This window comes from Rheinheimera lutimaris, from assembly GCF_013283795.1.
In the GTDB taxonomy this organism is placed as follows: Bacteria; Pseudomonadota; Gammaproteobacteria; order Enterobacterales; family Alteromonadaceae; genus Alishewanella; species Alishewanella lutimaris.
The window spans coordinates 1-55,262 of record NZ_JABSOD010000020.1; the positions used below are offsets into that span (position 1 = coordinate 1).

The following is a 55,262-nucleotide window of genomic DNA, read 5'->3' on the forward strand; positions in this document are numbered from 1 at the left end:
CCTAAAATGGTGTCCGGTTTTATTAGACCACTACAAAACGTAACAAGCGCATGTTGTCGGACTGCTTTTCCGCTGCGCTCCAAACCTGCCGCAAATGCGGGCGTTCTACGCCAACCATGAATAGAGTACAGAGTAAATATGGAATTTGATAAAGAAAAATACAAAGTATGGAAGCTTCCGCACCCAATATTGCTCCATTGGATTATTAACCCTGGACTTGCATTTAATGAGCTAATTCTTGGGCAGAGAATCCCCAAGGTAACCCTAATAGATAAAACCAGTGATGCCCCTTTAATGGAGCGGCAGTACGTTCCATGCCCAGAATGTAGTGCGCTGAATGACGGTAGACTCTGGTCTAAAAGCAATACATTTGGCCACTGGTTTGGCTATGTATGCCCAGAGTGCCACGGAAGAATACCGTGCCTTTGGAATATCACCAGCCTTATATTACTTGTCCTAACATTCCCAATTTGGATTTGGTTAAAAATATTCGGCGAGAAAAAATGGATTGAGAAAGAAAAAAGCCGCTTTGCTGAAGTTGTATCAAGTGAGCTCCCTGAGGCCAAAAAAACAAATTGGCTCAAAATGGGCTTAACCTATGGGGTCTTGATGTTTTGCATTATGGTACTGCCAAAAATTTTCCAAAATCAGTTAACTCCTAGCGCAATTGCCATTCAAGCAGCTATCTGGTTAGGTGGCGGTTTGGTGTTCGGTCTGGCAATGAAACTCTTTCTAGGCAGCAGAAAGTGAAACGTAGAACAAACGCGTCAATCAGGACGCTCGCAAGCTCGCGCCTATTACGCGGGCGTTAGAAGGCCATTGAATGAGTCCTGTGAAAAAGTACATTCAATTGATAAATGACTCTTCAATCCAGGCTACGGGCTTAGTTTTACTTTTGCCACCAGCTATCGCGGCGTATTTGCTTTTTCCAGATATCGAATATACACCGTTACTAATCGTTTCTGGCTTTGTATCTATTGCTATCTCATGTGCCCATTTGGCTATAGGAATTTTCGCGTTAGTTAAAAAAGAGTACGCGACAGTTGTTAATTTTTTACTCATGCCAATCGGCATGGGCTGTTTCGTAATGTATTTAGGTTTCAAGTAACATGGCTTCTAACAAACGCCACCAAAAACGCGCCCGTTGGGCGCTCGACTCGCAACAAGTTGCTCGCGTTTGTGGCGGGCGTTAGATTTTGAGATATGTACGGACCAGAAAAATTAGGCTTCTGGAGCAGCGCAAAAGCTCCCAACTGCGGCTCGCAACATCAGTTTCTCATCTCAGGCAAAAGATACCGGGTGATACGAGAGTTTGCAGATTACGATCGCCACCTTCACTGCGAAGGCGAAGAGTGGCTGTTCTTGGGCTATTCGTTTTTGCCTTATGATGATGGGCTTTCTTGGTTTGTATCATTTGATGGAAAGCAGGAATGGCATATTCCTATGCAATGGCGAGATGAAGAGCAGGGAGCAACTATTGATGCGCTAGATCAGTTTGTGCAAGCAATCTAACAATCGGCTGTTGTCGCCCCTTCAGGGCTGGGACGGCCTTTCCGCCGCTGCGCGGCTGCAAGTCCGCCCAAAAGCCGGGCGTTAGCTTTACGGAGTAAAACGACCTGCATCGTATCTGGAAATTAGAAAAAGGCAGCCCATTGCTTCGGGTGTTTGTGTGGCAAAACTTACCACAGAGACAACTTAAAACCTTGATTCATCGGTTTGCTACCAAAGAGGCTGCAAAGTTAAAGCAAGGCAGTCGTGAGTTTTATATTTGGCGTGTACGCAGACTCAAAGCCGTTGCAGTATTCGATAAACGATTTGGCGGCGTACCTGATATTTTCAAAATGCGTAAAATGACGGTTTTAAAGTCATATTACATAAATAACGGTGTTTACTTGTGGCCAACATCTACATTAATTACCGCAAACTAAACAAAGCTAACAAGGCGCATCACTCGCAGCCTGCGGCTGCTGGGACGTCAAACGCTAACGCGTTTTTCCGCCCGTGTGCTTAGCGTTAGGTAGCCGAGTTACCCATGATCAGTAGACACCTTCTATAGTTAGGTATCGTACCTGACACTGAGGTGCAAGATGGCCAGACATAAAACCCAGGCGTACTCAGAAGAGTTCCGTCGTGAAGCCGTAAGATTGTCTGATTTACCCGATAAAACAGCGACGTCTGTTGCTCAGGAATTGGGCATTCACCCGAATCAGATTTACAACTGGCGTGCTCAATTTAACCGCTTGTCTGATAAGCAGTTTAACAGCTTGAATGGGGTGGATTATTCCAAGGATGAAAGCGACAAAATCCGGCAGTTAAAGCGTGAACTGGATACGCTGAAAAAGGAAAATGAATTCCTAAAGAAGGCAGCTGCGTACTTTGCCAGGCAGCAGGAGTAAAGTACGCCCTGATAAGCGAATATGTAGGGCAGTATACGGTTAGGTTGATGTGTCGGGTAATGGACGTATCAGCCTCCGGCTTTTATCGTTGGCGGGGCCGTAAACCCAGCCGTAGCTGCGTTAAACGGGAGCAGCTTGAGCAGCAGGTAATGGACAGCTACGCTCGTTACAAAGCGCGCTACGGCGCGCCCAGACTGGTTAGAGAGCTGAATGCGCTGGGTGTGAGTTGTTGCCTGAACACTGTTGCCGGCATCCTCAAAGCCAGAGGCATACGGGCACGTAACGGCAAGGCGTTTCGCTACGGCCCACGCACTGAAGCGATGACCAATGTAGCAGATAACCTGCTGAAAAGGCGGTTTGACGCCGAGAAACCCAATGTGCGCTGGACCACAGATATCACCTATATCTGGCTGAAAGATAAATGGTTATACCTGGCCACAGTGATGGATTTATACTCCAGAGCGATAGTGGGATGGTCGCTTGATAGCAGCATGACAGAGCGGTTGATTACGCAGGCACTGAGAATGGCGCTGGCACGACGACAGCCAGAGCCGGGCTTGATAGTGCACTCAGACCGCGGTGTGCAATATCGCTCAACCGCCTATCAGGATGAATTAATGCATGCCGGCTGTGTGCCGAGCATGAGCCGTAAAGGCAATTGCTGGGATAATGCGGCGATGGAAGCCTTCTTCAGCCGGTTTAAAGTGGAGCTGATTTATGCCGGGAATTACGACTCGATTGAGCGGGCGAAGTCGGGTATCTTCGAGTACATAGAGATATTTTATAACCGTGTCCGTAGGCACTCAGCGATTGGCTACGTCAGCCCGGCTGAGTTTGAGCGCAAATGCGCATAACCGGGTGTCTACTTTTTATGGGTAAGAACAGTGTAAAGAGAGANGTACATAGAGATATTTTATAACCGTGTCCGTAGGCACTCAGCGATTGGCTACGTCAGCCCGGCTGAGTTTGAGCGCAAATGCGCATAACCGGGTGTCTACTTTTTATGGGTAAGAACAGTGTAAAGAGAGATTATGAGCAAGGAAGTTAGTATTTCGCTTACAGAAGATGAAGCTTGGGTCCTGTTCGAGCTAACCCGAAGATTCAGTGATACCGATAAGTTAATCATTGAAGATCAAGCTGAAGAAAGAGCGTTGTGGAATCTATGCTGCGTTTTTGAGAAGACCTTGCACCAGGAATCTGATCTTTCCTATAAAGACTTTATCGCAACATGTAGAGATAGGCTACGTGATGAAGAGTAGTAAAAATCACATAACAAACATAGGCAACATCGCCCGCAAAAAGCGCGGGCTGGACGGCTTACACTGCGCTTCGCTCCGTTCCAGCCGCCGTTGCTATGGGCGTTATGCATAAAAAGGAGCTTCCGTGCATGTATCTGAAAGTTGGGGGCGAGTATGCAGATCGGGAACTTCAATTTCTCGCAGAGTTGCTGAATAACCTTGATGAAAAAGTAGTCGAGGTTAGCAATCTCATCTTCAAATCAGTTGATCCTGAGTCAGATGGTCTGACTGACCGCGGGGAGTATTTCATAGGCGTTGGTTTCTCAGTAATACAACAATATTTAACTGATACGCTCACCTTGACCGGCGTGAGTAAAAGCAGAGCTTTGGATATTGGCCCTCGCTACTCAGAAGAATTCACTTTTATTTCCGTGGTGAATGCGGCCGCCAACTGGTGGAAACATTCTGCTGAGTGGGTGGGCCAGGAAACAAGGAGTAGGTTGGCATTACAGACGCAAAAAATTGTGGTCGAGACTGCTGAATCGCTGGATTATCCGCTCAGCAATGTGCTTGCCAAGCTACTGGGTACAAGTGAAATTACGCTAAGCGCATTGCTGCCGAATTTGGTGCTGTGGCGGTCAGCACTAGATACTGTGGTGCGTGAAAATGCATAACAATTCGCAGCAGTTCGCGGCCGATGGCCGCCGGACGCTCGTAAACTCGCGCCGCTGTGCTCGGCGTTAAGCGACCACAGAGAAAAATTTCATGGAAATAGGTATTGCAGAAACTGACAAAGAAATTTCTGAGTGTTACGAAGTTTTATCCCAGCTTCGCCCTCAGCTTAAAAAAGATCGTTTCGTAGCACTAATTCACGAACTAATGCTTAGTCAAGGCTATAAACTTATTTATCTAAAAAATCCTGAAATCAAGTCAGTTATGGGTATCCGAATTGGATTGTGGTTGCACACTGGCAAGTATCTTGAAATAGAAGATTTAGTAACGTCCAGTAACAAACGTTCAAATGGGTATGGCATGCAATTGCTTAATTGGGCGAAAGAGTACGCAAAAGCCAATAACTGCAATCAAGTTCGCTTGGTTTCTGGTGTTGCTCGTGAACAAGCACATAAGTTCTACCAAAACAATGGTATGTCATTTGAGGCAAAGTACTTTTCAATTAATATATAGGCAGATAACAATTCGCACCTGTACACGCCCTTCGGGCATAGGACGCGCGTTATGCTTGCCTCGCTTGGTGTTTTCTCGGATTGAAGATTTTGGAGGTAGATATATGAGTGAAATCGAGCATTCTAAGTCTTTAGTAAATCGCAGCACTAGGCATGCGAAAATATGCGGAAATTTCTTCGAAAATCTTGTTTTGTATGTTCTTTCAAGGAATGGCTTCGAAACAGCGTTGGTTGATCACACAGGAATTGACATCTTGGCCAGGAACCCGATTAGTGGTGAATACCTTGGTATATCCGTTAAAGGAAGAACGAGAAACTCTGGTGAGCGAGCGGGGAGAGTTAAAATTGATAATTTCCAGGATCACCTAGACAAGATAGATTCAGCCTGCGTGGCATTCGGGAACGCAACACCTTATCTTGCAGTATTGGTAGATGCTAATAATGAAATCAACGGTACTTTGGTACCTGTTAAAAATGTGAAAGAGAAGTATTGGTCAGGAGATAGAAATTTGAACTGGGGAATGGGAAAAGAATCATTGAACATATATAAAACGGATCCTGATACTAGATTATTCACATTAAAATTTGGTGATAGCATTTGGTTTTGACACCTATATACTTGGTGAGCATAACAAGCCGCGTCATTTGCAGCCTTCGGTTGCTGCGACGCACACAATTTCGCGCGCTTGCGCGGGGCGTTTAGGCTGTAGAAAAACCTCTTTTCAGCCGATCGAGTTTGTGATCAAATAGCGTTGACTGGTTAAAAAATGGACAACACCTAATGCCTAAATACACCCCTTATGATTACAACCAAAGCGCCATGGTAGAAATCAATAGAGTCAGTGATGTTGATTTGATGTAGGTAAAAGTTACATCTCAACTTTAAATCTTTAGATAAGGAAAATCTGAATATGGCACAAAATGAATCGTCTCAAGTTTTTCGTAAGTACTTTATCTATGGCGCGGTGTTTGGTGTAACTGTTACCTTAATACTGTGGTACTTACTCAAATTTTTTTAGTAATACATTCGGTTATACGCCTTACTGGCAAACGCAGGTACAACGCGCCTGCGGCGCCGGGATCACAACAAGTTAACCGCTCAATGTCTTTAAGTATCAATGTGATGTAAATAAATCAAATATAAAAGGATGTACCTTGAAGAAGCTTGTATTAGTTTTATCGTTTATCTCAGGTTCGTTAATCGCCCAAGAAAGCACTTTTGACCGTCAATATTCTGTTGGGGTTGGTTTGGGGGCTATTTACAGTGGATTAGGCGTAAACTTCGCACTTTTGTCGGCTAGTGATATGAAATATATCTCAGCAGGTTGCGTTGAATACAGCTCAATGTATGGTTCCACTTGTGGTTTTGGTGCAGGCTGGATTGTCACTGATCTTTTTAATTCCAATTCAAATAAACATGGTGTCGGTGTTTATGTAACTAAAGCCGGCAGTGAGAGCTATGTATACCTTGACGACAACGGCTTTAATTTTGTAGAAAATCAATATTATGCAGCAGGCATTAGCTATACCTACTTTATGAATGGTATTGATAAACCCGGCTTTAATTTTGGCATCTCCGCCCATGCCACCAATGCTAAATATGAAGAGAAAATTAATGGGTTTTTACAGCTTGGCTATCAGTTTTAAAGCTTAACATCTATGGGCCCTGAAGCAGTCGACAGGCAGGGCAACCGGTCTTTTGGCCGCGGCAGCGGCCAGTTTATTATCCATCAGCAAGATCGTTGCCGGCGCATCTACTGCGGCAGCGCTGCCAGCACTTTACCCACCAGTTGGTTTAGCTCGTCACCATTGCCAATCCAGCGTGTGACAATCAGCAAATCATTGTCCTTATCGATATAAATCACATTACGGCCCGCGCCCTGAAAAGTAACGGCAGTTTCCGGGGCGTTGGGCAGGGCTTTACGGCCCGGGTTTAAAAACCAGTTGGCAAAACCGTATTCGGCATTGGCGCTGCCGCCGGTTCTTGCCATCGCTATAAAATCTTTACTGACTAATTGTTGCTCTTGCCATTGGCCATCGCGCAAGAATAAATAGCCAAAGCGGGCTAAGTCCCAGGCGTTGATAAAGATACCGCCACCCCAATGGCCACCGCCGGAAACCGATTGTACTTTCTGGCCGTCTAGTTCAATCCAGCTGTTGTCATAGCCATACCAGCGCCAGGTAGAGGACGCGCCGATAGGTTGCATAATCTGCTGGTTCAACACTTCAGGCAGTGGTTTACGCCAAACATACAAGGTGGACAGCGCTAACAGGTTAATGCGGACATCGTTGTATTTGTAATGGCTGCCCGGCGTGCGCAGTGGCCGGTTGGGCCAGTCGGCCGGGGTTTTGCCTTCGGGCCGGTCAGCCCAGTCGGGTTTACCCCACAGCGTGCCTTGCCAGTCACTGGTTTGGCGCAGCAAATGCTGCCAGCGAATTTGGCTGTTGTGCTCTCCCTCGTAAAGCGCTGTGCCATGTGGCATATAAGCGTCAACTTTGTCGTTAAGGTCACGGATTAAACCTTGCTGCCATGCCAGGCCGGTTACTGTAGTTAAAAAGGTTTTGGCGATACTGTGGGTCATATCCACACTGTCGACATCGCCCCAGCGCGCAATCAGTTTGCCCTGATAAATAATCAGGCCGTTAGCGGCGGCGCGCACGCCCATCGGGCCGATGATCTGATCATAGGGCTCTTTTGCACCAAAAGTAGTGGCTTGCACTATGGCCTGATCTTTTGCAGCCGGGTTCTCGCTGGCGATAGCGTAGTCAACAGCCGCCGCCAGTTTAGCGCTATTAACACCCAGTGATTGCGGTGGTACTGCGGCCCAATCGCCACGCGGTGGGTAATAGGTTTGCGCCGATAGCGGTAGCGCCAACAGCACCAGTAGTAAGGTAGAAAAACAACGCACAGTAAGCTCCTGTTTGATAACACGGCAACAGCCATAGTGGCCCTGCGGCCAGTGCCCTGCAATAGCCATTAAGCTTATTTGCGGCTGGATAACACTATGCTGCGATTGCTTTTTATATAAACAGTGTTAAGAAAGTGCCGCGGTAGCTTATAAAGAGCATTCATTTTATGTTTAGCTAAGCCGGAGTACCCTGTAAAGATTACCGTTGGCGGGTAAGTTCTACAGCCTGCAGTGCTGATTTTCATGCATAAACAGAGTGTTATTTATAATAAGTAACTGTTTTTATTGTTTTATTCTATACTGGTACAGCCATTGCAGTTCCTTTTGTGGCTATATGCAACACACAACCTGCAGCATTTTGCTGCTTTCCCCGTGTTTACCAAGGAGACATATTATGGCGACTTCTCAAAGTGCGAACAGTAAAACCAACAGCGGTTTAAACTCACCGGTAACCGAAAAAGCCAGTGAAGCAGCGCATCATGCTGTCGATGCCATGGCGGTAAAAGCGGCCACCGCAGAAGACAGTTTGCGTAAAACCGCCGCCAGCTCGCAGGAAAGCCTGGCGCATAAGCAGGAAGAAATTAAACAGCAGCTGCAAAGCGGTTACAGCAAAAGCCGTGAATTTGCCGCGCAAAACCCGGTAGCAGCAGCCGGTATTGCTTTTGCGGCCGGCATGCTGGTCAGCGCTTTACTGCGTCGCCGCTAAGGCCGGCGTATGCATAGCCGTGAAACGTCTGAGGCTGCAGCGCAAGCACCCGGCGCTGAGCTTGGCGCGGCGCAACAGCAAGCAGCGACCAAGCCGCTGACAGAGCAGGCGCTGGACCAACTGACAGAGTTGGCCGCGCTGGGCTGGTCGGTAACTGAGCATTACACTGAACAAGTTAAACTGACCGGAAAAACCGCAAAAGCAGAGTGGCACTTAACCGGCCGCAGCCTTACCATTGCTGCCGCTCTGGTAGTGTGTTTTGGTGCCGGGCTGATTTTGCTTTGGGGTACTATTTTGTCGCTGTTGGGCTATCTGCTGTTTCAGGCTACCGGCTCTGTGGTTATTGCAGCACTGGCATTATTGTTGTTACAAGTTGCCGTGCTGTGGTGGTGCTGGCGCAGTTTAAGTTATGTGTTGTCACAGGTTGGTTTTAGCAAAACCTGGCGGCAATTACGCCGCGTGCTGTTTGCCAAACAGCCGGCAAGGGCAAAAACTAATCCCGGAGCTAACCATGCTGATTGATAAGTTATTGAGCCGGCAAAGATTGCGGGTAGCAGAGTTGGCAGAGCAGGGCCGGCAACGGCAGAAATTGCTGTTGGCTGAAAACTGGTTGTTGCGTCAGCGTGCACTAAGCTTTATCGGCTCTACGCCCGGCTTAATGCTCAGTTTCAGCGCCGGTATGCTTTTTCAACTGCGGCATAACAGCAGCGTGAAAACTGTACGCAGTCTGGTAGGCCTGCGCTGGATAAAACTATTGTTATAACCCGCGGTTAAATTATTAAAGCTGGCGCCTTGGGGCGCCATTTTTTTGCTTGTATCAGCTTTATTCACCTCTGTTGTAATACACCTCCTCTATAGCATTAATTTTAAGCAATTGAATTTAATTACTTTATTTTTGATATTTTTTTCTTTGCCGGAGCAGCTTGCTTTTGTACTGTGTACCACCTAGTATATTGCTGTGCGCTACACAGTATGCGGTGCACAGTATAGGAAACAACGACTATGACCTCTGCACAATTAGACAAGATGCGATTGGAGCTGCGTCGCGGCGTGCTGGTACTGGCGGTGCTGGCATCGCTGAAGCAGCCGCACTACGGTTACTCGCTGCGCAAACAGTTGCAGGATGGCGGTATTGATATTGATGAAGGCACTTTGTATCCGCTGATCCGCCGGCTGGCCGAGCAGGAGTTACTGACCAGCGAATGGCAACAGGGCGAAGGGCGCGAGCGTCGCTATTACCAGCTATCTGAATTGGGTGCGCAGTTACTCGGCCAGTTAACCGACGAATGGCAACATCTTAACGGCGCGCTTGGCAACTTGCTGGGCACAGCATCGAAGGAGAAATAACAATGGAATTAGTAAAACGTTATATTGCTGCTGTGCAGCGTGAGTTACCCGAAGTAAAACGTGATGAAATTGGTCGTGAGCTTACCGCCAATATTATGGACCAGCTGGATGCGTTGGCAGAACAACAAGGCGCACTAACTGAGGCGGATATTGCAGCGCTGCTAAAGCAAATGGGCCATCCGCGCAAAGTAGCGCAGCAATATGTGCCGCCACAGCCATTTATCAATGCCAGCTATATGGCGCTGTATAAAAACACCTTATTTATGGTATTGGGCATATTATTTGTACTGCATCTGGTTGAGGTGACGACGTATTGGCTAAGCAGTGCCAATATGGGCCTGATACGCTACGGTTTTGCCCTGTTTGGCGGCTTTATCGACGAAGCCTGCTTTGGTTTTACCTCTATTACCCTGGCTTATTGGCTTATGTCACGTCAGCAGCCTGTCGCTAATACTGGCTGTGGCGCTAACTGGCAACCGGAGAAACTGCCGCCAGCCGGGCCTGGTTGGCAGCACATAAAGTTACAGGATATTTTTACTGATTTAGCCAGCTACATTTTCTTGCTGGTAGTGATTTGGTACCCGTTGTATATGTCGGCTGAACAACTGGCGCAGAGTGCTCTGTTACTTAGCAGCAATGTCAGGCTGATATTGCAATACAGCACGCCGCTAATTGTATTGGGTATAGTGCATTCTTTGTGGCAGTTGCGCCAGCGGCTGTGGAGCCGCAACATGTTAGCAACCCATGTGCTGCTTAACGCCACCATTGCCGTTATAGCGCTATATCTGGCCAGCACCTCACCATTGCTGCAGCTTAACACTGAGCGCTGGCTTGGTGTGTTTAATTTGCAGCAAATTGAGCGTAGCGCCATGATAACTCTGGTGATTATCGCGCTGTTCCCGGCTTGGGAAGCCTTGCGTGATAGCTTGCGGCTGCGTAACTTGAAATAGTTTGTGTAACAGAGAATGCGGCTGCCTGCTACAGGCGGCCGCTATTGCTTAAGCCAATAATTAAACCGGCGAAACCGGCACCGTAGCCCAGCAGTAAACCGAACACGCACCACAGTTGCTTTTTGCGGTAAGCCGCTGTGCCCTGTTGTTTTAACTGCGGCAGCATTAACTGCCAGCCCCGGTAGTTTGCCCAAAACAAGCCGCTAATAAACAGCGTAAAAGCACTGATTGGCCCCCAGGCACCGGCAGTAAACTCGTAGCTGACAGTTAACAGCACCCCACAGCTGATAACCCAGGCAATAGTGCGGTTACGCAATGTAATTAGCTGCTGTTTTTGCTCAATGCTGGCCGCGCGTTTTATCGGTTGGCGCATACCGGCAATAACACCGACCACACCGGCCAGTGCGCCCAGCATGGCGCCGCTCAGCAGCAGGGTAATTTTGCCCAGCCAGGAGCTTTGGCTGGCTGCTGCCGCGCTTGCCGTAGCGGCGGCAACCGGCGGACTTGCCAGGGTTAGCGCGCTGCAAATAGCACTGGTTAAACCCAGCCCCGGTGCAGTAGTAAGAACAAGCCTGCCGTATTTAGCCAGTAATTGCTCTTTTAACAGTTCGCGCACCCGTTGCAGCTTTTTACGCACGTTGCTTTCGCTTAAGCCCAGCAGCTCTGCCACCTGTTGGCTGTTTTGCTCTTCACGGTAGAACAGCAACACTATTTCCCGGCTATCTTCGGGTAAGCGGCTGATAAAATCTGCCATGATGCGGTTTTGCTGCGCTTTGGCCAAGTCGTCAGTCAGTTCAGTATCACTGGCAAACGCTGCCAATATGCTATCGGGTTCATCACCCCTTAGCTGGCTGCTTAGCTTATTATCGCGCAGGTAGTTAAAGGCCAGGTACCGCGTGATCTGACGTACCCAGGGTAAAAAGCTGGCCGGGTTTTGCAGGGTGTTCAGTTGCTGCCAAATATGGATAAATACTTGTTGGGCAATATCTTCACTGGCATCCAAATCTTTTACTATCGCCAGCGCTATGCTGCTGACACTGCGCTGGCAGCGAGCTACCAGCCGTTCAAAGGCGCGCATATCACCCGATTGTGCGGCGCTGACATCCGGCAGTAATAGTTGCTCTGTCACTGAAATACTCATGCTTAATCCTTTAATGCGCTGGCAATGCGTGCAGTTAACCAGTCTGGCTGGTCCAGCATAATAAAATGCCGTGCCTGATGATTAAACTCAAGTGTGGCATTGGCAATTGATGCAATTTGTTGTTGATACAGCGTTGTGGCGGCGCGGCGGTCGGCCTCATTTGCCATAGCACCACTGGCGCCAATCAGCAGCACCTTACTTGTGATGTTATGTACTTTTGGGCGTAAGTCGGTGGTAAGCAGTTCATATATCGCCTGGCCTGCGGCTTTTGGAACTGACGCCGCGGCCATATCCAGCACTTGTTGTTGGTGTGTCGCGCTGGTTGCCTGAATCAGCAGGCCTTGCGCGGTCATGGCCTTAAGCTGTTCGCTGGTCATCTGCTGGTATTGCATGCGCAAATACCCCGCCTGGCCCTGCATCATTGCCACTGTGGTGTCGTTAGTGCGGGTAAATACCGGTGCCAGATACGGCAGGCCATCGACAGCGATCACGGTACCAATTTTATCCGGTGCAGTGCTTGCCAGATTAAACGCCATAAAGGCGCCTAAACTGTGACCAATCACGGCTGGCTGTTGTAATTGTTGTTGGTCGATATACTGCAGTAATTGTTGTTTTACGGTGGGAAGCAACTCACCTTGTATCGCCGGTTTACCGGCAAAGCCGGCAATACTGATTAAATGCAGCTGATATTGCCCGGCCAGTGCCTCTGCAGTGGGGCGCCAAACACGGGCATCTGACATTAACCCCGGGATCATCAGCACCGGTTTACCATTGCCGATTACCTCAACACTAAAGCTCTCAGCAGCTTTGCTGCTAAAGTTTGTCGCCAGCATGCCGCCGACAATAGTCAGTGAAATAGCGAGGTGAGTCCAGAAGTTGTGTTGCTGTTTCGATTTAGTGGGTTTGTTTGTGTTGTTGTTCATGTTGATACCTTAGTAATGAGTGAGTGACATTACTAAGTACCGCCAGCTAAACCGGCTGTGACAAAAAACTGAAAATATTTTACCGGCAATAAAACTGGAGCGGGTGGCGGGAATCGCACCCGTGTCTAAAGCTTGGGAAGCTGTGCCGGACAGTTGAGCTACACTCAGTTACACAGTATGCTGAACAGGCAACAGTAAGTGGAGTATGTAAATGTTAAATATTCAAATAGACAATCCTGCACTGGAAGCTGATTTAAAACAGACTTTCGGCGATAATCCGCAATCGGTCGCACGTGCCTTTGCTGAGTTTGTACAGACAAAACGTATTGGCGATGACATTAAGGTGTCACTAAGTCAGTTAGAGCAAGGGCAAGCGTTAAAATCGGCCGATGTGTTTAACAGCATCCGCGCCAGGTATGAGTAAACTAACGCTGGTTTTTTCACCCAGAGCCAGTGAACGCCTTGAACAAATAGCAACTCACTTGTCTGAACAAAGTTTACCAAACACCTTTATTGTCGAATATTTAAATCAGTTTGAGTTATGGCTAAATAAAGTGCTGATAGAATTTCCTGACTCAGGCATACCAATGCCGGAATACGGCACTGATATACGAAAAATCTGCTATAAAAAATACAGTTTTGTATATCGGGTAACAGCGATACAGGTTGAAATTCTGACTGTTTACCGGGAAAACTTGCCGTAAAACTGGAGCGGGTGGCGGGAATCGAACCCGTGTCTAAAGCTTGGGAAGCTTTCGTTCTGCCATTGAACTACACCCGCAGTAGCAAACTGCGCAGATAAGAGCCGCTAAAGTAAAGCGCGGCTTGAGATCTGTCAATGGCCTGCCGCAGTTAAATACAGCTATTCGTGACGCGCGGCACATGGTTTGAAAAATGCTTATTCCGTCACAAACAAAAAGATGGTCTACATTCGTTTTAATGCTTCTGTTAAACGGTCTATTTCAATATCTATCGCCCGCACATCGGTATCGTACTGCGCTGCAACAGCGGCCATTTCTTCCGACAGGCTTTCGTTTCGCACGGCACCGGCGAGGTTATTAGCGGAGTATCGTTTTGATTCTTTCAGTTGCGCCATTTTGTTATTGCGCTCTGCCAGTTTGTTGGTTTTATCCGATTGCAGCCGGTTGATGTTGATACGCATATCGCGCTTTTTTACCGACTCGCTTAATCTGTCCATGGTTGCTGCTGCTTCTGCGGCAGTGCTGTTATTCTGCGGCAGCATTGCGGTGGCTTCTTCTCTGGCGTAATCCGTTACCTGCACATCTTCACTACAGGGAATTTGGCTGTAGGTAATAACACCTTTGACTTTACATTTATACACGTTGGCGGATGCGATAAGCGGCGACAGCAATAACAAAATTAATAACGTTTTCATCTGAATACCTTTACATTCCTGTTACGGGTAATAATAGATAATCAGGGACAAAATTGCACCCTGAAATTGTTGTTTTGCACTAAAGCAGATACGTTATACTCGGGACAATGGAATATTACAGGGCTGAAAGCTGATATGCGTTTTATGCTGACTGCGTTACTGGCATTTGTGTTACTACCCGCCGTGGCAAAGGCTACGCCGCAATTCACTGAGTCTCAGTGTCAGATGTTAAATGCGCAGCGGTTAGAGGTGCGCAGGCAGCTGCGTCAGCCTTATAACGCAGAGCATGGCCAGCAGCTGCAGGCGCGGCAAAAAGAGCTTGAGCGTTTACTTAAACAGCACTGTAAGCAGCCGGTTAAAGATCCGCCTGCGGCTCTGGCTCAGCAGCCGCTGCCGGTTCAGCCACTGCAGCAGTTACGCTAAACCGGATCAGGCCGATAAGCTGCTCTGATTCCGTGACAACCTGAACCTGCCATTTGCCCACGGCGTTGGCAGGGAAATTTTGCTTGCGGGTCCAGGCACGGTAGCCGCTGGCGCGTCCGCCGGTAATATCCAGCTTTATACGATCTACTTCTTTGCCGTTGTGCAGCCAAACATGAAAAATTTGCTCATGCAGGCCACGCGGCGCTTTTACCGCAGTAAAACTAAACAGTCCCTGGCGGTGTAAGGTGGTTTCATCCAGCCGGCTAATACTGCGGCCGGGTTTACGTTGTTCGTAGTCGATATCATGTGACAAGGTTATGGCGTTAAGGCGCAGAGCGGCCGGCGGCACCCAACTGCGCAGTTGCCATAAACCGGCACTGAGCGCGCTGAGTAACAGCAACAGTAAAGGAATACGCCACCAGTGGCCGTTTGGCAGTATGGCGCCCAGGGCCGGCAGGCTTAATATTACTGCCGTGGCAAGTGCCGCCGCCAGGCTTTGGCTGCTGGTAAGTTGCAGCAATACCGGCAACACTATCAGCAATACCACAAATAATGCAAACGCATGAAACACCACAAATAAGGTGCGTTGTGGCGCCAGTTTTTTGAAGTATAACGGGTCGACGACGGATACCAGAGCACACAGCACGATAAGCCCGGTGAATACCGCCTGGCCATGGTGCCAGCTGGTAACCGCCAAAAAAAACGGTAAAGCAAAAAACAGGCTTTCCTGATGCACCATTTGCAGCGCAAACCGCACAACGTTGGGCGATAAGGCAACACCAAAACGCTGCTCTATCCGGTCCCTCAGCCAGTTATCCAGCAACAGCCACAGCCAACTAAGCAATAAAAACACCGCGATAAATTGTGCCAGCGACTCTTTGCGTTCTACCAGGATATAACTGGCAACACCACTGACAAAGGCCAGCACGGCCAAAAGCCCGGGCCGGCGCTGCAGTAGCGCAACGGTTTTTTGCATCAGGCTGACAGGCGATATCATGCGGGTGGTGGCTCCGGACTGCCCGTTACGGGCACTAATACAACACAGCTTATGCGCCTAGCATAAGCTGTTTCGCCGTGTTATTACCAGTACTGTACAGACTTTCCTTTGGTGGCTTGTTTTACCGCGCGATCAGGGCTGATTAATCAGCCCTTTGGCTGCCATATATTGCGCTACTTCGGCCACGCTGGCCGGGTCGTCAATGGTGGAGGGCACAGTGTAGCTTGCGCCGTCAGCAATTTGCCGCAGTAATTTGCGTAAAATTTTACCGCTGCGGGTTTTCGGCAGCCGTTTAACGACGATGGCCTTTTTAAAGCACGCCAGGGCGCCGATTTCTTCACGCACCATCGCCACCAGTTCGGCCTCTAAAATGGTTTCGTCTACCGTAATACCGTTTTTAAGCAGCAACAGTGCTAAGGGTTGCTGGCCCTTGATGGGCTCATGAATGCCGATAACACAGCATTCTGCCACGGCGGGGTGATTGGCAACAATTTGCTCCATTTCACCGGTAGATAAGCGGTGGCCGGCGACGTTGATCACATCGTCAGTGCGGCCCATGACAAACAAATAGCCGTCTTCGTCGATATAACCGCCATCGCCGCTGGCGTAGTAGCCGGGGAACGTATCGAGGTAACCGGCAACAAAGCGTTCGTCATTGCCCCAGATGGTGCTTAAGCAGCCGGGCGGCAGCGGCAGCTTAAGCGCAATATAACCCTGCTCATTGGCACGTAACACTTTGCCGCTGTCATCAAGAATGCGCACATTAAAGCCCGGCACCGGCACGGTTGAAGAGCCGGGTTTGGCGGTCATTAACTCAAGCCCTGCCGGGTTAGCGGCAATAGGCCAGCCGGTTTCGGTTTGCCACCAATGATCAATCACCGGCTTGCCAAGTTGCTCATGCACCCATTGGTACGTGGCCGGGTCCAACCGTTCACCGGCAACAAAAATGGCGCGCAGGGCAGATAAATCGTAGCGTTGCAGCTGTGCTTGCGGATCTTCTTTGCGAATGGCGCGAAATGCAGTGGGAGCGGCAAACAGGGTGTTTACTTTATATTCGGCGCACAAGCGCCAAAATGCGCCGGCGTCGGGGGTAAATACCGGCTTGCCTTCGTACAATACGCTGGTACAGCCGGCAATAAGCGGGCCGTACACAATGTAAGAGTGGCCTACTACCCAGCCGACATCGGATGCCGCCCAGAATACATCACCCGGTTTGCAGTTATACACCGCCTGCATGCTGTAATTCAGTGCTACCGCATGGCCGCCGTTGTCACGTACCACGCCTTTGGGTTTGCCGGTAGTGCCGGAGGTATACAGGATATATAGCGGATCGGTGGCTTTTACCGGCACGCAGGGCGCACTTTCGGCTTTAGCCATGGCTTGTTGCCAGTCCAGATCGCGGCCGCTTTGCATAGCAGCCTGCAGCTGTGGCCGTTGATAGATTACACAGTAGTCCGGTTTATGTTGCGCTTTAACCAGGGCGTCATCTAAAAGCGGTTTGTAGGCAATAAGTTTACTTATCTCAATGCCGCAGGATGCACTTACCACCACTTTAGGTTGTGCATCGTCAATACGCAGTGCCAGCTCGTGCGCCGAAAAACCGCCAAACACCACCGAATGCACCGCGCCAAGCCTGGCCACGGCCAGCATGGCTATTGCCGCTTGCGGGATCATCGGCATATAAATAACTACCCGGTCACCGCGGCCTACGCCCAGTGCTTTTAACACGCCGGCAAAGCGGGCAACGTCATCACGCAACTCACGGTAAGTAAATTGCTGTTTGGTATTGGTTACCGGTGAGTCGTAAATCAGCGCGGTTTGTTCCCCCCGGCCTTGTTCAATATGGCTGTCCAGCGCCAGATAAGCAGTATTCAGTACGCCGTCGCTAAACCATTGATAATGGTAGTCATCGGTTTGCTGCAAAATGCCGTTAGGTGCTTTGTACCAATTCAGTTTAGCGGCCTGTTGCTGCCAGAACAGCTGCGGGCTGCTAACGGCAGCGTGATACTCTGATTGATAAGGGCTTTGAGACGTCGTTGTCATACTTGCATCCTCGCGTCGGTAGGGGGAACGACAATAGCCATACTTTAGCTAAAAAGTGCTGTTAACGAACTTAGACTTAAGGTGCATAGACTTTAGGCTTAGTCGCTAAACTTGTATCAAGCCGCCGCTTATGGTCTGATCGCGTTATCAACGCAGTAACCTTAAAGCGACAGTATGGCAATTCAGATTTCAGGCAGTGTGCTGCTTAATGACAACGAACTGGAGTGGCAGTTTATCCGCTCCAGTGGCGCCGGTGGCCAGCATGTGAATAAAGTGTCCACTGCCGCCCAACTTATTTTTGATATTAATGCTTCCAGTCTGCCGCAGTTTTATAAAGATAAGCTGCTGGCAAAATCAGACCATCGTATTACGCAAAGCGGCAAAATTATTATTAAGTGCCAGCAAAGCCGCAGCCAGGAGATGAACCGCGAGCAGGCGTTGGCGCAGTTTATTGAACTGGTGCAATCTGCCGCCAGGGTGGCAAAAAAACGTGTGGCAACGAAAGCGACTTATGGCAGCCAGCAGCGGCGGCTGGAGCATAAAAAACAGCGCGGCGCGACTAAGGCATTACGCCAGGGAAAGCCGCAGATTTAGGGCGTATTAAAGTTATGGAGTTATGCATGAACCGGTTTGCCCACGCAAACACGCCGTGAATACATCCTTGTAAGCTCGATTATGAGCTTCATCCTTGAAGCTCATCCTGCGGACCAGCACAGCTGTTCAAATTCGCTCCCGGCGAATTTGTCAGCATCCATGCCTTCAACGGTTCACTTAGGGCAAACCGATTCTCACGCAGAGGTTAATGCCGGCAATTATTACAGCGCTCTGGCGCGGATGCTTTTGCCTTTAATTTTGCCTTGTTGGATTAACTGCAGTGCCAGCTTTACTGCCGTGCGTTTTACCGCAACAAAACTCCAGATATCGTGCAGCTGAATTTTACCTAAGTCATCGTTAGTCAGTTGCTTGCTGGCGGTAAGGGCGCCGACTATGTCGCCGGCACGGATTTTATGCTTTTTACCACCATCCAGTTGCAGCGTCGCCATTAACGGTTTGGCGGGTTTTAACGTGGCAATATCCACAGCCGGCAGCTCAGCGGCATCAATTTTAATGCCCAGGCCATCTTCCAGCGGGATAAGTTTACCGGCGTCTGCAGCGGTAAATAAGCTTAGCGCGATACCGCTTTGGCCGGCGCGGCCGGTGCGGCCAATACGGTGAGTATGGGTATCGGCGTCGTGCGCCAGCTGGTAGTTAAATACCGCATCAACGCTGCTGATATCCAAACCGCGTGCGGCGACATCGGTTGCTACTAAAATGCAGGCGCTGCCATTGGCAAATTGCACCAGAGTTTGGTCGCGGTCTTTTTGCTCCATATCACCGTGCAGTGCCAGTACGCTGAAACCGTAGCCGAGAAGTGCGTCGGCTACGTCCTGGGTTTCACGTTTGGTATTGCAAAATACCATGCTGCTTTGGCCCTGATACTGCAGCAGCAATGCTCTTAAGGCACTTAAGCGGGCGTGGTTGTCACTTACCTGAAAAAACTGCTGTTGTATGCTGCTGGTGTTGTGCTGCTCTGCCACTGTTACCTGCAGCGGATCTTTAAGCAGGCGCTCGCTTAGCTTAGCGATGGCATTGGGGTAGGTGGCGCTGAACAGTAACGTTTGGCGTGCGGCAGGGGCTTTGGCGATAACCGCGTCTAAATCGGCTTGAAAGCCCATTTCCAACATGCGGTCGGCTTCATCCAATACCAGAGTGGTTAAATCGTCCAGTCGCAGGCGGTCTTTGTCTAAGTGGTCAATAACCCGGCCCGGGGTGCCGACAATAATATGCGCACCATGTTCCAGCGAGCCAATTTGCGGGCCTATAGGTACACCACCACACAGGGTAAGAATTTTAATATTGTGAATGCTGCGCGCTAATTTACGTAGCTCTGCTGCCACTTGATCCGCCAGCTCGCGGGTAGGGCACAACACCAGCGTTTGCACGCGGAAATACTTTACATCTAATTTGGCCAGCAGGCCCAGGCCAAAGGCCGCAGTTTTGCCCGAGCCGGTTTTAGCCTGGCCGATAACATCCTTGCCGGCCAATATCGCCGGTAACGCCTGCGCCTGAATGTCTGTCATGCTGTTGTAGCCTAAATCGTTCAGATTGCTGATTAAAGCGTCCGGTAAATTCAGGCTGGAAAAAGAGGTATTGCTCATGCTGCTGCTCCGCAAAAGAAAAAACTGCGGGCCATTGCCTGCAAAAGGGGCGGCATTGTAGCAGAACGCGAAGGTTTTGCATCAGTTGATGCTGAAATTTTCAGCAAGGCCGGCAAGGGCCTTGCTGTGCAGAGGGATTAGCGTTTTTTTAGCGAAAGCCAGATCAGCCGGTTTTGTCGCCGGCGGTTTTATTTTCAAGCGTTTTAGCGGCTTGTTCTTTGTCTTCTTTTGGCAGGCTGACAACATGCTCGGATGAGGTAGGCAGGGTTTTACCCAGAAAGCTGCCGCCGCGCTCTATGCTTAAATCATCACAATGAATAACACCGTGGGCTTTACCCTGAGGTAAAATTTCCACGTTGTTGGCATAGCATTCACCGTCAAACAAGCCGTTAATAATCACTTTGTCGGCGGTAACTTCGCCTTTAATTCGGCCGGATGCGCTGATAATCAGGGTTTTGTCGCTGACAATTTTGCCTTCAACATAGCCATCTACCTGCATATCGCAACTTAATCGGAGGTTGCCGTTAATTGAGCATCCTTGTGCGATGACAGTTGTAACTGTGTGCTTGCTTTGGTTTCCAGCATGCTTACTAAAGAGTCCCATTTAATGCTCCTTTCCTTTTCAAACACCAGATCGAAGTTAGTGGCGTCCCAATCCATAAAGCTTTGCGGATTAAGCGCCCGATCAAGGAAATGTACTTCGTAGTGTAAATGTGGTGCGGTAGATAAACCGGTATTGCCTGAAGTAGCAATCAGCTCGCCCTTGTGCACAAAGTGGCCGCTTTTTACTTTGAACTCATCTAAATGTGCATACAAGGTAGAGAAACCAAAAGCATGGCGGATTTTCAGTAAGTTGCCGTAACCTGATTTGCTTGGCCGTATTACTTCAATAACGCCATCAGCAGGGGCATAAATGGGCGTGCCGCGATTGGCGGATAAGTCGACGCCTTTGTGATGCTGTTGCTTGCCGACAATAGGATGGCTACGCAAACCAAACCGCGACGAGCGCCGGTTAAAGTCCAGTGGTGAACCGTTTGGCACCAGCTGTAGCATCGCCTGACGGGCAGACGAGTTCACTGACGCCGTATCAAGCCGGTTTTCTAAGTTCTGCGGATATTGCTGTTCCAGCCCCAATGCCAGTTCGATTTCGCCGACTCGGTTAATAACCTGCAACATTTCATCTTGTTTCACATTCAGCTCTTGTTCCAGCTGTAATTTGCTGCTGGTCAGTTCAGCAATTTCGCTGCGTAAACTGTTGGCGTGCTGTGACAAATGAGAACGTTGCTGCTGGCTTTTTTCTACGCTGCGCACCAAATAATCGATAACTGCGGCGGTGATAAGCAGGCCAAACAAGGCCAGCCACATGGCGATCACGGCATTGCGTTTAAACAACTTACTGACATTAAAATGGCGTGTACCATTGATTGTCGAGACGGAAATGATAATACGATCTTTCATTCGGGCCGGATATGCTCAATGGTTGGCTAATAAATAAGAGGGTAAAAATAGGGGGCTTTGGCTCTGCTGTCAAGAATTTACTGCCTGGGCCTGATGTGGGCTACCACCTGGCAAAATGATCCTCGGCCAGCCCGGGCACTTGATCCAGAATCAGTTTTTCACCATTTTTCAGCAAAATTTCGCCGAAAAAAAAACCACAATACTGGCGAAAATTACTGGCTAAAATACCCAGGTTCAGCCGCTCGCGCCGGCATTGTTGCGGCGTAAACCGCAGACAAACGTGCTTATCGGCACTTTGAAACAGCCATGGCTGTGCCGGTTGCTGCCGGTTAAAGCCGATGCTTACCGGCGGCAGTAATTGCAGCCGGCCGTTGAGCCACAGGCAGTTTTCAGTTGTACCTGTTTCGTTTACGCCATTGGCCAGATTCAGGCCAAAGCGGCCTTGTGGCAAGGTCGCACTGATGCTGCCCCAGCGCCAACTGGTTTCGCGGCGCATATAGCCGGCGGAAAAATCATAGCCGCCAAGGGCAGCGCTGACATCCAATGCCGTGCCACGGTATTGCAGCGCTCCGGTTATGGCCATGGCATTGTGTTTTTGGGTGTAAGTCCAGCCGTTATAACCGGTAGGAGTGCATAGCGCTAACGGTTGAGCGTCGCTGCCGCCATGCAGGCTGATATTGCCGCTCAGCAGCTCACCTTGCAGCGCTAAGTGCCAGTTGTAACCGTCGGCTGTAAGGCTTATTTGTTGTTTGCCGTTGATGTGCGCCGTGCCTGCCACCGGTGAGCGGCTCATTTGAACGCCGAGGCTGAACGGCTTTAACAGGCTTATTTCATCTAACTGTTGTGTACTGCGCTGATAAAAGTAGCAAAAAGCGCTGGCGACATAGCGGATATCGGCAATAGCGACACCAATTTGCCAATCGGCGTGGCTGATACTGATAAACTGAAACTGCTTGTAGTGCAGATATTTCGCCAGTGCAGAGGCGGGTTTATCCATCAGGTTGTAATAAGCAAACTGCGCGGTATCAAGCCGGGTAACAGGGTGGTTAAAGTGGCCAAATCTCGGCCGGCCCCCGCTGTCAAATAAGTTGTTATCAGCTGGCGTGTCAGTGGGTGAGGAAGCGTTCATACGGCGGAATAAGGCTGACCCTTGCGGGTCAGTACTTGTTCACAAAACGATTAATGACCGGCGTGGCCATCAATGCCATGCACATGGCCGTGAGCTAACTCTTCTTCAGTGGCGTCGCGTACCAGCATGACTTCAACGTCGAAGGTCAGGTCTATGCCGGACAGCGGGTGGTTACCGTCTACCACGACTTCTTCCTCGGTAACTTCCAGCACGATAACCGACTGTTCGCGACCATCCGGGCCGGCAGCACGAAAACGCATACCTACTGCAACCTCCATGCCTTCAAACATCGATTTTGGTACTGCTTGGGTCAGCGCATCGTGGCGCTCACCATAGGCTTCAGCTGCGGCAATATCGGCTTTAAATTTGTCGCCGCTGGTTTTTCCCGCCAGTGCCTGTTCTAAACCCGGAATTAATGAACCGTGGCCAAATAAGAAGACTAAAGGCTCGCCGCCAACGGAAGTATCCAGTTCGTTACCTTCTTTATCGGTAACGGTGTAGTGCATGGCGACAACTTTGTCCTGAGAAATGGTCATGAAAACCTCTTTAATTAATCGAATAAGGTAACGGCTGCAGGCTAAGTGCCGGTGCACTGTCGCTGCTAAGCCGTAATGAGTCTGCCGGTGTTGTGTCGTTGGGTAACACAGCAATTAACCATAAACGGTTATTGATATTTGCTGCATTGACAACCTGGCCGCTCCGGCGCCAGTTCTCACCTAATTGTACTTCAATGTCTGTTCCGGCGGCGGGCACTTCGTCTGTCTGTGCCGTCAGAATATAGGCTGCTCGTTTATTGCCGCCACGATACTTCAACCTGGCAACCGTTTCCTGGCCGATATAACAGCCTTTGGTAAAACTGATGGCGTCGAGCGCCTGTAAGTTAAGCATTTGTGGCACAAAGGCGCCAATTAATGCTTGTTCCAGATAGCTGAAACCGTGTTGAATGTGCTGTGCCAGCCAAAGTGTTGGTGCGGCAAACGGCAGCGGTTGTTGCATTAGCGGCTGTGCCTCAGCTTGGGCTATTAATAGCATAAAATGATCGTCAGCTAAACCAAGCAATATGGCGTTGGGTTTGCGGCTAAGCGTGCCGGGCGCAGGTACGCTGAAACCTAATTGTTTGATCAATTTTTCGCTGTCACTGCCGCCGATACCAAAGACGGCATAGTGTTGCTGGCCGGAAGCAAAACTGACTTTAGAGAAGACGCCAAATTTTTTCCACTGCGCAGCAGAGGCGTTTAATTCGTCACGAAACGCCAATACAACCAGTTGCTCACCGTCACTGACCAGGTGAAACTGCGACCACATTTTGCCTTTGGCATCACAGTGCGCGCCACGTAAAAAATTTTCCGGCTGTAATTGGTCTAGATCACAGGTGGTTTGGCCCTGCAGATATTTGCGGTTATCCGGTCCGCTTATCAGCAAGGTTTCAAATGCAGGTAAAGGTGCGATAAAGGCGCCCTGAACCTGAGTGGATAATTGCGCGTATTGTTCTGCGGTTAACCAGGATGTATGCATAATAACGTTGTGTATCGCTATGCTGATAAGTAATCTTGCTATCATTGGGGGAAAGCAGCAAAAGCTCAACCCCGCAGGCAGAAATTTGTTAGAATCAGCGGCAAACCGACGCAACATTTGCGGCAAATTAAGGTGTTTATGACAGAATTAATGATAAAACCACGTTTACGCTGGGCCTGCCGGCGCGGCATGTTAGAGCTGGATATATTGTTGGCGCCTTTTGTGGAGCAAGGCTACGACGCCCTGAGCCTGCAACAAAAGCAGGATTTTGAGCGTTTACTGGCGTGTGATGACCCGGATTTATTTGCCTGGTTTATGGGCCATGCCAAATCCGGCGACGCGGCGCTACAGGCGCTGGTACAGCTGATTTTGGACCGTGTCCGCGTATAATATTGCGCTTAAACCGTCACGCTACTGCCAATATGGTTTAGTGGTATTAACGGTTTTGCCGGCGCTGGTGTTGGCAGTTACGCCGTTACCCTTGTTATGGTGGTTATGGCTGGTGCCGGTGTTGTTGCTGTTTTACTGCCAATGCTATGCTCAGTGGTTCGCATTACAGCAAAGTGCGGCGCTGGCGCTGTTAGCGGATGGGCAACTGCGCTGGTTTGGCGTGGCGTTGCCGCCAGGCCGGCTGAGTGATACCGGTCTAATCAGCCAATATGCGATTCGCCTGGATTGGCGTGGCGAGGGGCAACGCCGTTACCGGCGCTGGATTTTTGCCGACCAATGCCCGGAAGCAGATTTCAGGGCATTGGCACGGGTAGTTAATCAGCGTAACTGGCAATCTGCCGCGGCTGATACCACTACCTCTGCTGATGCCTCACGCCGCCTAAGGCGTAAGTACGGTGGGTTTGCTGTCCGGCGTTAATTCCGGATAATCCAGATTATAGTGCAGGCCGCGGCTTTCTTTACGCTGCATAGCGCAGCGGATAATCAGCTCGGACACCTGCACCAGGTTGCGTAACTCCAGCAAATGATGGCTTACCCTGAAGTGGCTGTAATATTCGTGAATTTCGCGCTGCAGCAGCTCTACGCGGTGCAGTGCGCGTTCCAGCCTTTTATTGGTGCGCACTATACCTACGTAATCCCACATAAACAGCCGCAATTCATGCCAGTTGTGGGTAATGACCACTTCCTCGTCTGAATCGCTGACGCGGCTGTCATCCCATGGTGGCAACAGCGGCAACTCACTGGTGGGGTCCAGTTGCGCCAAAATATGTTTGGCGGCGGCTTGGGCAAACACCACACATTCCAGCAGCGAATTACTGGCCATGCGATTAGCGCCATGTAAGCCGGTATAAGCCACTTCGCCGATAGCATACAAGTTGGCAATATCGGTTTGGCCGTTCAGATTGGTCATTACGCCGCCACAGGTGTAGTGCGCTGCCGGCACTACCGGAATAGGCTGACGGGTAATATCAATGCCGACGCTTAAGCATTTGGCATAAATAGTCGGGAAATGCTCAATAACAAAGTTTTTTGGCTTATGGCTGATATCCAGATACACACAGTTAGCACCCAGACGCTTCATTTCATAGTCGATAGCACGGGCGACGATATCGCGCGGGGCTAATTCTGCCCGCTCGTCAAAATCCGGCATAAAGCGGCTGCCGTCTGGGCGTTTTAAATAGGCACCTTCGCCGCGCATGGCTTCGGTAATTAAAAAGTTCGGTGCATCCGGATGGTACAAACTGGTGGGGTGGAACTGGTTAAATTCCATATTGGCGACCCGGCAGCCGGCGCGCCATGCCATGGCAATACCATCGCCACTGGCAACATCGGGGTTGCTGGTGTACAGGTAGACTTTACTGGCACCGCCGGTAGCCAACGCAATAAAGCGGGCCCGCACCAGTTCAACTTTGGCGGCGTCTTTATTCCAAACATAAGCGCCATAGCAGTGCTTAGGATCTTTACCAATTTTGCGCCCGTTAATCAGGTCAATGGCGTTGTAGTTTTCCAGCAAGCGAATATTCGGATGGGCTTTAACTTTGTCGACCAGGGTAATTTGTACCGCCTGGCCGGTCGCGTCGGCAGCGTGTAAAATTCGCCGGTGGCTGTGGCCGCCTTCGCGGGTAAGATGGTATTTCAGGCTGCCGTCCTGATCCTGATATTGATCAAAGGGCACGCCCTGGGCAATCAGCCATTCCATTGCTGCTTTAGCATTACCGGCCGTAAACTGCACCGCTGCTTCCTCGCATAAGCCGGCGCCGGCAATCAGGGTATCGTCAACGTGGGATGCGATGCTGTCACTTTCATCAAACACGGCGGCAATACCGCCCTGAGCATAAAGGGTCGAACCTTCACGCAGCGGGCCTTTGCTTAACACCAACACGTTGGCATGATCGGCCAATTGCAATGCCAGCGACAACCCGGCAGCACCGCTGCCAATAATTAAAACGTCACAGAGATATTCTTTTGCTTGCGTCATGCGATACACTTGCCGTCAGTCAATGTCGGGCTATTGTAGCTTTTTTGCCACATTTAGCAGAACTATTTCTGGCAGTTACGGTCATACCAGCACGCTAGACCAGCGCCAGTTAGCATAACAATTAGTATTACAGGGGATTAGCTCGAACATGAGCGAGCAAGAATTGGACTGGCAGATTGTCCAGCGTGTACAGCAAGGCGATAAAGCCGCGTTTAATGTATTGGTGCGAAAATATCAGCATCGTATTGCGAACTTAATTTCACGTTATGTCTCTAACCACGGAGACGTAGCCGATGTGGCGCAGGAAGCCTTTATTAAAGCGTATCGGGCTATTCCCGGTTTTCGTGGCGAAAGCGCCTTTTATACCTGGCTATACCGGATAGCGGTAAACAGTGCGAAAAATTATCTTGTTGCCAATGGCCGTAAACCGCCGGCTACAGATGTAGACGCTGAAGACGCAGAATATTTTGACGGCAGCGATGCGTTAAAAGAGCAGGACTCACCGGAAAAGCTATTGTTATCCGATGAAATCCGTAATGTGGTGTTCAGCACCATTGAAAAATTACCGGACGAGTTGCGTACAGCTATTACGTTGCGTGAGCTTGAAGGGTTAAGTTATGAAGAAATTGCGGACGTAATGGCCTGCCCAATCGGCACCGTCAGAAGCCGCATTTTCAGAGCACGTGAAGCAATTGATTTGCAGCTTAAGCCGTTAATAAGCTAACAGTCAGGGCAAAAACCAGTAATTTAAGACAGGAAACATTATGTCGTCAGAACATCAGGATTGGCTCTCTGCCGCCAGTGACAATCAGCAACTGACCGCGCAACAGCTCGACAGCTTGCTGCAAGACACTGAGCTGCAACACAAGCTTGAGCGATATCACACGATAGGTGCAGTGCTGCGTCGTGAACCGCAAAGCGCGCTGACAATAAATTTTGCTGATGATTTTGCCGCCAGGCTGGCGGATGAGCCGCAGTATCAATTGCAAAGTAACCGCGGTCTGGTACGCCGGATTAAAACCGGTTTAAGTTATGCTGCTAACGGTCGCTGGTTACAGCCGGTGGCACAGGGTGCTATCGCTGCAGGTGTAGCATTAATGGCGGTGTTTGGTGTACAGCAGTATCAGCAGTCGCCACAACAAGATAGCTTGTCGCCACTGCCGTTGTTGCAGACCCAACCGGTAGCGGGTTTTGCAACTCCGGTAAGTTTAAGCCAAACCACGGTCGGAGATCGCTTTGCCGAACAAGAACAGCAAGCGATGCTGGAGCAGCAAAAGCGCCTGCAAGCGTTGCTTAATGCGCATCGCCAACAAGTGCGCGTGATGGAACAAGCGCAGCAAGCCAGTCACGACGTTAAAGATAACAACGGAACAGCAAACGACGGGCAATAATGATGCGATTCTCTGGCTTATGCAGTGCCATAGTACTGGTAGTAGTGTCAGGCCTGGCGCAAGCCGGGCAGGAAGGTTGGGCACTGTTTGACAAAGTGCAGCACGCCGTTAAGCAGTATAATTTTGATACCTCCTTTGTCGTGCTCAAAGGTGGCAACGCTGATACTTATCGCTGGATCCATGGTGTTAAAGGCCAGCAGGAAATAGAGCATTTAATCCCGTTAGACACCAGTGGCGTAGATATCTTACGCCGCGATGCGCTGGTGTATTACCTGTTAACCGATAAACCGGCTTTTGTCACCCGTGGCAACAGTATTCCTGAGTTGCCGGCGTTATTGTTTGAAGATAAAGCCGTTATCACTGAGTTGTATAACGCCGTTGCCGGCAGCAGCTCAGTGATGTCGGGCCGCAGCGCCCAGTTGCTGCGCTTAACGGCAAAAGAAGGCGGCCGCTACCATTACTGGCTGTGGCTGGATGCTGAAACCGGTTTTCCGCTACGTATTGATACCTTGTCAGCACAGCAAAACGCGCTGGAGCGCTGGCTGGTAACCCATATGCAAATTTCGGCTGAATTTCCTGACACCCTGCAGGCTTTGCTGGTAGCCGAGCTACCACAGCCGCCGGCGGTTGCCGGCCATACAGTACCGCAAACTGCACACCAACTTACCTGGTTACCGCAGGGGTTTCGTCAGATAGCAGAACCGGCAGATTTACCACAACTGGCTGACAGTTTGCTGAGTTATTGGTTGCTGAGCGATGGTCTGCATCAGGTATCGGTATTTGTTCAGGACAGCAACCGTTTGCCTACGCAAGCCTTTCGTGACGGCGCCACTACTATTTATGTCCAAACCGGGGAGCAGTTAGAAATCACCGTTATTGGCCCGGTCAGCATTGAAATTGCCCGCCAGTTGGCGGCGGCGGTGCGCTGATGGTCGAGGAAATCGCTACCGTGGTTGCGGTTGAAGCCGGAGGTGTTTGGTTAAGTACCACACCGGTGGCCAGTTGCAACGCCTGCAATGTCAGTGATGACTGCGGTACCGGCATAGTGGCAAAAACCATGACGCCACGCCAAAACCGTTTTTTTATCACCACGCCGTTGGCCTTATTGCCGGGCGAGCAGGTAAAAATCGGCTTACAGGAAAACAGCCTGCTGATGGCAGCGCTAATGGTATATTTGTTGCCATTGCTGTTGTTGTTGGGTGGTGCAGTAACTGCCGGGCTTGCCGGGTTGGCAGAAGGCTGGGTAATACTCGCTGCACTTACCGGCGCGATAGCAGGTTTTATGTTGGCGCGTCGCTATGGCCGCTTACAGCAAAGTACAGAACAAATCAGTATTGTTGAAGTGCTGCCGCAGCTTGCGGTGCAGCGCCTCAGCTAAGTCAGCACCATGCAGCAATCCCGGCTTTACGTTGAATACACATAGCAAGCTGACGTGGGATAGAGTACAATTCGCGCTAATTTATCGGAATAACCCGCGTTAGCGCAGGAGGTTGTGGCTTAGCAGCTATAAGTTTTCAACCTTGCGTTACGCCTACAGTTTTGCGGACAACATGCCTAAACTTAATCACATCAGAAACTTTTCTATCATTGCCCATATCGACCATGGTAAATCAACACTGTCTGATCGCTTGATCCAGTATTGTGGTGGTTTATCTGACCGTGAAATGCAGCAGCAAGTGCTGGACTCGATGGATCTTGAGCGTGAGCGCGGTATTACCATTAAAGCGCAAAGTGTCACGCTGTATTATCCGGCTGATGATGGCAATACTTACCAACTGAATTTTATCGACACGCCGGGCCACGTTGACTTTACCTATGAAGTAAGCCGCTCATTAGCTGCGTGTGAAGGCGCACTGTTGGTAGTAGATGCCGGCCAGGGCGTGGAAGCGCAAACGGTAGCGAACTGCTATACCGCGCTGGAAATGAATTTAGAAGTGCTGCCGGTACTGAATAAAATTGACCTGCCGCAGGCTGATCCGGATCGCGTATCAGAAGAAATTGAAGACATTATTGGTATTGAAGCTATAGGTGCAGTGCAATGTTCAGCCAAAACCGGGCTGGGTATTAAAGATGTGCTGGAAACCATCGTTAAGAAAATACCGCCACCGGAAGGTGAGCCGGAACAACCCACTCAGGCATTGATCATTGATTCCTGGTTTGATGCTTATCAGGGCGTGGTATCACTGGTACGGGTTAAGCACGGCAGCATTAAAGCCAAAGACAAAATTAAAGTAATGTCGACCGGCCAGAGCTACGAAGTAGACAAAGTGGGCGTATTCAGCCCTAAAGCCACCAATACCGGCGAATTAAAAACCGGTGAAGTAGGTTTTGTTATTGCCGGTATTAAAGAGATTAAAGGCGCGCCGGTAGGCGACACCTTAACCCTGGCAAAAAACAGCGCAGAAAAAGCGCTGCCGGGTTTTAAACGCATTAAGCCACAGGTTTATGCCGGTGTATTTCCGGTATCCAGCGACGATTACGAAGATTTCCGCGATGCGCTGGCTAAGTTAAGCCTGAACGACTCATCACTGTTTTATGAGCCGGAAAACTCCGGTGCATTAGGTTTTGGTTTCCGTATTGGTTTCCTTGGCATGCTGCACATGGAAATTATTCAGGAACGTTTAGAACGTGAATACGACCTGGATTTGATCACCACCGCGCCAACCGTAGTCTATGAAGTGCTGAAAAAGAACGGCGAAACGGTGATGGTGGACAACCCCAGCGCGTTGCCGGCGGTAAATGATATTGATGAAATTCGCGAGCCCATCGTAGAAGCGCATATTTTGGTGCCACAGGAATACCTCGGTAACGTTATTACCCTGTGTATCGAAAAGCGCGGCGTGCAGATGAATATGAGCTACCACGGCCGTCAGGTGGCAGTGGTGTATGAGCTGCCGATGGCGGAAGTTGTAATGGACTTCTTTGACCGGTTAAAGTCGACCAGCCGCGGTTATGCCTCACTGGATTATGCCTTTAAGCGCTTTCAAACCTCGAATATGCAGCGGGTGGATATTTTGATCAACGGTGAGCGTGTTGATGCGCTGGCCATTATCAGCCATATCGATTTTGCTCAGGGCCGCGGCCGGCAACTGGCAGATAAGTTAAAAGAGCTGATCCCGCGGCAAATGTTCGATATCGCTATTCAGGCGGCTATCGGCAACCATGTTATTGCCCGTACTACGGTTAAGCAGATGCGCAAGAACGTACTGGCAAAATGTTATGGCGGTGATATCAGCCGCAAGAAAAAACTGCTGCAAAAGCAGAAAGACGGTAAAAAGCGGATGAAGCAGGTAGGTAATGTGGAAGTACCACAGGAAGCCTTCCTTGCCATTCTGAAAGTCGGTAAATAATTAAGGGATTTTCATGGCAGGTTACTTTGCAATTTTTCTGGTGCTGTTGACACTGGCCAGTGGTTTAGTCTGGTTATTAGATGCGCTGGTGTTAGCGCCAAAACGGCAACAACGCTTAGTGTTGGCGCAAAGTTCTGCCGGCGGTGACTTACCTGCCAATGTTAGCGAACAACTGGTGAAAGAGCCGCAATTGGTGGAAACGGCGAAGTCGATTTTTCCGGTGATTGCGCTTATCACCATTTTTCGCTCCTTTATTTATGAACCGTTTCAAATTCCGTCAGGCTCAATGATGCCTACTTTACTGGTAGGCGATTTTATCCTGGTGGAAAAGTTTTCCTACGATGTGAAAGACCCGGTGTGGCGTAAAACGCTGTACAGCAATAATAAGCCGCAGCGCGGCGATGTGGCGGTATTTAAATATCCTGAGCAACCGACAGTAGATTACATCAAACGTGTTATCGGCTTACCGGGCGATCGGGTTATTTACCGCAATAAACAATTGTTTATTGAAAAAGCCTGTAACGGTGACAATGCAGCAAGCTGCGGTAAGCTGGAAATGGTGGCATTGCAGTTGAAGAACGAAGGCGAGTTTTATCAGGAGCAATACGCTCAGCGGCGCTACACTGAACAATTAGGCACAGTAGCGCATGATATTTTGCAAACGCCGGCACGGCGTGAGCATACCGAGTTTTTCTTTAAACAACACGGCACCGCCATTGATGAGTTTGTCGTGCCGGACGGCCATTATTTTGTGTTGGGTGACAACCGCGATAACAGCCGCGACGGCCGGTTCTGGGGGTTTGTACCGGAGCACAATATGGTAGGTAAAGCGGTATTTATCTGGATGAGTTTTGAATTTAATGAGGATCCAAACAGCTGGTTACCCGGCTGGATCCCAACCGGAGTGCGCTTTGACCGCCTTGGTGCTATTCACTAAACCGGCACAGCGTTCACCGTTAAGAGACAGACATGCAAAAATCGTTAAAACCACTGCAAGCCCGGTTGGGCTATCAGTTTCAACAGCAAGCCTTGCTGGAGCAAGCGCTTACCCATCGCAGTTGCAAAGGTCAGCACAATGAGCGGCTGGAGTTTCTCGGCGATGCGGTGCTAAGCTTAGTTATCGCCGAAACCCTGTATGAACATTTCCCTAAGGCGCGTGAAGGTGATTTAACCCGCATGCGCGCGGCACTGGTAAAAGGCGTCACCCTGGCTGAAGTTGCTCAGGAGTTACAATTATCTGAACACCTGCGACTGGGCCCGGGCGAGCTGAAAAGCGGCGGCTTTCGCCGTGAGTCTATTTTAGCCGATACAGTAGAGGCCATTTTGGGCGCTATCTATCTGGATACCGGCATGGCAGCCTGTAAAGAGCGGATTTTATTGTGGTTTGGCACCAGGCTTGAAACCATTACCCCCGGTGAGCAGAAAGACTCGAAAACCCTGTTGCAGGAATATCTGCAGGGACTACGCTTAGCCTTACCGGTGTACGACGTTATTGCCACTGTGGGCGAAGCGCATCAGCAAACCTTCACTGTGCGTTGTACTATCGCCGGCATGACACCTTTTACCGCTACCGGCAGTTCACGCCGCAAGGCAGAGCAGGACGCCGCTCATATGGCGCTGGAAAAAATTAAGCATGACAGATAACAGCACAACACCTACCTACGCTGCGTTAGTGGCGATAGTGGGCCGGCCAAATGTGGGCAAATCCACCTTACTGAACAAACTGGTGGGGCAGAAGGTCAGTATTACCTCGAAAAAACCACAAACTACGCGCCACCGTATTGTGGGTATTGATACCCGCGACAATTACCAAACGGTGTATGTTGACACGCCGGGCCTGCATATCGAAGAAAAGCGCGCTATTAACCGGCTGATGAATAAAGCCGCAGCCAGTTCTATTCTGGATGTTGAGTTTGTGTTGTTTGTGGTGGAAGGCACCCGCTGGACCGATGATGATCAGATGGTGCTTAACCGCTTAATTGCGTCGAAAAAGCCGGTGATCCTGGTGGTGAACAAGGTTGATTTATATCGCGATAAAGACACCTTACTGCCGCATTTACAATGGTTGGGTAGCCAGCTTAATTTTATTGATGTGGTGCCGTTGTCGGCGGAAACCGGCGATAACGTGGAAGCACTGCGCAACGTCGTAAAGCAGCATTTACCGCTGTGTGAGTTTTTCTTCCCGGACGATTATGTCACCGACCGCTCAATGCGCTTTATGGCCGCCGAAATAGTACGCGAAAAGCTGATGCGCTTTTTGGGCGATGAGCTGCCGTATTCGGTTACGGTAGAAATTGAACGGTTTAAATGGGAAGAGAAACACTACCATATCGCGGCGCTGGTGTTGGTCGAGCGGGAAAGTCAAAAGCGCATGGTGATCGGCAATAAAGGCGAGCGTATTAAAACTATTGCTACCGAGGCGCGTATTGATATGGCCGCCATGCTGGAGCAGCCGGTATTCCTGCAGGTTTGGGTCAAGGTAAAATCGGGCTGGGCCGATGACGAGCGTGCGCTGCGCAGTTTAGGCTACGGCGACGACTAAGGCGGCCTATGCACGCTGAGCTTTGGCCGGGGTATATTCTGCACAGCCGGCAGCTGGGTGAAGACAAGCTGATTTTGCAGCTGTTATTACCTGAGCTGGGGCGGTTATCGGCAGTGGTACGCAAACGCCAGGGCAAGCAACGTTTGGCGCTGCAGCCGTTTCAGTTGTTTAGCTTGCAGCTAACCGGACGCAATGAGCTGAAAACGGTAAAAAGTATTGATGAAGCGGCACCGGCTTTTATGTTCAGTGGCAAGGTGCTGTACAGCGGTATGTATTTAAACGAGCTGGTATGCCGGTTGTGGCCGGATAATCTGGCCGCAGAGCAGTTATTTGCCTTATATCAACACAGCCTGCAGCAGCTAAGCCAGGTGCAGCAGGGCAGTGCAGAGCTGGAGCCCTGTTTACGCGAATTTGAATTTGCGCTGTTAACGGAGCTTGGCCAACCGATAGATTGGCAACAGGATGCGCTTGGCAATGCTGTTAACAGCAACAGTTGCTATCAGTGGCAAAGTGAGCAGGGTTTTGTACCTGCTGAGCGTGGATACCGCGGTGCACAGCTGCTGCAAATTGGTCTGGGCCAGTGGCACAATGCTGAGGCCAAACGCTGCGCCAAGCAACTCAGTCGTCAGCTGTTGGCGCCGCTGCTGGGTACTAAGCCGTTGGCCAGCCGCGCATTATTTGCATCAGGTTAATATTCATTTTTTGTTGTCCGGAGTCAGGCATGCATAACCCTATTTTTCTCGGCGTTAATATTGATCACGTAGCTACGCTGCGCCAGGCGCGGGGTACTTATTACCCTGAACCGGTGCATGCAGCTCTAATGGCCGAGCAGGCCGGCGCTGACGGTATTACCGTGCACTTACGCGAAGACCGCCGGCATATTATTGACCGCGATGTATTTGTGCTGCGCCAGACCATTGCCACGCGGCTGAATTTTGAAATGGCAGTTACCGACGAAATGTTGGCTATTGCCACTGAGTTAAAACCGCATTTTGCCTGTTTTGTGCCGGAAAAACGCCAGGAGCTGACCACTGAGGGCGGTCTGGAAGTGGCCGGACAATTACACCGTATTACCGATGCGGTAACGCAGATGAGTGAGCAAAACATTCTGGTATCACTGTTTATTGATGCCGACAAACAACAAATTGAAGCTGCCGCCCGTGCCGGTGCGCCCTATATCGAGATCCATACCGGTAAATACGCCGAAAGCAAAGATGCTGCTGTGCAGGCGGCTGAGCTTAACCGTATTCGCCAGGCCGCTGAATTTGCCGCATCGCTGGGCTTAATTGTTAATGCCGGCCATGGTTTGCATTATCATAATGTGCAACCCATAGCGGCGATACCGCAGATGTATGAGCTGAATATCGGCCATGCCATCGTGGCGCGTGCGGTGTTCAGCGGTTTAGATGCCGCAGTGCGTGAGATGAAGCGTTTAATGACAGAGGCACGCCGCTAAATGGCCATTGTTGGTCTTGGCACCGATATTGTGGAAATTGCCCGTATTGAGCAAAGCCTGGCACGTAGCCCGGCGTTGCTAAAGCGGGTGCTCACAGCTGCCGAGCAAGCGATTTATCAAAGCCATGCTGAAAAACAACCGGCCATTGCCGCGCGCTATTTTGCCAAGCGCTTTGCTGCCAAAGAGGCCGCAGCCAAAGCGCTGGGCACCGGCATCGGCCGCGGCGTATCGTTTCAGCACATCAGTGTCAGTAATAATACTGTGGGGGCGCCGCAGCTGGCGCTGACCGACTACGCGGCAGAGTTGGCAGCTACTATGGGGGTAAACCATATCTGGTTGTCTATCAGCGACGAGCAAGCCTATGCCGCTGCTACCGTGATCCTCGAGCGGCAATAAATCCGGCCAGGCTCACCTGCTTACCATTTTGGCCACTGCTGGCTTTCCTGCCACAGCGCCTGTAACACATCATCCAGTTCAAGCAGCTCCGGTTCCAACTGCGCCGGGGTTTTGCCTTGTTTCAGTTGGGTTTCCAGCAGTTCCGCCAGTTGTTTCAGCGCCGGTACCCCGGTATAACAACAGGCCCCGTGTAGCTTGTGGATCTGTTGCAGCAATTGCTCGTTATCGTGTGTCACCAGCGCTTGCTGTATAGCCGCGCGGGTTGAGGTAATACCTGCCACCAGCATTTGCAGCATTTCAGTCATCAGGTTGCATTTACCGCCGGCTCTTTCCATCGCCAGCGGCCAATCTACCAGTTTGCTGGCCGGCCAGTTATTGCTAAGGCCCTGTAATTTTCCGGCCGGGCAAAACTCCTGCAAGCTGCAATGCAGCATTTTTTCGTCCAGCGGTTTACTTAAAAACTCATTAAAACCCAGGGTTAATAAGCGGGCGCGTTCGCCGTCTACCGCGTGGGCTGTAACAGCAACAATCGGCGTATGTTCGTTTAACGAACTTTGCCGAATGCGCTGGCACGCTGTTACGCCGTCCATCACCGGCATATTAATATCCATAAAAATAATATCGTAGGCGTGTTGTGTGGCTTTATGCCAGGCTTCTGCCCCGTCGCGGGCTGAATCTATATGCTCAACATACTCGGCCAGCAAGGTATTAATCAGCTTCAGATTGGCGTCGTTATCATCTACCGTCAGCACTTTCAGGCTGGCGTTTTTAGGCGGGCTGCTTTGTTCTGCTATCTGCTGTTGCTGCACATAAGGTTGCGCCAGGATGGTGGCCAGTTTGCGCCAATGCGGCGGTTTGGACAGGCAGGCATCGGCGCCGCTGCCCAGCAGAGTTTCACGCAGATGCGGCGATAAGGTATTAACCAGCAGACAGGTGTAGTTACAGTGTTGCTTTACCTGGCGGATTAATGCGGTTACCTGATTAACCTGGTTAATGGCAATGGTGCGGCCTATCAGGCCGATGTCATAGTGTTGCTGGTGCGCCAATGCTTGTTGCAACTGACCTTTGGTTGCGCAGGCGGTAACCTGCATGCCCCAGCTATGCAATAAGCTTAACGTGGCTTCGCGTGAATGTTGTTGTGGCTCAAAATACAGAATTTGTTTATTTTCAATCAGTTCCAGCGGCAGGCTGTCGGCGACCGATAACTGATGACGCTGGCATTTAATGGTAAACCAGAACGTAGAGCCCTCTGCCGGTTTACTCTCAAAGCCGATATTACCGCCCATGGCCTGCACCAGGCGTTGTGAGATCATCAGCCCCAGGCCCGAGCCGGATTGATGGCTGCGTTGCTCGTTGGTGCTAAAGCCCTGAAACAGCATAAGCTGCTGCTCTTCATTGATACCGCGGCCGGTGTCCTGCACTGAACAATGTAAGATAAGCTGATCTTCGTTCAGCAAGCTGGCTGATACACGGATAACAATACTGCCGTGATCGGTAAATTTAATGGCATTGCCGGCAATATTCATCAGCACCTGCGCAAACCTGGCCGGGTCGGCAATTAAATCATCCGGACAACCCGGGTCGACCAGCAGCACCAGCTCCAAATGCTTATCAAAGGCATTAGCCGCCAGCAGTTCAGTGGCGTCGTTGAGTAAATCGCGCAGCGAGAACGGTTCGGGGTTTATCGATAAGCGGCCTTCTTCCAACCGGGAGAAATCCAGCACATCATTTACCAGATGCAGTAAGCTGTTGGCTGACTTTTGAATAGTCGTTAAGTAGTCATGCTGGCTGCTGGACAGCCGGGTTTTCAGCAGTTGCCGCGTAAAGCCGATAACACCGTTTAACGGCGTGCGCAGCTCATGGCTCATTTTGGCTAAAAATTCGGATTTTTGCCGGTTTTCTTCCAGCGCTTTGCGTCTGGCAAAATCGAGCTGAATATTATGGACTTCCAATTGCTCCATGCTCTGCTGTAAGTCACTGGTTACCTGTTCAATCTGCTGCTGCACTTCCTGCTCATGATGTGCCAGGTGCTCACCCAGCCGGTTTAAATCCTGTTGCAATGCCGCCAGCTCCCGCACTATGCCGGGTACGCCGGCGGTGGGCGTTTGACCGCTTAACAACTGCGCCAACTGATATTGCATGCCGGCCAGTGGCCGGTGCAACCGGCGCAGTAAATACAAGGTAGGCAATATCACGGCCAGCAGGCAGGCCAGTACCAGCAAGGCAATATGTAACAACAATGTTTGTTGCTGCAGCCGCAGCTGTGCTTTGGGCAGTTGTAACAGCAGATAGCCGTTGCTGCTGGCTGTATTGCCGCTAACCGCGACCTGGCTACTGAGCAAAGGCTGATATACCAAAGCAGTATCGCTGCCGGCAATCATTAAACCGGTAGCAGGCAATGTGGTTGGGTCTTGCAGCGACAGTGCAACAGAAAATTGCTGCGGGTTACTGCTTAGTACGGCCTCGTTTTGCGCGTTAAACAAGGTAATATTGCTCAGCAAAGGGGAATTCAGCCGGTGTGCACTGTCGAGCAGTTGCTGTAGCGCCGCATAATTTTGCCGGCTGAGTAAGTCGTCGGCACTGATGGCCAGCGGCAGCGCAATATGCTGCGCCCGCTCTGTTAAAGAAAGTGCTAACTCCTGATAGCGAACATAGCTAAAATAGCCGGCGCAGAATACACTTACCAGCAGCGCCGGTAGCAGGCTGCAGAGTAATAACCACGAACGCAAACCAATTTTTGTCATTGATAAAGGCAAAGAAGTCGTAAATGTTGTACTGATAATGACATATCAGGCCGCACTTGCCTACAACCCGATAGAGAGCCCATGCTTAACCTATACAAAGCCAAACCTAAAACCAGTTTAACCGGTAAAACACTGACGTTCAGCATCGACAGCAGTGACTATGAGGTGCATGGCATCGGTAAACATGAGCAAAAAATTGCTTTTATCAACGGCGCGCTGCCGGGTGAAAAGGTACAGGCAAAAGTGCTGGAAGATAAAGCCGGTTATATTAAAGCCGACAGCGTTAAAGTGCTGCAGGCTTCGCCTTTACGTATCGCACCGCCTTGTGTTTATGCGAAACAATGTGGTGGTTGCCAGTTGCAGCATTTGAGTGTCGAAAACCAGCGTGAGCTAAAGCAGCAGGGGATCAGTAAGCTGATTTGTCACCAAACCGGACTAACGTCATTGCCGTGGCAGCCGATGCTGAGCGCAACCGACAGCGGTTATCGCCGTCGCGCCCGTATCGGTATTTGGTACGATAAAAAGCAGCGCCGCTTTAGTGTGGGGTTCCGTCAACATGGCGATAAACACATTATCGCTGTGGATAGCTGCATGGTGTTGTCGCCGCTGTTAGCACCGGTGTTCGACGCATTAAACCAGGCCTTAGTGCAACTGCAAGACCCTACTGCGGTAACCCATGCGGAAGTGCTGGAAGCCGGTGGCACTGCCTTTGTTATAGTGCGGCATGTTAAAGCATTGACGCCGGCTGAGCAGCAGCATTTTGTTGCCGCCTGGCCGCAAGCAGTTTGGTTGGGCGAGGCTGACTCCGGCCAATTTAGTTACTGGAATACCGTAGTAACACCGCAATACCACTTGCAACAGCAAAACCTGACATTACAATTTTCGCCGGATGACTTTATTCAGGTAAACGCCGCAATAAACCAGCAAATGGTAACGCAGGCACTGGATTGGCTGCAGCCCGGTAGCAATGATACCGTGCTGGATTTGTATGCCGGCATTGGTAATTTTACTCTGGCATTGGCGCAACGCGCCAAAACGGTGCGGGCACTGGAAGGTGTGGCTAAAATGGTGCATCAACTGGCAACCAATGCTAAGTTAAACGGTCTTAGCAACGTGGAAGCATATCAGGCAGACTTACATCTGACCTGGCCGAAAGAGCGCTGGAACAAAGCAGAGTATAGTAAGGTGTTACTGGATCCGGCCCGCGCCGGTGCTCAGGGCGCGGTAGAGCAAATTGCCAGGCTAAAACCGGCACAGATATTGTACGTGTCGTGCAATGCCGCCACCTTCGCCCGTGATGCCAAAGTATTGCTGCAACGTGGCTACAATCTGGAAAAAATCGGCGGCGTTGATATGTTTGCTCATACCAGTCATCTGGAATTAATGGCGTTGTTCAGCCGGTCGTAAAAGTAGAGGGAACAGCACATGGTAAGGGTTCGCCAGTCGCACAGCACTGACTACAACAGTGGTGAAACGCTGGAATGGTTATGCTCACTGGGGCTGACTGAGAAAAAAATCAGCAGTTTAATGGCAGCAGCAGAGTGGCTGAAACAGCATCAACTGGTAGAGCCGGAGCCGGCTGTGCGCACCGGTTGGGAAATGGTCGAGATACTTGCCGATCTGCGTATGGACAGTGATTCACTGCTGGCAGCATTGTTTTTCCCGCAATTAGAAGCCGGGCTGCTTAGCCTGGAACAGTTAGAACCGGCATTTCCGGCCAATGTACTGGTGATGTTGCGTGCGGTGCAGCAAATGGAAGCCATCCGTACTATTCCTACCGGGCCAAATCAAAGTGTTAACCCGCAACAGGCCGATAATTTGCGCCGTATGCTGCTGGCGATGGTAGAAGATGTCCGCGCGGTGGTGATTAAACTGGCAGCGCAAATTTGCTATCTGCGGGAAGTTAAAAACGCCGACGAAGAAACCCGGGTACTGGCAGCCAAAGAAACCAACGCTATTTTTGCGCCGCTGGCTAACCGCCTCGGTATCGGCCAGCTGAAATGGGAACTGGAAGATTTAGCCTTTCGCTACCTGCACCCGCAATTATATAAACAAATTGCCGGTTTACTGGAAGAGCGCCGGTTAGACCGTGAGCAGTATATGCAGGATTTTGTCGCCTCGGTGCGGCAAAAAATGGCAGATGCCAATTTAGCCGCAGAGGTATACGGCCGGCCCAAGCATATTTTCAGTATTTGGAAAAAAATGCAGAAAAAGCAGCTGGCCTTTGATCAGCTGTACGATATCCGTGCGGTGCGCATTATCACCGAGCGGGTACAGGATTGTTACGGCGCCTTAGGTATAGTGCATACCGGCTGGCGCCATTTGCCAAAAGAGTTTGATGATTACATCGCCACGCCTAAACAAAACGGCTACCAGTCTATTCATACCGTGGTGCTTGGGCCGCAGGGCCGGCCGGTGGAGATCCAGATCCGCACACGCCAGATGCATGAAGACTCCGAGCTTGGCGTAGCGGCGCACTGGCGTTACAAAGAAGGTGCAGCAAATGCTAAAGACGGCGCCAACGATGAAAAAATAGGCTGGTTGCGTAAGTTACTGCAATGGCAGGAAGATGTGGTCGACAGCAGTGATTTAGCCGAAGAGCTGCGTAACCAGGTGATTGAAGATCGCGTTTACGTCTTTACCCCCAAAGGTGACATCGTCGATTTACCGATGGGCTCCACGCCGCTGGATTTTGCCTATTATGTGCACTCCAACGTAGGCCATCGCTGTATTGGTGCCAAGGTATCCGGCCGTATCGTGCCCTTTACTTATCAGATGAAAACCGGCGATCAGGTAGAAATTCTGACCGGGCGTGAACCCAACCCCAGTCGTGACTGGTTAAACCCGCATTTGGGCTATTTAAAATCCAGCCGGGCCAGGTCTAAAGTACAGTATTGGTTTCGTCTGCAAGACCGTGATAAAAACCTCGCGGCTGGCAAAGAGTTGCTTGATACCGAACTGACACGACTAAACCTGGTGATGGAATACCCGGCCAAAGTGCTGACGCGGTTTAACGTAAACAGCATGGATGAGCTGTTGGTGGGCATTGGTGGCGGCGAAATTAAAGTGACCCAGGTGGTGCACTTTATTCAAAGCCAATATGTAAAAGAAGAGCCGGAAATTGACCCGCGCTTAATTACCAAACCACTGCCGGCCAGCAAAGCGAAAAGCGATGTGGTGGTGCAGGGCGTAGGCAACTTGTTAACCCATATGGCGGGTTGCTGTCATCCGCTGCCGGGCGATGCCATTATCGGCTACATTACTCAGGGCCGCGGTATTGCTATTCACCGTGATGACTGCGATCAATTCAAAACGCTGCAGGACAGCCACCCCGAACGGGTGGTAGATGCCACCTGGGGCGATAAATACGCCTCCGGCTATGAGGTAGATATCCGTATCGTGGCGCACGATCGCAATGGCTTATTGCGCGACATCACCAGTATTTTGGCGAACGAAAAAGCCAACGTCACCAAAATGAGCAGCAGCTCGGATATTAAAGCGCAAACGGCGGTAATTAATATGACAATGGAGCTGTATAATCTCGACTCGCTTAATAAGTTATTAAGTAAAATCAGCCAGATAGATGATGTTGTAGAGGCCAAGCGCTTTCATCATTAATCTGTAGCCGTCAAAAACAGAAAGGGAGCAGTGTGTCAGATAATATTACCCGGCTGTTAAGCATTATGAGCCGCTTGCGTGACCCGCAAAGCGGTTGCCCGTGGGATTTAAAACAAAGCTACGCCACTATAGTGCCGTACACGCTGGAAGAGGCTTACGAAGTGGCTGACGCCATAGCGCGTGAGAGCTTTGACGAGTTAAAAGACGAGCTGGGTGATTTACTGTTTCAGGTGGTGTTTTACGCCCAACTAGCCAAAGAAGACGGCCGCTTTGAGTTTGATGATTGCGTCGCGGCTATTTGCGACAAGTTAGAGCGGCGCCACCCGCATATCTTCAGCGATGTGACGGCAGAAGACGCTGACACTGTACTTAGAAACTGGGAAGCGCTGAAAAGCGCGGAGCGTAAAGACAGCGGCCTGCACAGTGTGTTGGATAATATCCCGCAGGCAATGCCGGCACTAAGCCGGGCCTGTAAGCTGCAAAAACGCTGCGCCAATGTCGGTTTTGACTGGCCAACCGTAGAAGGCTGCTGGGATAAGGTAAAAGAAGAAATTATTGAAGTAGAGCAAACTGCAGCCGGTAGCCCGGAGCTGGCTGAGGAGCTGGGTGATTTAATGTTTGCCCTGGTTAACGTAGTACGCAAACACAAACTTGACCCGGAAGCGGTGCTACGCGCTGCCAACAGTAAATTTGAGCGCCGCTTTCGCGGCGTAGAACAAGCGTTGGCCTTGCAGGGCAATAGCCCGCAGCAATCTAACCTGGATGAAATGGAAGCGTTGTGGCAGCAGGTAAAGAAACAAGCACCGTAAAAGGGCGCAGCTGATAGCGTAATGCGGCGCCCTGTTTTGCTTAAGAATTAACTGACTTCGTCCGGCTGAACAAATTCGGCGTTGCCCGCCCGGACATGTTTATCGCGTAACTTACCCACTACTGAGCTTAGCTTGCGCTGTATTTTGTCGGCGGCGCCGGTAATGGCCTGGCCAACAGTGGCGGCATGCTCTGTTATTGCTACCGGGTCTAAGCCTTCAAAGCGGGCCTCTAACAAGCAGCGTTTGTCGTTGCCATCGTTTTTCTGCTGGCCATTTTCGTCACTTAAATGCACTTCAATCCTGGTCAGGTGATCGGCAAAACGGCTGAGTTTGGTTTGCAGTGTGTCGCGGATAAATTCAGCTAAACGCTCGTCTGATTGGATGTGACGGTCTGTGTGAACTTGAATTTGCATAGGCTACTCCTGTGATTGACTAAATGGCGGGTTAAGCTTAATTAACAGACCCCGCCGGCGTCGAATGGTTTCCATCTGCTATTACTAATCTTGAGGCGCCAAGCATTATAGTCAAGGCTGCAGCGGTAAAATAACCGTGCGGCTGACAATCGCATATAAATCACATTAGCCTGCAGCTTTACGTTGAGTGGCGCAGCACGCTTTGCTATACTTTCCTCCCGTCCTGATACCAATTCTTGAACAACCGTTGTACCCCAGTGTTTGCGCACCGGGCGCTTGGTGTTTTTCAGATTTGGTATTCATCTATTGATTAACATTGTCTCAGGGGTCTCATGACTACAAGATATATCTTTGTGACGGGTGGCGTGGTTTCCTCCTTAGGTAAAGGCATTGCCGCAGCGTCGCTGGCAGCTATTTTGGAAGCGCGTGGCCTGAAAGTCACCATCCTTAAACTTGACCCCTACATTAACGTTGACCCGGGCACCATGAGCCCTATTCAGCACGGCGAAGTATTTGTTACTGAAGACGGTGCTGAAACTGACCTTGACCTTGGCCATTACGAGCGTTTTATCCGCACTAAAATGACCAAACGTAATAACTTTACTCAGGGCCGTATTTACGCCGACGTGTTGCGCCGTGAGCGCCGTGGCGATTATTTGGGCGCTACTATTCAGGTTATTCCGCACATTACCAACGAAATTAAAAGCCGTGTCGTCGCCGGCGCCGAAGGCTACGATATTGCTATCGTTGAAATTGGCGGTACTGTTGGTGATATTGAGTCGCTGCCGTTTTTAGAAGCTATTCGACAGTTAGGTACTGAAGTGGGCCGCGAGCGCACATTGTATATGCACCTGACGCTGGTGCCGTACTTAGGCACTGCCGGTGAAATTAAAACCAAGCCAACCCAGCATTCGGTAAAAGAGCTGCGCTCTATCGGTATTCAGCCGGATATTCTGGTGTGTCGCTCAGACCGTGCTATTCCGTCCAACGAGCGCGCAAAAATTGCGCTGTTTACCAATGTGGAAGAAAAAGCGGTTATCTCGTTAAAAGACGTCTCAAGTATTTACCAAATTCCGGCGCTGTTAAAATCACAAGGGCTGGACGATTTAGTCTGTCGCCGTTTTTATATTGAAGCGCCGGAAGCTGACCTGGTTGAGTGGGAACAAGTGCTGTACCAGGAGTCGAACCCTACCGGCGAAATTACCATTGGTATGGTGGGTAAGTATGTTGAACTGCCGGATGCGTATAAATCGGTAAACGAAGCGCTGGGCCATGCCGGGCTGAAAAATCGTGTTAGCGTGCATATTAAATACATCGACTCACAAGATGTTGAGAGTAAAGGCGTTGGCATTTTAGCCGGGCTGGACGGTATTTTAGTACCGGGCGGCTTTGGTGAGCGCGGCGTTGAAGGGAAAATTCTGGCGGCGCAGTATGCCCGCGAGCACAAAGTGCCGTATCTGGGTATCTGTTTAGGTATGCAGGTGGCATTAATTGAATTTGCCCGTAATGTGGTAGGCATGAGCCATGCACATTCCACCGAATTTAACAAAGATACACCTTACCCGGTAGTGGGTTTAATTACCGAATGGCGCGATGCCGACGGCTCAGTGGAAACCCGTTCAGACAAGTCTGATTTGGGCGGCACTATGCGTCTTGGCAGCCAGAACTGTAACCTTGTTGCTAATACCAAAGCCCGTGAAATTTATGGCAAAGCGGTTATTCAGGAGCGGCATCGTCACCGCTATGAAGTGAATAACAACTTACGGCCACAATTAGAAGAGGCAGGATTAGTGGTGTCGGGTTTGTCGGCCGACAATCAGCTGGTAGAGATGATAGAAATACCGTCGCACCCGTTTTTTGTTGCCGGGCAATTTCACCCGGAATTTAATTCGACGCCGCGTGATGGTCATCCGCTGTTTCAGGCCTTTGTCGCAGCCGCGTACAAAGTGCAGAAGCAGCAACGCGTATAACTTGTGCTAAGCCGTGTCACCTCACACGGCTTTTTCGTTTTAACAGGGAAACTTAACATGTCTGAAATCGTAAAAATTATCGCCCGCGAAATTATGGATTCACGCGGCAACCCAACAGTAGAAGCTGATGTGTACTTAGCCAGTGGTGCCATGGGCCGTGGTTGTGCGCCGTCCGGTGCCTCTACCGGTTCACGCGAAGCGTTAGAGCTGCGTGACGGCGACAAAAGCCGTTATCTGGGTAAAGGTGTAACTAAAGCGGTTGCCAATATCGACGGCGCAATTCAGGCGGCGTTAAAAGGCAAAAATGCGTATAACCAGGCGCAAATCGACCAGATCATGATCGATTTAGACGGTACTGAAACCAAGAGTAAGCTGGGTGCCAATGCTATTCTGGCGGTGTCATTAGCGGTAGCCCGCGCCGCTGCTGCCGATAAAAAGATCCCGTTGTATCAGCATATTGCTGATTTAAACGGTACCTCTGGTGTGTATAGCATGCCGGTGCCGATGATGAACATTATTAACGGTGGCGAGCACGCCGATAATAACGTGGATATTCAGGAGTTTATGGTACAGCCGGTTGGCGCCAAAACTTTCGCTGAAGCACTGCGCATGGGCGCCGAGATTTTCCACAGCCTGAAGAAAGAACTGCAAAAGCGCGGTTTAAATACGGCGGTGGGTGATGAAGGCGGTTTTGCACCAGATTTAAAATCAAACGAAGAAGCACTGTCTGTTATCGTTGAAGCAGTAAAAGCGGCCGGTTACCAGATGGACAAAGACATCACACTGGCGCTGGATTGTGCAGCTTCTGAGTTTTACAAAGACGGTAAGTACGTATTAAGCGGCGAGAACAAGAGCTTTGATTCTTACGGCTTTAACGATTATTTAGCCGGTTTAAGCCAGCGTTACCCTATAGTGTCTATCGAAGATGGTTTAGATGAAAGCGACTGGGATGGTTGGAAAGACTTAACCAACAAAATTGGTAATAAAGTGCAGCTGGTAGGTGATGATTTATTTGTTACCAACACCAAAATTTTAACCCGTGGTATTGAGCAGGGCATTGGTAACTCTATCCTGATCAAGTTTAACCAGATTGGTTCGTTAACCGAAACCCTGGCGGCGATTAAAATGGCGAAAGACGCCGGCTTCACGGCGGTTATTTCACACCGCAGTGGCGAAACTGAAGATGCCTTTATTGCTGATTTAGCCGTGGGCACTGCTGCCGGCCAGATTAAAACCGGCTCACTGTGCCGCTCGGATCGCGTATCTAAATACAACCAGTTACTGCGTATCGAGCAGGAACTGGGCAGCAAAGCGCCATACAAAGGCCGCAGCGAAATTAAAGGCCAGTAACTACAGCTCAGTAAGTACTGACTGTCGCTATATGTCTGACAGAAACAACAAAGCCACCTTAGGGTGGCTTTGTTGTTTCTGTGACTTCGTTTCTATGGCTGTTGCCAATAACCCGGCTGCTGGCGATGGTGTGCAACAGCAAATATCACTATTTCACCAGGGTATTCTTTGTAGATGACTGAGTATGGAAACGTTTTGACGATAACACGACGAAAGTTGGCGGGTAATTGATAACCGGCGTCAGGAAATTGGTTTAGTATAGATACAGCGGTAAATACAGCCTGATAAAAGCGGCTGCCAAGGTTGTCTGCTTGTTCTGAGTAGAACGCTATTCCTGCTAATAATTCAGCCTCTGCAGACGCCATGAAACGTACCGGTTTCACTTAAGCTGCTTTCTCGCGTTGGCAAAAACAGTATCTGCATCAATTAACGTCGCCTCGCCGTTCAGATACTGAGCTTCACGCTCCGCTACTTCATGCAGCCATTTCGCTTCTATAGCTGCATCTGCAGGTGGCGCTAATGCTGCAAGCAAGGTATTTACTAACCTGGCTTGCTCTTCTTTACTGAGTAGCTGTGCTTGTTTTTCCACATCAATATAAGTGGTTGTCATATCTCACCGCGCTTTGTTGCAATATACCCGGCTAACTTTAGCAAAGATGCAGTGCTGCAGCTATGTCATATTTCAGTCACACAATCCCCGTACGATAACGACCTGTCAGGATGGCTGTTGGTAACGGGTGGGATAGGACTGTATTAATCGGCATTAAAATGAGTGGCTGTCTTGGGATTAAGTGATTTTCATCGTACCGAGCTTGAGCGCATCCTGGCGCATAAACTGCTTACTCCGTTGTTTCAACCCTTAGTGGCCCTTAGTGACGGCAGCGTTTGGGGTTATGAAGCGCTGATCCGCGGGCCGTCCGACAGTGCGCTCCACTCACCGATCCTGCTGTTTAAAACCGCCCAGGCGTTTGATTTACTTGAACAGCTGGAATTGCTGTGCCGGCAAATCAGCATTAATGCGTTTGCCGCCGCCGGGGTAGACGGCTTACTGTTTCTTAACGTTAATCCGTTGTTGTTGCTTACCTCTGATCATCCGTCCGGTTTGACGAAGAAATATATTCAGCAAGCAGGGCTGGAGCCGGATCGCATCGTTATTGAGCTGTCTGAGCAGTTTCAGGTAGAGGACACCGGGCTGTTTATCAGTGCAGTAAAGCACTACCGTGATTTTGGTTTTAAAATTGCCATCGACGATTTAGGCAGTGGCTTTTCCGGCTTAAAGCTCTGGTCGGAGCTACAGCCGGATATCGTTAAAATAGATCGCTATTTTATTGATCAACTGCATCTGGATCCGATTAAAAAAGCCTTTGTGAAAAACATTATTGAGCTGGCGAAAAATACACAGTCGGTCATCGTGGCCGAGGGTATCGAAACCAGCGAAGAGCTGCTCACCTGCAAAGAATTAGGTGCTGATTTTGGCCAGGGCTATTTATTGGGCCGGCCCGACGCCCGGGTGAAATACGATGCATTGCAATTGGCGCAATTGCTGCGCACTGATACTAAAGGCCCAGCGCTGAACGACGCACTGGAATCGGTGATCAGCCGAACAGCTGCGGTGGCAGATAACACTCCGGCGCAGCAGGTGGCAGACTTGTTTCGGGCCGACAAAAATCTGCCCTGCGTCGCTGTGGTTAACCGTGACAACTTTCCGGTGGGTATTGTTAGCCGCAGTATGATTAACGAGCGCTTCTCGCATCAGTTTGGCCGTGCGTTGTATGAGAAAAAGCCGGTAAAACATTGTATGGAACAGGCGCCGCTGATTGTCGATAAGCAATTATCGCTGGATAAGGTCAGCGCTATTTTAACTGCGGAAACTGACGAAGAAGCCGGCTTGTTTTTTATTGTTACCGATAAAGGTAAATACTATGGCATCGGTTCGGTGCGCAAAGTACTGAAACAGCTCAGCGAGAATAAGATCCAACTGGCACGCTACGCTAACCCGTTGACACTACTGCCGGGGAATGTGCCGATTAATACCCGCATCGACCAACTGCTGAAACATAATCTGGCCTTTACCGTGGCCTATATTGATATCGACAACTTTAAGCCTTACAACGACCAATATGGTTACAGCAAAGGTGATTTAGTCATAGAGCTGTTAGCACAAATTATTCAGTCCGCCGTTGACCCGACACAGGACTTTGTCGGCCATATTGGCGGCGATGATTTTATTGTGTTGTTTGCCGCAGGCAGGCCGCAAGATGTGGCAGAGCGCATAGTGGCGGAGTTTGATCAGCGTGTACGGCACTATTATCTGGCGCAGCATCTGGCAGACAATGGTTTTAGTGCCAAAGACCGGCTTGGCGCAGAGTCATTCTATCCGCTGTTGAGTCTTTCTGTTGGCCTGGCGCAGCCGGATCCGGCATTGTGCACCAGCCATCATGATGTGTCTGCGCTGGCCTCTGCTGCCAAGCTACAGGCGAAGAAGTTGCAAGGCTCAGCTATTTTCAGCAATAAACGGCGCGCACCGGATACAACAACGCCACTGTATGGCTTATCAGCTCAGGCTGATTTGGCTTAAGTGACTTTGCAGGTGCAGGTAATGCGCTTTAAAGTAATCAATTTTATTCAGCTCCCCAAAAGCAAAGTGCGGCTCCAGCCGGTCCTGCCAGGCAATAAATTGCTCCAGCACATACACCAGCTCGGCTTGTGCCACACTGTTGGGGACCTCTTTTACTAACTCAGGCGCACCCGGAATAGCCTCATCCAGCGGGTGGTGCATACTGCCTTTGGCGACAAAGGTATTAAAAGCGGCTTTGCCGGCCGTGAGTTGAAACAGCGCCGGTTTAGCCTGCGGATAGCCGGTCATGGAGTAGCGGATACTTTGGGCGCAGTGCTGAAAAATTTCGCTGACATTCCAGCTGCCGCTGCTGCTGAGTTTATCTGCCGGCAGGGCTTTTATCTCACGCAACATTTGCCCCAAAGGGTAATGGCGTAAGGTCGCAACACTTTTAATACCTAGTACCAATACGACAGGTGTGCAAAGCGCACCAATGATAAACTGTCTGCGATTCATGATAAGCCCGCTGTTTAATCCTTGTTGTTATATACGGCTACTTTAGCAGTTAAACGCCGCTCGTAGTTGAGTTTTGCACTTTTATCAAGCTAATCAAAGAAATAATTGCCGAAAAAACCGGCATATGTTAGATTCGTGCAACTTTTATGACACAGGGATGTAGGGCGAAATGCAAAGGAATGTGTTACTGACAGATGCCGAACGCGGCTATTTTGCTGAGCTGTTCGATGAAGATATTCAGCTTGCCCCTGCGCAGCAGGATGGTCTGAACCATATGATTTCGGTTACCACCGAAATACCGCAGTTAATTGCTTCTTTATTGGGCAAAGCTACCTTTACCTTATTGGCCGAAGTGGGTAATTACAAACTGTGGTTTCCGCTGGAAATGTCATTAGATGAATTTGGCCAGCCCAGCCCCGTACTGGGTATTCCGGAAGTGTTGGAATATTGTGGCGCCGAGCGTAGTTGGCGCTTGCAAGCTGAGCCTGAGCTGTGCCTCAACGATACGCAGTACGCCGGTAAAGTAAAGGTGTTGTCGCTGTCCAGTAGCGGTATGGCGCTGCTGCCCGATAACGTGCACACCGCAGAGCAACTGATGCAAACTAACGAGCTAACGCTGAGCCTGCCCGATGGCCAGTTACTGCGGCTGGGTATTGAACCGGTGCGGCGTGAGAATAATATTCTTGCAACCCGTATCAGCGCCTGTAAGCAAAATCGTGATACCTTACGCCGTTACCTGTTTCAGCGCCACCGGCAACGTCATCCGGCGTTGTATCAGGGTTTAAGCTGAAAAACAGCCGCTAAACCAGGGGTTTCGCTTTGCAAACGACCCCTGATTGGCTAACATCTGCCCATGATCGATGCAAGCCTTAACCAACCCCATTTCTGGCAGGTGTCCGGAGATAATCAAACTTATACTGAGCTTTGCAACGCTTTGTATGAGCGTGAGCTGTTACGCCTGTCACAACTGAGTAGCGAACAACTGCTGCGCTTACCTAATCGCTTAGCCAGTTTACCGTTTTATATCCGGCGTGCGGCGGCCAATATTTTACAGCAAAGCAGTGAACTGCAATTGGATAGCCAAAATGCGTCCTGGTATTATAAACAGGCTGCTACGTGCCCGGCGCGTAAACAGCAGGCGGATCCGATAGAGGCGTTTTATCGCAAGTATGCCAGGCCTGGCCTTATTGTACCGGTATATATAACGCAACTGACGCAGGAGCGCATAGTACTGGACAGTGTCGATGAGGTTGATGCTGAGGGGATGCGTTTACATTGCAATGAACACGGCTGGTTTGCTTTTGCCGGTACACCCCTCGCACAACAAAACAGCGACAAATTCTTATTAAAACCGGCCAAAGCGATACTGAGCGCTGCGTGCTGTGGCCATCAATGGCTAAACGGTAATAAAACACCACCACGGCTGCTTAGCCTGCGCGAGCTGCTGTTAGCCAGTCGGCTGAATTGGCAAAATTTTGCCAAACCTTTACCGGCCTTATTACCCTGATGCTGTTATTCCTGCTTTGCAATCAGCCTCTCAGGCTTCATAATAACCGCACTGTATTTAACGAAGCTGTGTTATGCGAATACTCACTGTACTGCTGATAGTCGTGCTGGGCTTGCTGCAATACCGGTTATGGTTTGGGCAGCACAGCATTGCCGACTATTTTCGTCTGCAAGAAGAACTTAACATACAAGCAACCAGTAATCTGGAGCTGGAAAAACGCAACCGTTTACTCAGGGCTGATGTGAAAGATTTACAGCAGGGTATTGAAGCTATTGAAGAGCGTGCCCGTAATGAACTGGGGTTGATTAAACAAGACGAGGTATTTTTCCGCTTGTTTAGCCAGAACCCGGCCGCAGGCCAAACCGATGACTAACGATAGCGTTACAGCTATTGCTGCAGTAATGCCGGCTGCCGGTATCGGCTCACGGATGCAGGCGAAGCTGCCGAAACAATATTTGCAACTGCATGGCAAAACAATTTTAGAGCACAGTGTTGCAAGGCTACAGGCTGTACCGGCAATTAGCCGCATTTGGTTGGCACTGGCCGCCGATGATCCTTACTTTGCCGGCACAGCGCTGGAACAAAGCGATATAGTTCGGGTAAAAGGCGGGGCTGAGCGTATGCATTCGGTGCTGAACGCCTTGCAGTTTATTGATGAACATCTGTATCCCTGGGTGCTGGTGCATGATGCCGCCAGACCTGTAGTAAGGCGCAGTGATATCGAGCTGTTAGTTGCGCGTTGTCTGGCAGCAGAGCAGGGCGGTATTCTGGCCTGCCGCGTGCGCGATACCATGAAGCGTGGCGAGCTAAAAGTCAGCGAAACTGTGAGCCGCGAGCATTTATGGCATGCACTGACACCGCAATTTTTTCCTACCGCTTTACTGCGTGCCGCACTCAAAGATGCCATAACTGCCGGTGTGCACGTTACTGATGAAGCGTCAGCGATGGAGTGGGCCGGACACAGTGTCCTGTTGGTTGAAGGACACAGCGATAATATAAAGATTACTCAGCCGGCTGATTTAGCGTTGGCGGCATTTTATCTGGAGCAGATTGTTTAATGAATATGCGGATTGGCCACGGTTTTGATGTACATGCTTTTGGTGGCGCGGGCCCGGTAACCCTGGGTGGTGTAAAGATTGATTATAGCCAAGGCCTGCTGGCGCATTCTGATGGTGATGTGGTGTTGCATGCGCTGTCAGACGCCTTGCTGGGTGCGGTGGCACTGGGCGATATTGGTCATCATTTTCCGGATACTGACGCCGCGTTTAAGGGTATCGACAGCCGCATTTTGCTGCGCAAGGTGTTTGCCGCTGTCACCGCCGCAGGTTACAAAATCGGTAACCTGGATATTACGGTTATGGCACAAGCGCCTAAAATGGCACCGCATATTAATGCCATGCGTCAGTGCATAGCAGCTGATTTAAACTGCGACTTGTCACAGGTTAATGTTAAAGCGACGACGACAGAGCAACTTGGTTTTGTCGGACGTAAAGAAGGTATAGCGGCAGAAGCCGTGGTACTGCTGGTTGGCGCATGACAGCTACACCAGCATGGCAATATTTGTATGGCGAACCGGCAGTAACAGGGCTTTTACGCCAGCAAGCAGACGATTTTATTGTCGAAGAGCAGCTTAACTTCAGTTCCAGCGGGGCCGGTGAGCATATTTTGCTGTACATCGAAAAAACCGGCCAGAACACCCAATATGTCGCTAAACAACTGGCAGAGCTTACGGGGCTGCGCGCCCGTGATATCAGCTATGCCGGATTAAAAGACCGCCATGCAGTGACACGGCAATGGTTTTGTTTTAAATGGCCGATAAAGCAGGCTCTGGATTGGCAAAGCTGGCAGCTTGAAGGCTGCAGGGTGCTGGACGTGCAGCGTCACTATCGCAAACTGCGGTTAGGGGCCTTGAAAGCTAATTATTTTCGTATCCGGGTGCGCCGGGTATCAGATTGCGCAGAGGTGCTGCAGCGTGCAGAGCAGGTGCGACAGGGTGTACCTAACTATTATGGTGAACAGCGCTTTGGCATTAACGGCGGTAATTTAGTACTGGCGCAGCAGTTGTTTAATGGCCAAAGTATTACTGACCGTAAGTTGCGTGGTTTGGCATTATCCGCAGCGCGCTCATTTTTATTTAATTGTCAGGTCAGTGCCAGAATCAGCGCCGCGCAGTTTAATACGGTGCTTGATGGTGACGTATTGCAACTGGATGGCAGCGGCTCGGTATTTCGTGTGCCGCAAGCGGATGCCACCTTGCAGCAACGTCTGACAGAGCGGGATGTACATGTAACTGCCGCCTTGCCTGGTATCGGCGAGCCGATGGTAAGCGGGCCGGCGGCACAGTCCGAACAACAAGCTCTGGCAGCCTATCCATTGTTGCTGCAGGGCTTGCAGGATTACCGCTTGAAAGCCGAGCGCAGAGGCATGCGGCTGGTACCGCAACAGTTGCAACTGCAACAAGATGGCAATGATATGCTTATAAGCTTTGCCTTGCCGGCCGGCTGTTTTGCCACCAGTGTGCTGCGTGAATTAGTGCAGTATCGTGATTGTGGCCGCAAGACGACAGAAATGGAGTAGCAAATGCGGATTTTACTCAGTAATGATGATGGGGTGCATGCCAAAGGCATGCAGGTGTTACAGCAGGCCCTGAGCCAGTTTGCCGAGGTTACCACGGTAGGCCCGGATCGTAACTGCAGTGGCGCCAGCAACTCATTAACCTTAATTAACCCGCTGCGGGTGCAGCATATGGACAACGGTTATTACTCTGTTAATGGCACGCCAACCGATTGCGTGCATCTGGCAATCAGCCAGCTGTTGGATTTCACTCCCGATTTAGTGGTGGCCGGCATTAACCACGGTGCCAACCTGGGTGATGATGTGTTGTATTCCGGTACCGTTGCGGCGGCGACAGAGGGCCGTCATTTAGGCTTGCCGGCTATAGCCGTCAGCCTGGCCGGGCGGGATGAAGAACATTTTGCCACCGCCGCTTTTGTTACCTCTCAGGTGATTAAAAAATTGAAGTCGCACCCGCTACCGGCAGATCAGATATTAAATATCAATGTACCTGCTGTCAGTATTGAGCAATTAAAAGGTATTCAGGTGACACGGCTGGGCCGGCGTCATAAAGCTGAAACCATGACCAGTACAACTGATCCGTGGGGGCGGAAGATATACTGGTATGGTTCACTCGGGCCGGAGCTGGATGCCGGTGAAGGTACAGATTTTCATGCTATAGCCAATGGTTATGCATCTGTCACACCGCTGCAAATTGATATGTCTGCCTACAAAAGCATGGACAGGCTAAAACAATGGTTAGAGGGGATCAGGTTGTAATATGGCAGTCGCGACATCACGCAGCGCCGCGGTACTGGCGCAAAAACTTCAAAGCGACGGCATTACTAACGCACCGGTGTTAGCGGCTATTGCCCATACACCACGCCACTTGTTTGTTGAGGCAGTGCTGGCGCACAAAGCCTATGAAAATACCGCTTTGCCAATCGGCCAGGGCCAGACCATCTCGCAGCCTTACATAGTGGCACGCATGACAGAATTACTGCTGCAGGATAAAGCACCGGGTAAAGTGCTGGAAATTGGCACCGGTTCCGGTTATCAAACCGCCATTCTGGCCCGGTTGTTTTCGCATGTTTGCAGCGTGGAGCGGATAAAAGCGCTGCAGTTTCAGGCGAAGCGCCGCTTGCAGCAATTAGATTTACACAACGTCTCGATGAAACATGGCGACGGTTGGCAGGGCTGGCCCAGTAAAGCACCGTTCGACAGCATTATTGTTACCGCCGCACCCACTGAAGTGCCGGTAGCCCTGTTGCAGCAATTAACTGACGGCGGTCGTTTAGTGATCCCCGTTGGCTTGCATGACCAGGTGCTGCGGGTGTACCAGCGTAACGGTGATGAAATAAGCAGTAAAGATATTGAAGCGGTGCGTTTTGTGCCGTTGGTTCCCGGCGAATTGGCCTGATTTAAGGATAGCGCATGCAGTACATACAATGGATGATAAAAGGCCTGGCGATGGGCGCTGCCGACGTGGTACCCGGTGTGTCCGGCGGCACCCTGGCGTTTATTCTGGGCATTTATGAGCGCTTGTTGGCGGCTATCAGCAGCTGCAACTTGCAAGCGTTAAGCTTGCTGTGTCGTGGCCGGTTTAAAGCGTTGTGGCAACATATCGACGGCACTTTTCTGTTGTGTTTATTCAGCGGTATCTTGTTAAGTATTTTCTCACTGGCCGGCATTATCAGTTATTTGCTGCA

64 protein-coding genes, 1 tRNA gene and 1 pseudogene (1 of these 66 running past the window's edge) are annotated in these 55,262 nt (G+C 50.2%); 47 read left to right on the forward strand and 19 right to left on the reverse strand.

Features of this window, described 5'->3' with window-relative positions; genetic code table 11:
• Positions 1-138: 138 nt before the first annotated feature.
• The 10 genes and pseudogenes from HRH59_RS15565 to HRH59_RS15610 all read left to right on the forward strand — a co-directional run bounded on the left by HRH59_RS15565 (position 139) and on the right by HRH59_RS15610 (position 6,465).
• Positions 139-750 (forward strand): hypothetical protein, encoded by a 612-nt coding sequence (locus HRH59_RS15565; protein ID WP_173502198.1) that lies wholly within the window; start codon positions 139-141, stop codon positions 748-750.
• A 73-nt stretch (positions 751-823) separates the two neighbouring features.
• Positions 824-1,108: a hypothetical protein gene (locus HRH59_RS15570; RefSeq protein ID WP_173502199.1), complete on the forward strand. Its 285-nt coding sequence runs from the start codon at positions 824-826 to the stop codon at positions 1,106-1,108.
• A gap of 95 nt (positions 1,109-1,203) precedes the next feature.
• A complete protein-coding gene (locus HRH59_RS15575; protein WP_173502200.1) occupies positions 1,204-1,512 on the forward strand; it encodes a DUF3601 domain-containing protein in 309 nt (102 codons plus the stop codon).
• 575 nt (positions 1,513-2,087) lie between these two features.
• Complete coding sequence (locus tag HRH59_RS15580; protein ID WP_218573544.1) at positions 2,088-2,396, forward strand: transposase; 309 nt, start codon at positions 2,088-2,090, stop codon at positions 2,394-2,396.
• 11 nt (positions 2,397-2,407) lie between these two features.
• Positions 2,408-3,382: pseudogene (locus HRH59_RS15585) on the forward strand (IS3 family transposase).
• Between the two features lie 45 nt (positions 3,383-3,427).
• Positions 3,428-3,655, forward strand: coding sequence for a hypothetical protein (locus HRH59_RS15590; RefSeq protein WP_173502201.1), 228 nt, complete (start codon positions 3,428-3,430; stop codon positions 3,653-3,655).
• A 128-nt stretch (positions 3,656-3,783) separates the two neighbouring features.
• The gene (locus tag HRH59_RS15595; RefSeq protein WP_173502202.1) at positions 3,784-4,308 is read left to right on the forward strand and encodes a hypothetical protein; all 525 of its coding nucleotides are present in this window, start codon (positions 3,784-3,786) and stop codon (positions 4,306-4,308) included.
• A gap of 91 nt (positions 4,309-4,399) precedes the next feature.
• Entirely contained in the window at positions 4,400-4,819 is a 420-nt protein-coding gene (locus HRH59_RS15600) for a GNAT family N-acetyltransferase (protein ID WP_173502203.1), read from the forward strand.
• Between the two features lie 103 nt (positions 4,820-4,922).
• Positions 4,923-5,426: a hypothetical protein gene (locus tag HRH59_RS15605; protein WP_173502204.1), complete on the forward strand. Its 504-nt coding sequence runs from the start codon at positions 4,923-4,925 to the stop codon at positions 5,424-5,426.
• Between the two features lie 547 nt (positions 5,427-5,973).
• Positions 5,974-6,465: a hypothetical protein gene (locus HRH59_RS15610; RefSeq protein ID WP_173502205.1), complete on the forward strand. Its 492-nt coding sequence runs from the start codon at positions 5,974-5,976 to the stop codon at positions 6,463-6,465.
• Positions 6,466-6,572: 107 nt separating this feature from the next.
• Here the strand turns inward: HRH59_RS15610 and HRH59_RS15615 are convergent, their stop codons facing one another.
• The gene (locus HRH59_RS15615) at positions 6,573-7,727 is read right to left on the reverse strand and encodes a serine hydrolase domain-containing protein (protein ID WP_331460192.1); all 1,155 of its coding nucleotides are present in this window, start codon (positions 7,725-7,727) and stop codon (positions 6,573-6,575) included.
• Between the two features lie 394 nt (positions 7,728-8,121).
• On the opposite strand from HRH59_RS15615, the gene HRH59_RS15620 reads away from it, so the two are divergent.
• The 5 genes from HRH59_RS15620 to HRH59_RS15640 all read left to right on the forward strand — a co-directional run bounded on the left by HRH59_RS15620 (position 8,122) and on the right by HRH59_RS15640 (position 10,730).
• Complete coding sequence (locus tag HRH59_RS15620; protein WP_173502207.1) at positions 8,122-8,433, forward strand: DUF883 domain-containing protein; 312 nt, start codon at positions 8,122-8,124, stop codon at positions 8,431-8,433.
• 9 nt (positions 8,434-8,442) lie between these two features.
• A complete protein-coding gene (locus tag HRH59_RS15625) occupies positions 8,443-8,955 on the forward strand; it encodes a hypothetical protein (protein WP_173502208.1) in 513 nt (170 codons plus the stop codon).
• Positions 8,945-9,196 carry a hypothetical protein gene (locus tag HRH59_RS15630; RefSeq protein WP_173502209.1) on the forward strand — a complete coding sequence of 84 codons (252 nt, stop codon included), beginning with the start codon at positions 8,945-8,947 and terminating at the stop codon, positions 9,194-9,196. The genes HRH59_RS15625 and HRH59_RS15630 overlap by 11 nt, the downstream gene beginning before the upstream one ends.
• Before the next feature lie 239 nt (positions 9,197-9,435).
• A complete protein-coding gene (locus HRH59_RS15635) occupies positions 9,436-9,780 on the forward strand; it encodes a PadR family transcriptional regulator (RefSeq protein ID WP_173502210.1) in 345 nt (114 codons plus the stop codon).
• Between the two features lie 2 nt (positions 9,781-9,782).
• Positions 9,783-10,730: an HAAS signaling domain-containing protein gene (locus tag HRH59_RS15640; RefSeq protein WP_173502211.1), complete on the forward strand. Its 948-nt coding sequence runs from the start codon at positions 9,783-9,785 to the stop codon at positions 10,728-10,730.
• Positions 10,731-10,758: 28 nt separating this feature from the next.
• Here HRH59_RS15640 and HRH59_RS15645 read toward each other — a convergent pair whose 3' ends face one another.
• Positions 10,759-11,871, reverse strand: coding sequence for an RNA polymerase sigma factor (locus HRH59_RS15645; RefSeq protein WP_173502212.1), 1,113 nt, complete (start codon positions 11,869-11,871; stop codon positions 10,759-10,761).
• A gap of 2 nt (positions 11,872-11,873) precedes the next feature.
• A complete protein-coding gene (locus HRH59_RS15650) occupies positions 11,874-12,794 on the reverse strand; it encodes an alpha/beta fold hydrolase (RefSeq protein WP_173502213.1) in 921 nt (306 codons plus the stop codon).
• Between the two features lie 211 nt (positions 12,795-13,005).
• Here HRH59_RS15650 and HRH59_RS15655 point away from each other — a divergent pair, with 211 nt between their 5' ends.
• Both HRH59_RS15655 and HRH59_RS15660 read left to right on the forward strand, forming a co-directional pair.
• A complete protein-coding gene (locus HRH59_RS15655) occupies positions 13,006-13,218 on the forward strand; it encodes a hypothetical protein (RefSeq protein WP_173502214.1) in 213 nt (70 codons plus the stop codon).
• Positions 13,211-13,498: a type II toxin-antitoxin system RelE/ParE family toxin gene (locus HRH59_RS15660; RefSeq protein ID WP_173502215.1), complete on the forward strand. Its 288-nt coding sequence runs from the start codon at positions 13,211-13,213 to the stop codon at positions 13,496-13,498. Before HRH59_RS15655 ends, HRH59_RS15660 begins: the two co-directional genes overlap by 8 nt.
• A gap of 3 nt (positions 13,499-13,501) precedes the next feature.
• On the opposite strand, the gene HRH59_RS15665 is transcribed toward HRH59_RS15660, so the two are convergent.
• Positions 13,502-13,575: transfer RNA gene (locus HRH59_RS15665), tRNA-Gly, on the reverse strand.
• A gap of 144 nt (positions 13,576-13,719) precedes the next feature.
• Positions 13,720-14,190: a DUF4124 domain-containing protein gene (locus HRH59_RS15670; protein WP_173502216.1), complete on the reverse strand. Its 471-nt coding sequence runs from the start codon at positions 14,188-14,190 to the stop codon at positions 13,720-13,722.
• Between the two features lie 135 nt (positions 14,191-14,325).
• On the opposite strand from HRH59_RS15670, the gene HRH59_RS15675 reads away from it, so the two are divergent.
• The gene (locus HRH59_RS15675; RefSeq protein ID WP_173502217.1) at positions 14,326-14,613 is read left to right on the forward strand and encodes a hypothetical protein; all 288 of its coding nucleotides are present in this window, start codon (positions 14,326-14,328) and stop codon (positions 14,611-14,613) included.
• On the opposite strand, the gene HRH59_RS15680 is transcribed toward HRH59_RS15675, so the two are convergent.
• The gene (locus tag HRH59_RS15680; protein WP_173502218.1) at positions 14,546-15,610 is read right to left on the reverse strand and encodes a DUF5924 family protein; all 1,065 of its coding nucleotides are present in this window, start codon (positions 15,608-15,610) and stop codon (positions 14,546-14,548) included. The two genes, HRH59_RS15675 and HRH59_RS15680, sit on opposite strands and share 68 nt — an antisense overlap.
• Positions 15,611-15,742: 132 nt before the next feature.
• On the reverse strand, positions 15,743-17,653 hold the full coding sequence (locus HRH59_RS15685; protein ID WP_173502219.1) for a propionyl-CoA synthetase: 1,911 nt from the start codon (positions 17,651-17,653) through the stop codon (positions 15,743-15,745).
• Between the two features lie 174 nt (positions 17,654-17,827).
• Here HRH59_RS15685 and arfB point away from each other — a divergent pair, with 174 nt between their 5' ends.
• On the forward strand, positions 17,828-18,247 hold the full coding sequence (arfB, locus tag HRH59_RS15690; RefSeq protein ID WP_173502220.1) for an alternative ribosome rescue aminoacyl-tRNA hydrolase ArfB: 420 nt from the start codon (positions 17,828-17,830) through the stop codon (positions 18,245-18,247).
• A gap of 221 nt (positions 18,248-18,468) precedes the next feature.
• Here arfB and dbpA read toward each other — a convergent pair whose 3' ends face one another.
• From dbpA to ygfZ, 6 genes are all read right to left on the reverse strand, one after another.
• Positions 18,469-19,851: an ATP-dependent RNA helicase DbpA gene (dbpA, locus tag HRH59_RS15695; RefSeq protein ID WP_173502221.1), complete on the reverse strand. Its 1,383-nt coding sequence runs from the start codon at positions 19,849-19,851 to the stop codon at positions 18,469-18,471.
• A 163-nt stretch (positions 19,852-20,014) separates the two neighbouring features.
• Positions 20,015-20,350, reverse strand: coding sequence for a bactofilin family protein (locus HRH59_RS15700; protein WP_178089596.1), 336 nt, complete (start codon positions 20,348-20,350; stop codon positions 20,015-20,017).
• 8 nt (positions 20,351-20,358) lie between these two features.
• On the reverse strand, positions 20,359-21,309 hold the full coding sequence (locus HRH59_RS15705; protein ID WP_173502222.1) for a M23 family metallopeptidase: 951 nt from the start codon (positions 21,307-21,309) through the stop codon (positions 20,359-20,361).
• Positions 21,310-21,409: 100 nt separating this feature from the next.
• Complete coding sequence (locus HRH59_RS15710; protein WP_173502223.1) at positions 21,410-22,438, reverse strand: DUF2804 domain-containing protein; 1,029 nt, start codon at positions 22,436-22,438, stop codon at positions 21,410-21,412.
• A 50-nt stretch (positions 22,439-22,488) separates the two neighbouring features.
• On the reverse strand, positions 22,489-22,974 hold the full coding sequence (locus HRH59_RS15715; RefSeq protein ID WP_173502224.1) for an FKBP-type peptidyl-prolyl cis-trans isomerase: 486 nt from the start codon (positions 22,972-22,974) through the stop codon (positions 22,489-22,491).
• 10 nt (positions 22,975-22,984) lie between these two features.
• A complete protein-coding gene (ygfZ, locus tag HRH59_RS15720; RefSeq protein WP_231702526.1) occupies positions 22,985-23,998 on the reverse strand; it encodes a tRNA-modifying protein YgfZ in 1,014 nt (337 codons plus the stop codon).
• Positions 23,999-24,091: 93 nt separating this feature from the next.
• Here ygfZ and HRH59_RS15725 point away from each other — a divergent pair, with 93 nt between their 5' ends.
• Both HRH59_RS15725 and HRH59_RS15730 read left to right on the forward strand, forming a co-directional pair.
• The gene (locus HRH59_RS15725) at positions 24,092-24,343 is read left to right on the forward strand and encodes an FAD assembly factor SdhE (protein WP_173502225.1); all 252 of its coding nucleotides are present in this window, start codon (positions 24,092-24,094) and stop codon (positions 24,341-24,343) included.
• Positions 24,330-24,821, forward strand: coding sequence for a protein YgfX (locus tag HRH59_RS15730; RefSeq protein ID WP_173502226.1), 492 nt, complete (start codon positions 24,330-24,332; stop codon positions 24,819-24,821). The genes HRH59_RS15725 and HRH59_RS15730 overlap by 14 nt, the downstream gene beginning before the upstream one ends.
• Here HRH59_RS15730 and nadB read toward each other — a convergent pair.
• On the reverse strand, positions 24,783-26,381 hold the full coding sequence (gene nadB / locus HRH59_RS15735) for an L-aspartate oxidase (RefSeq protein ID WP_173502227.1): 1,599 nt from the start codon (positions 26,379-26,381) through the stop codon (positions 24,783-24,785). The two genes, HRH59_RS15730 and nadB, sit on opposite strands and share 39 nt — an antisense overlap.
• A 148-nt stretch (positions 26,382-26,529) precedes the next feature.
• Here nadB and rpoE point away from each other — a divergent pair, with 148 nt between their 5' ends.
• The 11 genes from rpoE (at position 26,530) to acpS (ending at position 35,516) form a co-directional block, all read left to right on the forward strand.
• Positions 26,530-27,105, forward strand: coding sequence for an RNA polymerase sigma factor RpoE (gene rpoE / locus HRH59_RS15740; RefSeq protein WP_173502228.1), 576 nt, complete (start codon positions 26,530-26,532; stop codon positions 27,103-27,105).
• Between the two features lie 40 nt (positions 27,106-27,145).
• The gene (locus tag HRH59_RS15745) at positions 27,146-27,772 is read left to right on the forward strand and encodes a sigma-E factor negative regulatory protein (protein WP_173502229.1); all 627 of its coding nucleotides are present in this window, start codon (positions 27,146-27,148) and stop codon (positions 27,770-27,772) included.
• Positions 27,772-28,701 (forward strand): MucB/RseB C-terminal domain-containing protein, encoded by a 930-nt coding sequence (locus HRH59_RS15750; protein WP_173502230.1) that lies wholly within the window; start codon positions 27,772-27,774, stop codon positions 28,699-28,701. The genes HRH59_RS15745 and HRH59_RS15750 overlap by 1 nt, the downstream gene beginning before the upstream one ends.
• Positions 28,701-29,150: a SoxR reducing system RseC family protein gene (locus tag HRH59_RS15755; protein WP_173502231.1), complete on the forward strand. Its 450-nt coding sequence runs from the start codon at positions 28,701-28,703 to the stop codon at positions 29,148-29,150. The genes HRH59_RS15750 and HRH59_RS15755 overlap by 1 nt, the downstream gene beginning before the upstream one ends.
• Positions 29,151-29,322: 172 nt before the next feature.
• A complete protein-coding gene (lepA, locus tag HRH59_RS15760) occupies positions 29,323-31,122 on the forward strand; it encodes a translation elongation factor 4 (protein ID WP_173502232.1) in 1,800 nt (599 codons plus the stop codon).
• Positions 31,123-31,135: 13 nt separating this feature from the next.
• Positions 31,136-32,059: a signal peptidase I gene (gene lepB, locus HRH59_RS15765; protein ID WP_173502233.1), complete on the forward strand. Its 924-nt coding sequence runs from the start codon at positions 31,136-31,138 to the stop codon at positions 32,057-32,059.
• Between the two features lie 32 nt (positions 32,060-32,091).
• The gene (rnc, locus tag HRH59_RS15770) at positions 32,092-32,766 is read left to right on the forward strand and encodes a ribonuclease III (protein WP_173502234.1); all 675 of its coding nucleotides are present in this window, start codon (positions 32,092-32,094) and stop codon (positions 32,764-32,766) included.
• Entirely contained in the window at positions 32,756-33,664 is a 909-nt protein-coding gene (gene era / locus HRH59_RS15775; RefSeq protein ID WP_173502235.1) for a GTPase Era, read from the forward strand. Before rnc ends, era begins: the two co-directional genes overlap by 11 nt.
• An 8-nt stretch (positions 33,665-33,672) precedes the next feature.
• Positions 33,673-34,356, forward strand: a complete 684-nt coding sequence (gene recO / locus HRH59_RS15780; protein ID WP_173502236.1) for a DNA repair protein RecO — start codon at positions 33,673-33,675, stop codon at positions 34,354-34,356.
• Between the two features lie 29 nt (positions 34,357-34,385).
• Positions 34,386-35,120: a pyridoxine 5'-phosphate synthase gene (pdxJ, locus tag HRH59_RS15785; protein WP_173502237.1), complete on the forward strand. Its 735-nt coding sequence runs from the start codon at positions 34,386-34,388 to the stop codon at positions 35,118-35,120.
• Positions 35,121-35,516: a holo-ACP synthase gene (acpS, locus tag HRH59_RS15790; RefSeq protein ID WP_173502238.1), complete on the forward strand. Its 396-nt coding sequence runs from the start codon at positions 35,121-35,123 to the stop codon at positions 35,514-35,516.
• A gap of 20 nt (positions 35,517-35,536) precedes the next feature.
• Here acpS and barA read toward each other — a convergent pair whose 3' ends face one another.
• Positions 35,537-38,260, reverse strand: coding sequence for a two-component sensor histidine kinase BarA (gene barA / locus HRH59_RS15795; RefSeq protein ID WP_173502239.1), 2,724 nt, complete (start codon positions 38,258-38,260; stop codon positions 35,537-35,539).
• 81 nt (positions 38,261-38,341) lie between these two features.
• Here barA and rlmD point away from each other — a divergent pair, with 81 nt between their 5' ends.
• Genes rlmD through mazG form a run of 3 tightly spaced genes read left to right on the forward strand, consistent with a single transcriptional unit; the run spans position 38,342 to position 42,687 of the window.
• Complete coding sequence (rlmD, locus tag HRH59_RS15800; RefSeq protein WP_173502240.1) at positions 38,342-39,667, forward strand: 23S rRNA (uracil(1939)-C(5))-methyltransferase RlmD; 1,326 nt, start codon at positions 38,342-38,344, stop codon at positions 39,665-39,667.
• Between the two features lie 18 nt (positions 39,668-39,685).
• A complete protein-coding gene (gene relA / locus HRH59_RS15805; protein WP_173502241.1) occupies positions 39,686-41,878 on the forward strand; it encodes a GTP diphosphokinase in 2,193 nt (730 codons plus the stop codon).
• A 32-nt stretch (positions 41,879-41,910) separates the two neighbouring features.
• Positions 41,911-42,687 carry a nucleoside triphosphate pyrophosphohydrolase gene (gene mazG / locus HRH59_RS15810; protein WP_173502242.1) on the forward strand — a complete coding sequence of 259 codons (777 nt, stop codon included), beginning with the start codon at positions 41,911-41,913 and terminating at the stop codon, positions 42,685-42,687.
• A gap of 47 nt (positions 42,688-42,734) precedes the next feature.
• Here mazG and HRH59_RS15815 read toward each other — a convergent pair whose 3' ends face one another.
• Positions 42,735-43,100 (reverse strand): HPF/RaiA family ribosome-associated protein, encoded by a 366-nt coding sequence (locus HRH59_RS15815; protein WP_173502243.1) that lies wholly within the window; start codon positions 43,098-43,100, stop codon positions 42,735-42,737.
• 332 nt (positions 43,101-43,432) lie between these two features.
• On the opposite strand from HRH59_RS15815, the gene HRH59_RS15820 reads away from it, so the two are divergent.
• Together HRH59_RS15820 and eno are read left to right on the forward strand one after the other, a co-directional pair.
• Entirely contained in the window at positions 43,433-45,070 is a 1,638-nt protein-coding gene (locus tag HRH59_RS15820) for a CTP synthase (RefSeq protein WP_173502244.1), read from the forward strand.
• Positions 45,071-45,127: 57 nt separating this feature from the next.
• On the forward strand, positions 45,128-46,420 hold the full coding sequence (eno, locus tag HRH59_RS15825; RefSeq protein WP_173502245.1) for a phosphopyruvate hydratase: 1,293 nt from the start codon (positions 45,128-45,130) through the stop codon (positions 46,418-46,420).
• Between the two features lie 92 nt (positions 46,421-46,512).
• Here the strand turns inward: eno and HRH59_RS15830 are convergent, their stop codons facing one another.
• Positions 46,513-46,785: a type II toxin-antitoxin system RelE/ParE family toxin gene (locus HRH59_RS15830; protein WP_178089597.1), complete on the reverse strand. Its 273-nt coding sequence runs from the start codon at positions 46,783-46,785 to the stop codon at positions 46,513-46,515.
• Between the two features lie 14 nt (positions 46,786-46,799).
• Entirely contained in the window at positions 46,800-47,030 is a 231-nt protein-coding gene (locus tag HRH59_RS15835) for an addiction module protein (protein WP_173502247.1), read from the reverse strand.
• A gap of 171 nt (positions 47,031-47,201) precedes the next feature.
• On the opposite strand from HRH59_RS15835, the gene HRH59_RS15840 reads away from it, so the two are divergent.
• Positions 47,202-48,998, forward strand: a complete 1,797-nt coding sequence (locus tag HRH59_RS15840) for a GGDEF domain-containing protein (protein ID WP_173502248.1) — start codon at positions 47,202-47,204, stop codon at positions 48,996-48,998.
• On the opposite strand, the gene HRH59_RS15845 is transcribed toward HRH59_RS15840, so the two are convergent.
• Positions 48,975-49,493 carry a DUF1569 domain-containing protein gene (locus tag HRH59_RS15845; protein WP_173502249.1) on the reverse strand — a complete coding sequence of 173 codons (519 nt, stop codon included), beginning with the start codon at positions 49,491-49,493 and terminating at the stop codon, positions 48,975-48,977. The two genes, HRH59_RS15840 and HRH59_RS15845, sit on opposite strands and share 24 nt — an antisense overlap.
• Positions 49,494-49,662: 169 nt before the next feature.
• Here HRH59_RS15845 and HRH59_RS15850 point away from each other — a divergent pair, with 169 nt between their 5' ends.
• The 9 genes from HRH59_RS15850 to HRH59_RS15890 form a co-directional block, all read left to right on the forward strand.
• Positions 49,663-50,283, forward strand: a complete 621-nt coding sequence (locus HRH59_RS15850) for a hypothetical protein (protein WP_173502250.1) — start codon at positions 49,663-49,665, stop codon at positions 50,281-50,283.
• 63 nt (positions 50,284-50,346) lie between these two features.
• A complete protein-coding gene (locus HRH59_RS15855) occupies positions 50,347-51,000 on the forward strand; it encodes a hypothetical protein (RefSeq protein ID WP_173502251.1) in 654 nt (217 codons plus the stop codon).
• A gap of 73 nt (positions 51,001-51,073) precedes the next feature.
• Entirely contained in the window at positions 51,074-51,373 is a 300-nt protein-coding gene (gene ftsB, locus HRH59_RS15860; RefSeq protein ID WP_173502252.1) for a cell division protein FtsB, read from the forward strand.
• Positions 51,366-52,058, forward strand: coding sequence for a 2-C-methyl-D-erythritol 4-phosphate cytidylyltransferase (gene ispD / locus HRH59_RS15865; protein WP_173502253.1), 693 nt, complete (start codon positions 51,366-51,368; stop codon positions 52,056-52,058). The genes ftsB and ispD overlap by 8 nt, the downstream gene beginning before the upstream one ends.
• The gene (ispF, locus tag HRH59_RS15870) at positions 52,058-52,537 is read left to right on the forward strand and encodes a 2-C-methyl-D-erythritol 2,4-cyclodiphosphate synthase (RefSeq protein WP_173502254.1); all 480 of its coding nucleotides are present in this window, start codon (positions 52,058-52,060) and stop codon (positions 52,535-52,537) included. The genes ispD and ispF overlap by 1 nt, the downstream gene beginning before the upstream one ends.
• Entirely contained in the window at positions 52,534-53,577 is a 1,044-nt protein-coding gene (truD, locus tag HRH59_RS15875; RefSeq protein WP_173502255.1) for a tRNA pseudouridine(13) synthase TruD, read from the forward strand. The genes ispF and truD overlap by 4 nt, the downstream gene beginning before the upstream one ends.
• A gap of 3 nt (positions 53,578-53,580) precedes the next feature.
• Positions 53,581-54,333, forward strand: a complete 753-nt coding sequence (gene surE / locus HRH59_RS15880) for a 5'/3'-nucleotidase SurE (protein WP_173502256.1) — start codon at positions 53,581-53,583, stop codon at positions 54,331-54,333.
• 1 nt (position 54,334) lies between these two features.
• Entirely contained in the window at positions 54,335-54,973 is a 639-nt protein-coding gene (locus HRH59_RS15885; protein WP_173502257.1) for a protein-L-isoaspartate(D-aspartate) O-methyltransferase, read from the forward strand.
• 14 nt (positions 54,974-54,987) lie between these two features.
• Positions 54,988-55,262, forward strand: the start of a protein-coding gene (locus tag HRH59_RS15890; protein ID WP_173502258.1) for a DUF368 domain-containing protein. The gene runs 625 nt beyond the window's last position; only the first 275 of its 900 coding nucleotides appear in the window; its start codon is at positions 54,988-54,990; its stop codon lies beyond the right edge, outside the window.

Coding starts and splice junctions, on each gene's coding strand:
- HRH59_RS15750 (WP_173502230.1), top strand. CDS start 27,772: ATGATGCGATTCTCTGGCTTATGCAGTGCCATAGTACTGGTAGTAGTG.
- HRH59_RS15675 (WP_173502217.1), top strand. CDS start 14,326: ATGCGTTTTATGCTGACTGCGTTACTGGCATTTGTGTTACTACCCGCC.
- arfB (WP_173502220.1), top strand. CDS start 17,828: ATGGCAATTCAGATTTCAGGCAGTGTGCTGCTTAATGACAACGAACTG.
- relA (WP_173502241.1), top strand. CDS start 39,686: ATGGTAAGGGTTCGCCAGTCGCACAGCACTGACTACAACAGTGGTGAA.
- rpoE (WP_173502228.1), top strand. CDS start 26,530: ATGAGCGAGCAAGAATTGGACTGGCAGATTGTCCAGCGTGTACAGCAA.
- HRH59_RS15715 (WP_173502224.1), bottom strand. CDS start 22,974: ATGACCATTTCTCAGGACAAAGTTGTCGCCATGCACTACACCGTTACC.
- HRH59_RS15570 (WP_173502199.1), top strand. CDS start 824: ATGAGTCCTGTGAAAAAGTACATTCAATTGATAAATGACTCTTCAATC.
- HRH59_RS15565 (WP_173502198.1), top strand. CDS start 139: ATGGAATTTGATAAAGAAAAATACAAAGTATGGAAGCTTCCGCACCCA.
- HRH59_RS15815 (WP_173502243.1), bottom strand. CDS start 43,100: ATGCAAATTCAAGTTCACACAGACCGTCACATCCAATCAGACGAGCGT.
- HRH59_RS15635 (WP_173502210.1), top strand. CDS start 9,436: ATGACCTCTGCACAATTAGACAAGATGCGATTGGAGCTGCGTCGCGGC.
- pdxJ (WP_173502237.1), top strand. CDS start 34,386: ATGCATAACCCTATTTTTCTCGGCGTTAATATTGATCACGTAGCTACG.
- HRH59_RS15680 (WP_173502218.1), bottom strand. CDS start 15,610: ATGATATCGCCTGTCAGCCTGATGCAAAAAACCGTTGCGCTACTGCAG.
- HRH59_RS15835 (WP_173502247.1), bottom strand. CDS start 47,030: ATGACAACCACTTATATTGATGTGGAAAAACAAGCACAGCTACTCAGT.
- HRH59_RS15575 (WP_173502200.1), top strand. CDS start 1,204: ATGTACGGACCAGAAAAATTAGGCTTCTGGAGCAGCGCAAAAGCTCCC.
- HRH59_RS15885 (WP_173502257.1), top strand. CDS start 54,335: ATGGCAGTCGCGACATCACGCAGCGCCGCGGTACTGGCGCAAAAACTT.
- HRH59_RS15830 (WP_178089597.1), bottom strand. CDS start 46,785: ATGGCGTCTGCAGAGGCTGAATTATTAGCAGGAATAGCGTTCTACTCA.
- ygfZ (WP_231702526.1), bottom strand. CDS start 23,998: ATGATAGCAAGATTACTTATCAGCATAGCGATACACAACGTTATTATG.
- HRH59_RS15670 (WP_173502216.1), bottom strand. CDS start 14,190: ATGAAAACGTTATTAATTTTGTTATTGCTGTCGCCGCTTATCGCATCC.
- HRH59_RS15640 (WP_173502211.1), top strand. CDS start 9,783: ATGGAATTAGTAAAACGTTATATTGCTGCTGTGCAGCGTGAGTTACCC.
- HRH59_RS15855 (WP_173502251.1), top strand. CDS start 50,347: ATGATCGATGCAAGCCTTAACCAACCCCATTTCTGGCAGGTGTCCGGA.
- HRH59_RS15580 (WP_218573544.1), top strand. CDS start 2,088: ATGGCCAGACATAAAACCCAGGCGTACTCAGAAGAGTTCCGTCGTGAA.
- HRH59_RS15705 (WP_173502222.1), bottom strand. CDS start 21,309: ATGAAAGATCGTATTATCATTTCCGTCTCGACAATCAATGGTACACGC.
- HRH59_RS15725 (WP_173502225.1), top strand. CDS start 24,092: ATGACAGAATTAATGATAAAACCACGTTTACGCTGGGCCTGCCGGCGC.
- nadB (WP_173502227.1), bottom strand. CDS start 26,381: ATGACGCAAGCAAAAGAATATCTCTGTGACGTTTTAATTATTGGCAGC.
- HRH59_RS15600 (WP_173502203.1), top strand. CDS start 4,400: ATGGAAATAGGTATTGCAGAAACTGACAAAGAAATTTCTGAGTGTTAC.
- surE (WP_173502256.1), top strand. CDS start 53,581: ATGCGGATTTTACTCAGTAATGATGATGGGGTGCATGCCAAAGGCATG.
- HRH59_RS15700 (WP_178089596.1), bottom strand. CDS start 20,350: ATGCAGGTAGATGGCTATGTTGAAGGCAAAATTGTCAGCGACAAAACC.
- HRH59_RS15660 (WP_173502215.1), top strand. CDS start 13,211: ATGAGTAAACTAACGCTGGTTTTTTCACCCAGAGCCAGTGAACGCCTT.
- lepA (WP_173502232.1), top strand. CDS start 29,323: ATGCCTAAACTTAATCACATCAGAAACTTTTCTATCATTGCCCATATC.
- acpS (WP_173502238.1), top strand. CDS start 35,121: ATGGCCATTGTTGGTCTTGGCACCGATATTGTGGAAATTGCCCGTATT.
- HRH59_RS15595 (WP_173502202.1), top strand. CDS start 3,784: ATGTATCTGAAAGTTGGGGGCGAGTATGCAGATCGGGAACTTCAATTT.
- HRH59_RS15625 (WP_173502208.1), top strand. CDS start 8,443: ATGCATAGCCGTGAAACGTCTGAGGCTGCAGCGCAAGCACCCGGCGCT.
- HRH59_RS15710 (WP_173502223.1), bottom strand. CDS start 22,438: ATGAACGCTTCCTCACCCACTGACACGCCAGCTGATAACAACTTATTT.
- HRH59_RS15645 (WP_173502212.1), bottom strand. CDS start 11,871: ATGAGTATTTCAGTGACAGAGCAACTATTACTGCCGGATGTCAGCGCC.
- dbpA (WP_173502221.1), bottom strand. CDS start 19,851: ATGAGCAATACCTCTTTTTCCAGCCTGAATTTACCGGACGCTTTAATC.
- ispF (WP_173502254.1), top strand. CDS start 52,058: ATGAATATGCGGATTGGCCACGGTTTTGATGTACATGCTTTTGGTGGC.
- HRH59_RS15685 (WP_173502219.1), bottom strand. CDS start 17,653: ATGACAACGACGTCTCAAAGCCCTTATCAATCAGAGTATCACGCTGCC.
- HRH59_RS15605 (WP_173502204.1), top strand. CDS start 4,923: ATGAGTGAAATCGAGCATTCTAAGTCTTTAGTAAATCGCAGCACTAGG.
- HRH59_RS15755 (WP_173502231.1), top strand. CDS start 28,701: ATGGTCGAGGAAATCGCTACCGTGGTTGCGGTTGAAGCCGGAGGTGTT.
- barA (WP_173502239.1), bottom strand. CDS start 38,260: ATGACAAAAATTGGTTTGCGTTCGTGGTTATTACTCTGCAGCCTGCTA.
- recO (WP_173502236.1), top strand. CDS start 33,673: ATGCACGCTGAGCTTTGGCCGGGGTATATTCTGCACAGCCGGCAGCTG.
- ispD (WP_173502253.1), top strand. CDS start 51,366: ATGACTAACGATAGCGTTACAGCTATTGCTGCAGTAATGCCGGCTGCC.
- HRH59_RS15630 (WP_173502209.1), top strand. CDS start 8,945: ATGCTGATTGATAAGTTATTGAGCCGGCAAAGATTGCGGGTAGCAGAG.
- HRH59_RS15745 (WP_173502229.1), top strand. CDS start 27,146: ATGTCGTCAGAACATCAGGATTGGCTCTCTGCCGCCAGTGACAATCAG.
- lepB (WP_173502233.1), top strand. CDS start 31,136: ATGGCAGGTTACTTTGCAATTTTTCTGGTGCTGTTGACACTGGCCAGT.
- ftsB (WP_173502252.1), top strand. CDS start 51,074: ATGCGAATACTCACTGTACTGCTGATAGTCGTGCTGGGCTTGCTGCAA.
- HRH59_RS15850 (WP_173502250.1), top strand. CDS start 49,663: ATGCAAAGGAATGTGTTACTGACAGATGCCGAACGCGGCTATTTTGCT.
- HRH59_RS15655 (WP_173502214.1), top strand. CDS start 13,006: ATGTTAAATATTCAAATAGACAATCCTGCACTGGAAGCTGATTTAAAA.
- HRH59_RS15590 (WP_173502201.1), top strand. CDS start 3,428: ATGAGCAAGGAAGTTAGTATTTCGCTTACAGAAGATGAAGCTTGGGTC.
- rlmD (WP_173502240.1), top strand. CDS start 38,342: ATGCTTAACCTATACAAAGCCAAACCTAAAACCAGTTTAACCGGTAAA.
- HRH59_RS15820 (WP_173502244.1), top strand. CDS start 43,433: ATGACTACAAGATATATCTTTGTGACGGGTGGCGTGGTTTCCTCCTTA.
- eno (WP_173502245.1), top strand. CDS start 45,128: ATGTCTGAAATCGTAAAAATTATCGCCCGCGAAATTATGGATTCACGC.
- HRH59_RS15620 (WP_173502207.1), top strand. CDS start 8,122: ATGGCGACTTCTCAAAGTGCGAACAGTAAAACCAACAGCGGTTTAAAC.
- HRH59_RS15650 (WP_173502213.1), bottom strand. CDS start 12,794: ATGAACAACAACACAAACAAACCCACTAAATCGAAACAGCAACACAAC.
- HRH59_RS15845 (WP_173502249.1), bottom strand. CDS start 49,493: ATGAATCGCAGACAGTTTATCATTGGTGCGCTTTGCACACCTGTCGTA.
- rnc (WP_173502234.1), top strand. CDS start 32,092: ATGCAAAAATCGTTAAAACCACTGCAAGCCCGGTTGGGCTATCAGTTT.
- era (WP_173502235.1), top strand. CDS start 32,756: ATGACAGATAACAGCACAACACCTACCTACGCTGCGTTAGTGGCGATA.
- truD (WP_173502255.1), top strand. CDS start 52,534: ATGACAGCTACACCAGCATGGCAATATTTGTATGGCGAACCGGCAGTA.